This window comes from Streptomyces sp. NPDC001093, assembly GCF_040298985.1.
Classification (GTDB): Bacteria; Actinomycetota; Actinomycetes; order Streptomycetales; family Streptomycetaceae; genus Streptomyces.
Genome location: NZ_JBEPBF010000059.1, coordinates 1 through 56387, shown reverse-complemented (window position 1 = coordinate 56387; position 56387 = coordinate 1). Strand labels below are relative to the sequence as shown.

At 71.3% G+C, this 56387-nt stretch carries 53 protein-coding genes (1 of these 53 running past the window's edge); 14 read left to right on the top strand and 39 right to left on the bottom strand.

Going from position 1 to position 56387, the window contains the following annotated elements; all coding sequences use genetic code 11:
* The 16 genes from aroA to ABT288_RS26770 all read right to left on the bottom strand — a co-directional run.
* Positions 1-992 carry the 5' portion of a 3-phosphoshikimate 1-carboxyvinyltransferase gene (aroA, locus tag ABT288_RS26845; RefSeq protein ID WP_351612628.1) on the bottom strand. 319 nt of this gene lie to the left of the window's left edge, so 992 of the gene's 1311 nt are visible here — the first part of the coding sequence; the start codon lies at positions 990-992; its stop codon lies beyond the left edge, outside the window.
* Positions 989-2035, bottom strand: coding sequence for a methylenetetrahydrofolate reductase [NAD(P)H] (gene metF / locus ABT288_RS26840; RefSeq protein WP_351612626.1), 1047 nt, complete (start codon positions 2033-2035; stop codon positions 989-991). The genes aroA and metF overlap by 4 nt, the downstream gene beginning before the upstream one ends.
* The gene (locus ABT288_RS26835; RefSeq protein WP_351612623.1) at positions 2032-3018 is read right to left on the bottom strand and encodes a carbohydrate kinase family protein; all 987 of its coding nucleotides are present in this window, start codon (positions 3016-3018) and stop codon (positions 2032-2034) included. The genes metF and ABT288_RS26835 overlap by 4 nt, the downstream gene beginning before the upstream one ends.
* 1 nt (position 3019) lies before the next feature.
* A complete protein-coding gene (metK, locus tag ABT288_RS26830; RefSeq protein WP_351612620.1) occupies positions 3020-4213 on the bottom strand; it encodes a methionine adenosyltransferase in 1194 nt (397 codons plus the stop codon).
* A 211-nt stretch (positions 4214-4424) separates the two neighbouring features.
* Positions 4425-5048, bottom strand: a complete 624-nt coding sequence (gene wrbA / locus ABT288_RS26825) for an NAD(P)H:quinone oxidoreductase (protein ID WP_351612617.1) — start codon at positions 5046-5048, stop codon at positions 4425-4427.
* Between the two features lie 8 nt (positions 5049-5056).
* Entirely contained in the window at positions 5057-5581 is a 525-nt protein-coding gene (locus tag ABT288_RS26820) for a flavin reductase family protein (protein WP_351612614.1), read from the bottom strand.
* A 25-nt stretch (positions 5582-5606) separates the two neighbouring features.
* A complete protein-coding gene (phzG, locus tag ABT288_RS26815) occupies positions 5607-6254 on the bottom strand; it encodes a phenazine biosynthesis FMN-dependent oxidase PhzG (RefSeq protein WP_351612611.1) in 648 nt (215 codons plus the stop codon).
* Between the two features lie 9 nt (positions 6255-6263).
* Entirely contained in the window at positions 6264-7097 is an 834-nt protein-coding gene (locus tag ABT288_RS26810) for a PhzF family phenazine biosynthesis protein (RefSeq protein WP_351612609.1), read from the bottom strand.
* Entirely contained in the window at positions 7082-7465 is a 384-nt protein-coding gene (locus ABT288_RS26805) for a hypothetical protein (RefSeq protein ID WP_351612606.1), read from the bottom strand. The genes ABT288_RS26810 and ABT288_RS26805 overlap by 16 nt, the downstream gene beginning before the upstream one ends.
* Positions 7455-9347 (bottom strand): anthranilate synthase family protein, encoded by a 1893-nt coding sequence (locus ABT288_RS26800; RefSeq protein ID WP_351612605.1) that lies wholly within the window; start codon positions 9345-9347, stop codon positions 7455-7457. The genes ABT288_RS26805 and ABT288_RS26800 overlap by 11 nt, the downstream gene beginning before the upstream one ends.
* Positions 9344-9967, bottom strand: coding sequence for an isochorismatase family protein (locus ABT288_RS26795; RefSeq protein ID WP_351612603.1), 624 nt, complete (start codon positions 9965-9967; stop codon positions 9344-9346). The genes ABT288_RS26800 and ABT288_RS26795 overlap by 4 nt, the downstream gene beginning before the upstream one ends.
* 44 nt (positions 9968-10011) lie before the next feature.
* Positions 10012-11196, bottom strand: a complete 1185-nt coding sequence (locus tag ABT288_RS26790; protein WP_351612601.1) for a 3-deoxy-7-phosphoheptulonate synthase — start codon at positions 11194-11196, stop codon at positions 10012-10014.
* Between the two features lie 71 nt (positions 11197-11267).
* Positions 11268-11747: a PhzA/PhzB family protein gene (locus ABT288_RS26785; protein WP_351612600.1), complete on the bottom strand. Its 480-nt coding sequence runs from the start codon at positions 11745-11747 to the stop codon at positions 11268-11270.
* Between the two features lie 51 nt (positions 11748-11798).
* Positions 11799-13007 (bottom strand): acyl-CoA dehydrogenase family protein, encoded by a 1209-nt coding sequence (locus ABT288_RS26780; protein ID WP_351612598.1) that lies wholly within the window; start codon positions 13005-13007, stop codon positions 11799-11801.
* Positions 13008-13197: 190 nt separating this feature from the next.
* Positions 13198-14631, bottom strand: coding sequence for an FAD-dependent oxidoreductase (locus ABT288_RS26775; protein ID WP_351612596.1), 1434 nt, complete (start codon positions 14629-14631; stop codon positions 13198-13200).
* A 504-nt stretch (positions 14632-15135) separates the two neighbouring features.
* Entirely contained in the window at positions 15136-15996 is an 861-nt protein-coding gene (locus ABT288_RS26770; RefSeq protein WP_351612595.1) for an SAM-dependent methyltransferase, read from the bottom strand.
* A gap of 294 nt (positions 15997-16290) precedes the next feature.
* On the opposite strand from ABT288_RS26770, the gene ABT288_RS26765 reads away from it, so the two are divergent.
* The gene (locus tag ABT288_RS26765; RefSeq protein WP_351612592.1) at positions 16291-17310 is read left to right on the top strand and encodes an Lrp/AsnC family transcriptional regulator; all 1020 of its coding nucleotides are present in this window, start codon (positions 16291-16293) and stop codon (positions 17308-17310) included.
* Positions 17311-17385: 75 nt separating this feature from the next.
* On the opposite strand, the gene ABT288_RS26760 is transcribed toward ABT288_RS26765, so the two are convergent.
* Positions 17386-18840: an MFS transporter gene (locus ABT288_RS26760; protein WP_351612590.1), complete on the bottom strand. Its 1455-nt coding sequence runs from the start codon at positions 18838-18840 to the stop codon at positions 17386-17388.
* A gap of 391 nt (positions 18841-19231) precedes the next feature.
* On the opposite strand from ABT288_RS26760, the gene ABT288_RS26755 reads away from it, so the two are divergent.
* From ABT288_RS26755 to ABT288_RS26730, 6 genes are all read left to right on the top strand, one after another.
* A complete protein-coding gene (locus tag ABT288_RS26755; protein ID WP_351612587.1) occupies positions 19232-20254 on the top strand; it encodes an MDR family NADP-dependent oxidoreductase in 1023 nt (340 codons plus the stop codon).
* A gap of 96 nt (positions 20255-20350) precedes the next feature.
* The gene (locus ABT288_RS26750) at positions 20351-21451 is read left to right on the top strand and encodes a phenylacetate--CoA ligase family protein (RefSeq protein ID WP_351612585.1); all 1101 of its coding nucleotides are present in this window, start codon (positions 20351-20353) and stop codon (positions 21449-21451) included.
* Entirely contained in the window at positions 21451-22836 is a 1386-nt protein-coding gene (locus tag ABT288_RS26745; protein ID WP_351612583.1) for an aldehyde dehydrogenase family protein, read from the top strand. Before ABT288_RS26750 ends, ABT288_RS26745 begins: the two co-directional genes overlap by 1 nt.
* Positions 22837-23011: 175 nt before the next feature.
* Entirely contained in the window at positions 23012-24028 is a 1017-nt protein-coding gene (locus tag ABT288_RS26740; RefSeq protein WP_351612580.1) for an Lrp/AsnC family transcriptional regulator, read from the top strand.
* Positions 24029-24199: 171 nt separating this feature from the next.
* Positions 24200-24940: a hypothetical protein gene (locus tag ABT288_RS26735; RefSeq protein WP_351612578.1), complete on the top strand. Its 741-nt coding sequence runs from the start codon at positions 24200-24202 to the stop codon at positions 24938-24940.
* A 220-nt stretch (positions 24941-25160) separates the two neighbouring features.
* Positions 25161-25598 (top strand): hypothetical protein, encoded by a 438-nt coding sequence (locus ABT288_RS26730; RefSeq protein WP_351612575.1) that lies wholly within the window; start codon positions 25161-25163, stop codon positions 25596-25598.
* Positions 25599-25635: 37 nt separating this feature from the next.
* On the opposite strand, the gene ABT288_RS26725 is transcribed toward ABT288_RS26730, so the two are convergent.
* The 9 genes from ABT288_RS26725 to ABT288_RS26685 all read right to left on the bottom strand — a co-directional run bounded on the left by ABT288_RS26725 (position 25636) and on the right by ABT288_RS26685 (position 35755).
* Positions 25636-26829 carry an MFS transporter gene (locus ABT288_RS26725; RefSeq protein ID WP_351612573.1) on the bottom strand — a complete coding sequence of 398 codons (1194 nt, stop codon included), beginning with the start codon at positions 26827-26829 and terminating at the stop codon, positions 25636-25638.
* Positions 26829-27332 (bottom strand): GNAT family N-acetyltransferase, encoded by a 504-nt coding sequence (locus ABT288_RS26720; RefSeq protein ID WP_351612570.1) that lies wholly within the window; start codon positions 27330-27332, stop codon positions 26829-26831. The genes ABT288_RS26725 and ABT288_RS26720 overlap by 1 nt, the downstream gene beginning before the upstream one ends.
* A gap of 1 nt (position 27333) precedes the next feature.
* On the bottom strand, positions 27334-28620 hold the full coding sequence (locus ABT288_RS26715; RefSeq protein WP_502972825.1) for a type III PLP-dependent enzyme: 1287 nt from the start codon (positions 28618-28620) through the stop codon (positions 27334-27336).
* Entirely contained in the window at positions 28617-29906 is a 1290-nt protein-coding gene (locus tag ABT288_RS26710; protein ID WP_351612567.1) for a DUF6271 family protein, read from the bottom strand. Before ABT288_RS26710 ends, ABT288_RS26715 begins: the two co-directional genes overlap by 4 nt.
* Positions 29903-30937: a phytanoyl-CoA dioxygenase family protein gene (locus ABT288_RS26705; protein WP_351612565.1), complete on the bottom strand. Its 1035-nt coding sequence runs from the start codon at positions 30935-30937 to the stop codon at positions 29903-29905. The genes ABT288_RS26710 and ABT288_RS26705 overlap by 4 nt, the downstream gene beginning before the upstream one ends.
* 107 nt (positions 30938-31044) lie before the next feature.
* Complete coding sequence (locus ABT288_RS26700) at positions 31045-32556, bottom strand: glycoside hydrolase family 3 protein (protein WP_351612562.1); 1512 nt, start codon at positions 32554-32556, stop codon at positions 31045-31047.
* A gap of 8 nt (positions 32557-32564) precedes the next feature.
* Entirely contained in the window at positions 32565-33395 is an 831-nt protein-coding gene (locus tag ABT288_RS26695) for a carbohydrate ABC transporter permease (protein WP_351612559.1), read from the bottom strand.
* A complete protein-coding gene (locus tag ABT288_RS26690) occupies positions 33392-34390 on the bottom strand; it encodes a carbohydrate ABC transporter permease (RefSeq protein ID WP_351612556.1) in 999 nt (332 codons plus the stop codon). Before ABT288_RS26690 ends, ABT288_RS26695 begins: the two co-directional genes overlap by 4 nt.
* An 84-nt stretch (positions 34391-34474) precedes the next feature.
* Entirely contained in the window at positions 34475-35755 is a 1281-nt protein-coding gene (locus tag ABT288_RS26685) for an extracellular solute-binding protein (RefSeq protein WP_351612554.1), read from the bottom strand.
* Between the two features lie 323 nt (positions 35756-36078).
* On the opposite strand from ABT288_RS26685, the gene ABT288_RS26680 reads away from it, so the two are divergent.
* Positions 36079-36846 (top strand): GntR family transcriptional regulator, encoded by a 768-nt coding sequence (locus tag ABT288_RS26680; protein ID WP_351612551.1) that lies wholly within the window; start codon positions 36079-36081, stop codon positions 36844-36846.
* 70 nt (positions 36847-36916) lie between these two features.
* Here ABT288_RS26680 and ABT288_RS26675 read toward each other — a convergent pair whose 3' ends face one another.
* A complete protein-coding gene (locus ABT288_RS26675; RefSeq protein ID WP_351612548.1) occupies positions 36917-37351 on the bottom strand; it encodes a DUF6299 family protein in 435 nt (144 codons plus the stop codon).
* Positions 37352-37584: 233 nt separating this feature from the next.
* Here ABT288_RS26675 and ABT288_RS26670 point away from each other — a divergent pair, with 233 nt between their 5' ends.
* Entirely contained in the window at positions 37585-37785 is a 201-nt protein-coding gene (locus tag ABT288_RS26670; protein WP_351612546.1) for a DUF5999 family protein, read from the top strand.
* A gap of 37 nt (positions 37786-37822) precedes the next feature.
* Here ABT288_RS26670 and ABT288_RS26665 read toward each other — a convergent pair whose 3' ends face one another.
* Positions 37823-38221, bottom strand: a complete 399-nt coding sequence (locus ABT288_RS26665) for a RidA family protein (protein WP_351612544.1) — start codon at positions 38219-38221, stop codon at positions 37823-37825.
* Positions 38218-39351: an acyl-CoA dehydrogenase family protein gene (locus ABT288_RS26660; RefSeq protein WP_351612541.1), complete on the bottom strand. Its 1134-nt coding sequence runs from the start codon at positions 39349-39351 to the stop codon at positions 38218-38220. The genes ABT288_RS26665 and ABT288_RS26660 overlap by 4 nt, the downstream gene beginning before the upstream one ends.
* Positions 39352-39573: 222 nt before the next feature.
* Between ABT288_RS26660 and ABT288_RS26655 the strand changes: the two genes are divergently transcribed.
* Complete coding sequence (locus ABT288_RS26655; protein WP_351612538.1) at positions 39574-41166, top strand: AMP-binding protein; 1593 nt, start codon at positions 39574-39576, stop codon at positions 41164-41166.
* A 15-nt stretch (positions 41167-41181) separates the two neighbouring features.
* On the top strand, positions 41182-41994 hold the full coding sequence (locus ABT288_RS26650; RefSeq protein ID WP_351612536.1) for a PaaX family transcriptional regulator: 813 nt from the start codon (positions 41182-41184) through the stop codon (positions 41992-41994).
* 12 nt (positions 41995-42006) lie between these two features.
* Here ABT288_RS26650 and ABT288_RS26645 read toward each other — a convergent pair whose 3' ends face one another.
* The 3 genes from ABT288_RS26645 to ABT288_RS26635 are packed head-to-tail and all read right to left on the bottom strand — an operon-like array spanning position 42007 to position 45646.
* The gene (locus ABT288_RS26645) at positions 42007-42486 is read right to left on the bottom strand and encodes a hypothetical protein (protein WP_351612534.1); all 480 of its coding nucleotides are present in this window, start codon (positions 42484-42486) and stop codon (positions 42007-42009) included.
* A gap of 58 nt (positions 42487-42544) precedes the next feature.
* Entirely contained in the window at positions 42545-44812 is a 2268-nt protein-coding gene (locus tag ABT288_RS26640; protein WP_351612531.1) for a bifunctional salicylyl-CoA 5-hydroxylase/oxidoreductase, read from the bottom strand.
* Positions 44813-44818: 6 nt separating this feature from the next.
* Positions 44819-45646, bottom strand: a complete 828-nt coding sequence (locus ABT288_RS26635) for an enoyl-CoA hydratase family protein (protein ID WP_351612528.1) — start codon at positions 45644-45646, stop codon at positions 44819-44821.
* Positions 45647-45941: 295 nt separating this feature from the next.
* Here ABT288_RS26635 and ABT288_RS26630 point away from each other — a divergent pair, with 295 nt between their 5' ends.
* Positions 45942-46397: an ATP-binding protein gene (locus ABT288_RS26630; protein WP_351612525.1), complete on the top strand. Its 456-nt coding sequence runs from the start codon at positions 45942-45944 to the stop codon at positions 46395-46397.
* On the opposite strand, the gene ABT288_RS26625 is transcribed toward ABT288_RS26630, so the two are convergent.
* The 3 genes from ABT288_RS26625 to ABT288_RS26615 form a co-directional block, all read right to left on the bottom strand.
* Positions 46354-47802, bottom strand: a complete 1449-nt coding sequence (locus tag ABT288_RS26625; RefSeq protein ID WP_351612523.1) for an amino acid permease — start codon at positions 47800-47802, stop codon at positions 46354-46356. The two genes, ABT288_RS26630 and ABT288_RS26625, sit on opposite strands and share 44 nt — an antisense overlap.
* A gap of 120 nt (positions 47803-47922) precedes the next feature.
* Entirely contained in the window at positions 47923-48933 is a 1011-nt protein-coding gene (gene argF / locus ABT288_RS26620; protein WP_351612520.1) for an ornithine carbamoyltransferase, read from the bottom strand.
* Positions 48934-48996: 63 nt separating this feature from the next.
* Positions 48997-50220 carry an arginine deiminase gene (locus ABT288_RS26615; protein WP_351612517.1) on the bottom strand — a complete coding sequence of 408 codons (1224 nt, stop codon included), beginning with the start codon at positions 50218-50220 and terminating at the stop codon, positions 48997-48999.
* A gap of 147 nt (positions 50221-50367) precedes the next feature.
* Here ABT288_RS26615 and ABT288_RS26610 point away from each other — a divergent pair, with 147 nt between their 5' ends.
* Entirely contained in the window at positions 50368-51405 is a 1038-nt protein-coding gene (locus ABT288_RS26610; protein WP_351612514.1) for an SPFH domain-containing protein, read from the top strand.
* Between the two features lie 73 nt (positions 51406-51478).
* Positions 51479-52372 (top strand): diacylglycerol kinase catalytic domain-containing protein, encoded by an 894-nt coding sequence (locus ABT288_RS26605; protein ID WP_351612511.1) that lies wholly within the window; start codon positions 51479-51481, stop codon positions 52370-52372.
* Positions 52373-52399: 27 nt separating this feature from the next.
* Here the strand turns inward: ABT288_RS26605 and ABT288_RS26600 are convergent, their stop codons facing one another.
* From ABT288_RS26600 to ABT288_RS26585, 4 genes are all read right to left on the bottom strand, one after another.
* Complete coding sequence (locus tag ABT288_RS26600) at positions 52400-54157, bottom strand: HEXXH motif domain-containing protein (RefSeq protein WP_351612508.1); 1758 nt, start codon at positions 54155-54157, stop codon at positions 52400-52402.
* Positions 54158-54250: 93 nt separating this feature from the next.
* On the bottom strand, positions 54251-54478 hold the full coding sequence (locus ABT288_RS26595; RefSeq protein WP_351612507.1) for a hypothetical protein: 228 nt from the start codon (positions 54476-54478) through the stop codon (positions 54251-54253).
* Positions 54479-54583: 105 nt separating this feature from the next.
* On the bottom strand, positions 54584-55714 hold the full coding sequence (locus tag ABT288_RS26590) for an effector-associated domain 2-containing protein (RefSeq protein ID WP_351612504.1): 1131 nt from the start codon (positions 55712-55714) through the stop codon (positions 54584-54586).
* Positions 55711-56387, bottom strand: a 677-nt coding sequence (locus ABT288_RS26585; RefSeq protein ID WP_351612501.1) for an alpha/beta fold hydrolase, incomplete at its 5' end; no start/stop codon positions are given. The genes ABT288_RS26590 and ABT288_RS26585, both read right to left, overlap by 4 nt.

The window sequence follows — 56387 nt, the reverse complement described above, 5'->3', positions numbered from 1 at the left end:
GCGTGTCCGATGCCATGGATCGTGATGGGTGCGTCGGCCAGGGGAGCGATGGCGGCCAGCGTCATGAAGGTGTCCGAGATGTCGCTCATGTCGACTGAGAAACCTCCGCTCAGCCGTCCGGGGCCGGTCACGGTGGTCTCCGCCTGCTCCACTCGGACCTGGGCACCGGTCCTGGCCAGGATCTCCACGAACCGCAGATCGCCTTGCAGGCTGCCCGCGCCCAGGCCGGGCACCGTCACCGTCCGCCCCGTGACGACCGCGGCGGCGAAGACGTACGTGGCCGTGGACGCGTCCGGTTCGATCACGACATCGGTCGCGGCGTACGGAGCCGGCGCGACCCGGAGTGTCCCGTCCGCGTCTTCGGCGACGCGTGCACCGAAGCGACGCATCAGCGCGACGGTCATGTCGACGTAGGGACGGCTGACGAGCTTCTGGGCCCGGACCGACAGTCCATGGCGCATCAACGGCGCCGCCATCAACAGGCCGCTGAGGTACTGGCTGCTCATGGACGAGTCCACCGCGATCTCCCCGCCCGCCAGGCCCCGTGCACGGATCAGCAACGGGAGCCCCTGGCCCGGGCCCGCCTCGATGTCGGCCCCCAGTCGGTGCAACACCTCCAGCAACGGCCGCTGGGGGCGGGCGCGCAGCTGTGAGGAGCCGTCGAAGAGGTAGGAACCCAGGCCGGTGGCGGCGAAGGGCGGCAGAAACCGTGCTGCCGTGCCGGCGTCCGCGCACCACAGGCGCGCCCGCCCGTCGGGTCCCCGGCCTGTCCCGGTCACGTCCCAGAACTCGTCCAGGGGACTGCTCTCGACCTGCACGCCGAGTTGCCTCAGCGCGTTGCGGAACGCCACCGTGTCGTCGCTGACGAGCGGGGCCCGGACGCGGCTGACACCCCGGGCGGCGGCGGCAAGCAGGAGTGCTCTGTTGGTGAGGCTCTTCGAGCCCGGTATCCGGGCGATGAGCTCGGTCGAGGTTCCGGTGTCGGTGGTCATGTCTGCTCCGGGGTGCTGGCGGCCAGGGGGTTCCGTCCGCTGGATGTCGACGGCCCGGTCGGCGCCCCGACGTTCCCGCCCGTGGGACCCGGAACCTCCTCCGGGTACCGGTGGCCGGGTGCCGTGGGCAGGCGCAGCCCTCGGTGGATGTCCATGGCGGCGGACGAGGTGTTGAGGGTGATGTAGTGCAGGCCGGGGGCGCCCTCGTCGAGCAGTCGTTGGGCGAGTTCGGTGGCGTGATCCACGCCGATGCGGTGGGACTCGCGCGGGTCGCACTGCGCGGTGCGCAGGCGCAGTGCGAGATCGCCGGGAATCGAGGCGTTGCTGAGGCGGGCGAACCGGCTGATCTGGTCGTAGCGAGTGGCGGGCATGATCTCGGGGATGACGGGCGTGTCGCATCCTGCGGCCGCCAGCCGGTCGCGCAGCCGAAGATAGTCCTCGGCCCGGAAGAACATCTGGGTGATGGCGTAGTCCGCGCCGGCCCGGCACTTCGCCACGAAATGACGGATGTCGCTCTCCCAGTCGGGTGAGCGCGGATGCCGCTCGGGGAATGCTGCCACGCCGATGCTGAAGTTGCCGCAGCTGCGGATGAGTTCCACGAGTTCCGCAGCGTGCTGCAGTCCGCTCGGGTGGGGAGTCCACGGTCCTTGCGGGTCTCCGGGCGGATCTCCTCGCAGAGCGAGCACGTCACGGATGCCGGCGTCGGCGTAGCGGCCGATGATCGTGCGCAGCTGGGCCTTCGAGTGGCCGACCGCAGTGAGGTGGGCCATGGGGCGCAGCGTCGTGTCTTCCGCGATCCGTTCGGTGAGGGCGGCGGTTCGTTCCCTGGAGGAGCCGCCTGCTCCGTATGTCACGGATACGAAGGCCGGGTTCAGGGATTCGACACGGCGCAGCGCACTCCACAGGGCTCGCTCGCCTCTGGGGGACTTGGGCGGGAAGAACTCGAACGAGTACGACCGGTGGCCGGCCGCGATCAGTTCGGCAGGACTCCGTCGGATCGTTGCCGCAGGCGTGGGGGCCAGGGCCAGGGTGGCCGCGGTCATGAGCGATCGTCTCCTGACGGCAGGTCCGTGGCCGCATGGACGTCTGGGCCGTGTGCGGTCGCCAGCAGTTCGCGCAGGCGTGCCGGGGAAGCGGCGTAGGTCTGGGTGCCGACGAAGGAGAGGGCGAGTGCCGCCAGGGCCGATCCCGTCCGGGCACAGGCCACGGCGTTCTGGCCCGTGGTCATGGCGGCCAGGTATCCGGCCCGGAACGCGTCTCCGACACCGGTCGGATCGGCGACCGTCGCCGCCGGGACCGCGGGAACGTCGAGCGGGGGTTCATCGGCACGTTCGATGCGGCTGCCCTTCTCGCCGAGGGTGGTCACCCAGGTGCCGGCCCGCTTCAGGACGTCGGCTCGCGTCCAGCCCGTCTTGGCCAGCAGCAGTCCGTGTTCGTATTCGTTGGTGAACAAGAGGTCGGCGCCGTCGACCAGTTCGCGAATCTGTTCGCCGTCGAGCCGGGCGAGCTGCTGGGACGGATCGGCGATGAAGGGCAGGCCGTGGGTGCGGCAGGCGCGGGTGTGGCGGAGCATCGCGGCGGGCTCGTCCGCGCCGATGTGGACGAGGTCGACGCCGCCGTGGTCGCGGACGACGCCGGCCAGGTCGATGGCGGCCGCTTCGGTCATCGCACCCGGGTAGAAGGAGGCGATCTGGTTGCCGTCCGGGTCGGTCGTGCACAGGAAGCGGGCCGTATGGCGTGTGGTGGAGAAGTGGACCCCGGAGACATCCACGCCCCGCTCGGCCAGCCGCCGGCCGTAGGGGTGGAAGTCGGCACCGACGGCGCCCACCAGGAGCGGACGATGGCCCAGGGTGGCCAGCCCGTAGGCGATGTTGGCGGCCACGCCGCCGTCCCGGATCTCGAGGGTGTCGACCAGGAACGACAGCGAGACGCGGTCCAGCCGGTCGGCCAGGAGCTGGTCGGCGATGCGGCCGGGGAACGTCATCAGGTGATCGGTGGCGATGGAGCCGGTGACGGCGATCCTCATCTCAGCACCCCGCCGCGCGACGCAGGGCATCCACACGGTCGACGCGTTCCCAGGTGAAGTCGGGCAGCTCGCGCCCGAAGTGGCCGTAGGCCGCGGTCTGGGCGTAGATGGGCCTCAGCAGGTCGAGGTCGCGGATGATCGCGGCCGGGCGCAGGTCGAAGACCTGCTGGATGGCGAACTCGATGGCCGTCTGCGGCACGGTGGCGGTGCCGAAGGTCTCCACGAACAGCCCGACCGGATCGGCCTTGCCGATCGCGTAGGCGACCTGGACCTCACAGCGGCGGGCGAGCCCGGCGGCGACGACGTTCTTGGCGACCCAGCGCATCGCGTACGCGGCACTGCGGTCCACCTTGGACGGGTCCTTGCCGGAGAAGGCACCGCCGCCGTGGCGGGCCATGCCGCCGTAGGTGTCGATGATGATCTTGCGGCCGGTCAGGCCGGCGTCGCCCATCGGACCGCCGATCTCGAACCGGCCGGTGGGGTTGACCAGCAGCCGGTAGCCCTCGGTGTCCAACTCGATGCCGTCGGCCGCCAGTCGTGCGAGTTCGTGCTCGACGACGTGCGTGCGGATGTCGGGGGCCAGCAGGCCCTCGAGGTCGACGTCGGCGGCGTGCTGTGCGGAGACGACCACGGTGTCCAGACGGGCCGCCCGGCTGCCCAGGTACTCGACGGTGACCTGGGTCTTGCCGTCCGGACGCAGATACGGCGCGATGCCGTCCCTGCGGACCTGGGAGAGCCGGTACGAGAGCCGGTGCGCCAACTGGATGGGCAGGGGCATCAGTTCCGGCGTCTCGTCGCAGGCGTACCCGAACATCAGCCCCTGGTCGCCCGCCCCTTGCGTCTCCAGAGCGTCATCGTCCCCGTCGGCCGGGTCCACGCCCCGCGCGATGTCCGGGGACTGGGCGCCGATCGAGACGGACACGCCGCAGGAGCGGCCGTCGAAGCCCTTCTTCGAGGCGTCGTAGCCGATGTCGAGGACCGCCTCGCGGACCAGACCGGGGATGTCCGCGTACGCCGCGGTGGTCACCTCCCCGGCGACGTGGACCTGACCGGTGGTGATCAGGGTCTCCACGGCGACCCGCGACCGCGGGTCCTCCTTGAGGAGGGCGTCGAGGATCGTGTCGCTGATCCGGTCGGCGATCTTGTCGGGGTGGCCCTCGGTCACGGACTCCGACGTGAACAGGCGGCGGGACATGGCTCTCCCTGGGGTCGCAGCGGCTGCTGGCTCTTTGGTTGGTCGGTGTGCTCTGGTGGGGGGCCGGGCCGGAGAGCTCCTCGGGGGATGTAGGAGCTCTCCGGCCGGTAGGAACGCGGACAGGGCCGACGGGGACCGATGGCCGGCGTCTGTCGGCGGGCAGTGGCATCGACGGGGACTGCCCTCCGCGTCCCGCACGGGGACGGAAGCGTTATCGGCTTCCGCCGGACAAGGCGACGACGGCCCGCGCGAGTCTCACGACGCGTTCGGCCTGGACGCGGGCCGCGTTGCGGGTGATGTCACCGACCGGTACGGTGCCGCCGGCGTCGTGGTGCGCGGTGCCGTAGGGGTTGCCGTCGATGAACTTGTCCGGGTGGGTGAATCCTGGGGCGACGACGATTCCGCCGAAGTGGTGGAAGGAGTGCATCAGGGCCAGCAGCGTGGACTCGTTGCCTCCGTGCGGGCTGCCCGTGGAGGTGAAGCCGCTGTAGACCTTGTCGGCCAGTTCGCCTGTGCGCCAGGCACCGCCCAGGGTGTCGATGAACTGCTTGAGCTGGGAGGAGATGTTGCCGAACCGCGTCGGTGACCCCATGAGAACGGCGTCGGCCCACAGGACGTCCTCGACCTCGGCCACCAGGACCTCCGCCGATGCCGCGGCGTGGGCGGACCACGCGGGACTGGACTCGACGACGGCCTGCGGTGCCAGTTCCCGGACCTTGCGCAACCGGACCTCGGCGCCCGCCTTCTCGGCCGTCTCCGCCATCTCGCGGGCGATGTCGGCGACATGGCCCGTGGCGGAGTAGTAGATGACGGTGACCTTCACCGCGGTCGTCATGGCGGCGCTCACCAGTCCGCCAGGTGCAGGATCTTCACCGGCTCCTCGGCCCCTGCCGCAGTGGCGGGAGCCGGGCAGGCGAAGGTCCGGTCGTAGTACACGAGCGGTGTCCGGTCGTCCGCATAGGTGTCCACCACGCGGCCGATGAGGATGCTGTGATCCCCCGCGTCGACGATGGAGTGCATCGTGCAGGCGACGCGGGCGCAGGCGCCGTGCGAACCGGGCAGCCCGAGTTCGCAGCTCTCCATGTCGCCCGCGGCGAACCGGTCGACTCCGGACCGGGCGAAGCGGCGCGCGACCGCGTCCTGACCGTGCGCCAGGACGTTGATCAGGAAGCGGTCGGCGGACGTGAACGCCTGGTGCGTGCTGGCGTTCTTGTTCAGGCAGACCAGGACGAGGGGCGGGTCCAGGGAGACGGAAGTGAACGAATTGGCGGTGAATCCCCAGCGTTCGCCCGTGCCGTCGATCGTGGTCACCACGGTCACCGGTCCGGGAACCCTGGCCATCGCATGCCTCAGAGCTGTGCCTTCCATGGTGTCCTCTCCGGTTCGTTGCGGGTCAGGGCTGGAGCCGGCACGTACGCCACCCGTGGTTCTGGCGGTCGTAGCGCAGCCTGCGGTGCAGTCGTTCGGCGTCGGCGCACCAGAACTCCACGGCGACAGGGGTCAGCCGGTACCCGACGAAGCGGGCCGGGCGGGGCAGCGGAGTGCCGGGAGCCCCTAGTCGGGCCGCTTCGGCTCGCAGGTCTGCCACGGCCGCCGGGCCGTCGAGCGGTTCGCTCTGCCGGGAGGCAAAGGACATGGAGTGCAGGGGGATCGGCCGGCCGAACCAGAGGGCGTCGGATGCCGCGTCGTCGAGCTGTGACACCGGTCCGGAGAGGATGAGTTGCTGGCCGGTCTCGCGCCAGTAGAACAGGCCGGAGGCCCAGCCGGTGTCGGCCAGTTCGCGGCCCTTCTGGCTGGTGTTGTGGCTGGCGAAGACCAGCCCGCGGTCGCTGAGCTCGGTGACGGTCACGATGCGGCTGGAGGCTCGGCCCTGGCTGTCGGAGGTCGCCAGGGCCAGCGAGCGGGGCTCCCGCACGCCGCGCGCGGTGGCCTCGGCGATCCACTGGTGAACCAGCGGCATGGGGTCGGCCGGTGGGTTGTCGTACTCGGGGAAGTCGATGTCGACCTCGCCGGTGAGGCTTTCGAACTGGCTGGTGTTCATGTGTCCTCGCTAGACATAAAGGGTGCCGCGGGCGGCCACGGCGCCGTGGCCGCCGACCTGCACGCTTCGGACGTCGTCGCCCGCGCCGTCCGCGGTCGCCAGCATGAGCGAGGGACGGCCCATCTCGACGCCCTGGAGAATCTGGAGCCTGTCCCCGTACGCGCTCAGTCCGTGCCGCGCCAGGTGAATGGCGAGAGGGCCGGCGGCCGAGCCGGTCGCCGCGTCCTCGACCACCCCGTAGGCGGGCGAGAACATCCGTGTCCGCCAGTGGGTGCCGTCGCCGGCGAAGCAGTTGGCCGCCATGTCCGGGAATCGGCTCAGGGCACGGTGGTCCGGTGTGAGGGCCGACAGCGCGGCAACGCTGTCGACCCCCACGAAGACGTGCCGCGGGCCGTTGCGGTAGATCTCGACCGGTGCTGTGGACTCCGCGACGCCGAGCGCCTCCAGGAGTTCCGCGCGGTGTTCGTACGGCTCCCATGTGGGGATGGGCTGCTCCATCCGCACGGCCGGGATGCCCTCGTCGTCGTGGAGCTGGAACGGGACGACCCCCATGGCGGTCTCCAGAAGGAGCCGGTCCCGCTTCAGGGTGTGGCCCAGGGCCACTGCCGTACCGAGCAGGGGATGACCCGCGAACGGCAGCTCGTTGACGGGGGTGAAGATGCGGATCCGGGCGTCACCGCCCTGCTCCGGCGGCAGGACGAAGGTGACTTCGGACAGGTTCATCTCCCGGGCGATGCGTTGCATCAGCTCGGCGGTCAGGTCGGCGGCGTCGAAGAAGACGGCCACGGGATTGCCTTCGAGCGGACGGCGTGCAAAAGCGTCCACCACTATGTATGCGTGCACGGTGTCTCGTTCCCCCGTACGGATGTGGGCGGTGTCGCGGCCGACGCGAACACGGGGCCGAGGCCCTGCAGCTCGCGGAGGGCATACGCTCCTTCGACCGTGGCCTCGACGTCGAACGTGGTGCGATGAGTGGGCGGGCGGCCGATCAGTTCGGCGGCCCGGTTCGCCGGGAGGCCGGCCGGACGCTCCGACTCCCAGAGCATGACCGCGCCCCAGCGGTTGCGCTGCCGGTCCGCCATCCAGAACTTCAGCCGCAGACCCGGGACTTCGCGCCAGGCGTCGGCGGTGCCGTCCCGCAGGTGCGCCCGCAGGGAGTCGATGGTCTGCGGGGTTCCGTCGAGCTCCCACCAGGCGATGTCAACGCGCACGGCCGAGCACCTCCCGGATGGTCTGTCCGACGATGCGCGGCCCGTCGACGGTGAGGACCGACTCGGCGTGGAACTGCATCGAGGCGAAACCCGGCCCGCGCAGCGCGTGCACGTGACCGGTTCCCTGGTCACGACTCACTTCCACCAGGCCGATTCCCTCGATGTCCAGCTTGTCCTCGGTGCTGCGGGCGGCGAACGTGTTGTAGAAACCGACGCGTTCGCGGTGGCCGAACAGATCGATCTCCCGCTGCACGCCCTGGTTGGGAACATCCCGGCGGACGAGGTCGAGGCCAAGGGCCAGGCTGAGCACCTGATGGCTCAGGCACACGGCGACGAAGGGCCGCCGCCGCTCGAGAAGGCCGTGGACCGCCGAACGGAGATGACCGATCCTGGGGTCGTCGGCAGCACGCGGGTCACCGGGACCGGGCCCCATCACGACGAGGTCGTGGCCGTCGGACTCGTAGGCCTCGTCGAAGCGGCTGACCGTCACGTGCACGCCCTGCGCGCGGAGCTGGTGTCCGATCATCGCCGTGAAGGTGTCCTCCGCGTCGACGACCAGTGCCGTCAGCCCCTCCAGCCCGGGGACCGCCGGCCGGCGGCTCCCACTGTCCTGCAGCCAGAACTCGGCGATGGAGGTGTTGCGGCGGCTGAGGGCGGCACGGACCTCCGGATGCGCGCCGAAGCGGCGGGTGCCTCCGGCCTCCAGGGCGGCAAGGAGCCCCGAAGCCTTGGCACGTGTCTCCGCGACCTCGGAGACCGGGTCGGAGTGACGCACCAGCGTGGCACCCACACCGATGCGGACCCGGCCGTGTGCGTCGATGTCGGCGGTGCGGATGAGGATGGCCGAGTCGAGTGAGCGTTCACCGTTCACGTCCCGGCCGATCAGCGCGGCCACTCCGCTGTAGTAGCCGCGGCCTTCGGGTTCGTACTTGCGGATGACGCGTGCCGCGCTCTCCAGCGGGCTGCCGGTGACGGTGGGGGCGAACATCGTCTCGTGCAGGATGTCGCGCACGTCGCGGTCGGTTCGGCCCTCGATGAAGTACTCGGTGTGGGCCAGCCGCGCCATCTCCTTGAGGTACGGGCCCAGGACCCGGCCGCCGCCCTCGCAGATGCGGGCCATCATCTTGAGTTCCTCGTCGACGACCATGTACAGCTCGTCGGTCTCCTTGCGGTCCGCGAGGAACTCCGTGACGCCTTCCAGGGTGGGGCCGGCCGGGGGATAGCGGTAGGTGCCGCTGATCGGGTTCATCACGGCGGTGCCGTCGCTCACCGAAATGTGCCGCTCGGGTGTGGCCCCGACGAGGGTGCGGTGCCCGGTGTGGATGAGGAAGGTCCAGTACGCGCCCTGCTCCCCTTCCAGCAGACGGCGGAAGAACCCCAGCGCGCTGGACAGCGAGTAGTCGCTGATGTCGGCCACGAAGGAGCGCTTGATGACGAAGTTGGCCCCTTCGCCCGTGCCGATCTCGTCCTTGACGACCCGTCGCACGGTGTCGGCGTACCGTTCGTCGTCCACGTCGAAGCCGTGCGCCGTCATGTGTGTCGGGGCGTTCGGCAGCCGCAGGAGGATTTCGGGCACGGACACCCTGGCCTGCCGGGTGACCGACAGGGCGATGAGCGGCACGCCGTCGTCGGGTGCCGTGAACCCCCGCTCGGTGATCTGCCGGTACGGCACCACGACCAGGACGTCGTGGTCGGTCCGCGGCGATTCGGGCCCCGCCTCGGTGAGGGGGATGTCCGCCAGCGTCCTGGGCAGCGACACGTCGCCGACCAGGATGTCCACGGTGTCCGGCACCCCGCACTCCGGCCGGTGCAGCAGGGCGAACGCGGGCGGTTCCAGGTTCAGGACGCTGCCGAGCAGGTCGCCGCGATCCCGGCTGTTCATGCGAACACCTCCGTGGACGGGACGACCACCGCACAGCGCTGGGCCGCGTAGTCGAGTGCGAGCCGATGGTGGTTCTCGGAGAAGTCACCGAGGGCGTCGGCGGCCAGGAACGTCTGGATGTCGTTGGCGAAGGCGTCGAGCGCCGTCGCCAGGACGCCGACGTGCGCGTACACGCCGCAGAGAATGATCTGGTCACGGTCTGCGGCTCGCATGCGCGCCAGCAGGTCCGAGCGGAAGAAGGCGCTGTACCGCCACTTGGTGAACGTCCAGTCGCCCTCGGCGGGGGCCAGCTCCGGCGTCACTTCCCGGTCGGCCGGCTCGGTGCGCATGCCCGGGCCCCAGAAGTCCTTCAGCAGCCCTCGCTGCTCGTCCGTCATCCGTCCGGGCTGCGCGGTGTACGCCACCGGCACGCCGAGAGCGGCACAGCGCTTGCGCAGGGTGGCGGCGTTGTGGACGAGCTCGGAGCGCAGCGGCTCCGGCAGGGCGTTGAGGAAGTAGCGCTGCATGTCGTGGACGAGCAGGACGGCGCGCTCCGGGCGCGGGGTCCATTGCGCCAGGTTCTCGGGCAGGCTCTCCGGGACGGGCAGGGGGTACGACGCGATGGGGGGCAGGCCGGCCATCGAACAACTCCTTTCCAGCGATGTGGCCGAGACGGTGGAGGCGTTCACAGAGCGTCGGACCAGGCCGTGACCAGGGAGACGGCCTGCCGTGAGTTGAGCCGCGGGTCGCAGAAGGTGGTGTGCCGGCCGGCGGCGGAACCGAGTGCGGAGGCGTCGGCGACGCACTCCGTCACGTCGTCCGGGGTCGTTTCCAGGTGCAGTCCGCCGGCCACGCCGCCGGCGCTCGCCACCGCGCGCCGGAACCCGACGACCTCCCGGGCCAGGGTGGTCAGCAAGCGGGTCTTCCTGCCGTCCGCCGCGGTGACGGTGTTGCCGTGCATGGGGTCGCACAGCCAGATCGCCGGATGACCCGCGGAGCGGACCGCAGCGACCAGCGGTGGCAGCCGGTCGCTGACGACGTCAGCGCCCATACGCGCGATCAGGGTGAGGCGACCGGGCTCCCGGAGCGGGTCGAGACGCTCGCACAGGAACGTGATCTCCTCGACGGTCATGTTCGGACCGACCTTGCAGGCCACGGGGTTCACGACATCGGCGAGCAGCTCGACATGGGCGCCGTCCAGCTGACGGGTCCGTTCGCCGATCCACGGCCAGTGCGTGGAACCGAGCCAGCGCCTGCCGTCTCCGACCTCGCGGATCATCGGGACTTCGTAGTCCAGGAGTAGTGCCTCGTGACTCGTCCACACCAGGGGTTCGATGCTCGGCCATGCGCGCAGAGCCGGTGCGCGCCACCCCAGGTGATCCACGATGTCGCCTGCCGCCATGTACCCGGTGAGGATGCGCAGCGGGTCGGGCTGCCTGCTCTCCGGGTCGGGTTCCGGGCTGTTGACCATGTGTCCGCGGTACACCGGCAGAACGAGGTCGCCCACCTGCTCGAAGGAGTTCGAACGCGGCTTGGCGAACTGCCCCGCGATGCGTCCCACGCGCAGGACGGGCTTGCCGGTGACCATCTTCAGCGTGGTGGCCAGCAGGTCCAGTACGGCGGATTTTCGGCGGACGTGCTCCGCGGTGCACTCCTCCGGGTCCTCCGCGCAGTCCCCCGCCTGCACCACGTGCGCTTCGCCCGCGGCGACGGACGCGAGCAACGACTTGAGGGTGTGTACGTCGTCCACGCGGACCAACGGCGGTCGGGAGCTGAGAATTTCCCTGACGCGCTGAACCTGTGAAAGATCGCTCCATTCGGGCTGTTGCAGGGCTTTGGCCCGCTGGATTTCGGTTACTGCATGTCCCACGACTGTTCCCCCGTCAGGCGGAGAGGATGTACGGCCGGATCGCGATGGTCCGCGTTCATGCGGATCAGCTGTCAGGTGGGGATACCCTCACGCTCGATGCGCGGGACGTCGATTCCCAGGGAGCGGAACTGCTGGCACGGGTTCATGAACTCGCGCTGCTGCTTTATCTTCCCGTTCTCGAACAGGAACGAGTGGAGGAAGTGATTACGGTAATGACCTTCGGGATATCCGGGAAAGAGGATCCGGCCCTCGCCGTCGCATTCGACCCAGAAGCGGTCGGGGTCCTGGGTGTCGAAGATCTCGATGTTGGTCCAGGCCCAGTCGGGGAAGCACTTGAGCGACCAGACGGCGTGCTCCCCCAGCCGCTCGCGGCCGCGGATGACGATCGGTTCGCCGCTCTCCGTGGTCCACAGGCCACCGACGCCGTCCTCCGTGAAGAGCAGGTGCCGCCGGAGCCGGTCCTCGCCGCGGGTGTTCATGTACTGCTCGACGACGGCGCGGTTGTGGGCGCGCAACTCGGTCTCGTCGGTGGGTATTCGGGGCTCTGCCATGGGTGTCCTTCGGTGTGGGAGACGGACGTACGGGTTCGGTCGCGTCTCGGCTCAGACGATGAAGCTGATGTCACGGGGGTCCTGGCCGACCAGAGCGCGGCCGTAGACCTGTTCGGGAATGCCCATGCCGAACCCGGCGTGCCGGCTGCCGACGTTGATGTCGCGCCAGAGCCGCTGCAGCGGGTTGGCCTCGTTGAAGGCGGAGGAGCCGTGTGCGGTCAGCAGGGTGTCGACGGCCTCCCGGCACAGCCGGCCGACCTGGGCGGACTCCAGCCGGTTGCGGGCGCGCACGGTCAGATCCGTGTTGATCCCGGCATGGGCGTACTCGTCGACGGTGCCGGCGATACGGGCCGCGATCAGCTTGGCCGTGTCGATCTTCGAGGTGGCGTCGGCGAGGTCGAGCTGGAAGGTCGGCGACTGGGTCTGGTCGCGGTAGGTGGAGCCCGCCACGGGACGGGTGGGGCCCTTCTCCCGGACGAAGTCGAGGGCGGCTTCGGCGCCGCCGATCAGCGCGCCGATCAGGCCGATGGCGAACAGGCCGGTCAGGCTGTTGCGGTAGGGCAGGCCGGGGTCGACCACGCCGTCGGTCTCGCCGTTGAGGACGGGCACGTAGGGCACCAGCCGGTGGCTGGGCACGAAGAGCCGGTCGGCGACGACGGTGTTGCTGCCGGTGCCGCGCATCCCGGCGAAGTGCCAGGTGTCCTTGATGGTGACGTCGTCGGCCCGCATCAGGGCGAAGTTGATGTCGGGCCGGCCCTCGGCGGTGGGTACGGCGATCAGGGCGCTGATCCACTGGGCGTGCAGGCAGCCCGAGACGTAGGCCCACTGGCCGCTGACGACGACGCCTCCGTCGGCGTGCTCGACGTCCGGTGCGGGGAGCCCCAGGACCAGGGCGCACTGGGCGTCGGGGTTCTCGCCCCACACCTCGTCACCGGCGGCCGGGGGGAACAGGGACGCCACGAAGTTCCCGGCGTTGAGCACGCCCGCGATCCAGGCCGCGGAGCAGCAGCCGCGGCCGAGTGCGGTGGCGACCTCGAGCAAGGTGCGCATGTCCGTCTCGTAACCCCCGTGCCGTCGCGGGGTCATCAGCCGCAGCAGGCCCGACTCGGTCATGGCGGAGACGACGCCGGCGGCGAGACGGCGCTCGCTTTCGCAGGCGACGGCATGCTCGGACAGCAGCTCCCGCAAGCCCTCGGCCCGCTTCACGAGCTCGATGCGGTCAGGAGTCTGTACGACGGTGGAAACCACCGGATTCGACATTCCGAATCATTCCCTTCGGATTTCTCGACACTGGAACGCTAGATCTCCGAAAACTGCGGAGTCAAGGCCGGAATTCCCGTTTAACCGAGAATTCAATTTCCCGGAAAAGGCATGACTGATCTGCACGGCACCGCGGGGATCGCGTGTGTGATTCCGGCTGTTCGGAGTGACAGAAAGACGGTTGCGCCGGTTAACGGTTCTCCTGGCTTCCTCGGTGGCGCAGGTTGCCGAGGACCATCCGCCCGATGGTGACGGGATTGAGCAGGATCGTGGGCGGAGAGAGCAGTGAGCTGACCTTGACGAACTCCTGGGTGAGCGCCGAGTCGTGTTCCGCGGCGCTCAGCAGCCGGCCGAAGAAGGCGTTGGTGATGCGTACGGGGAGCGGGCGCGGGCCGGTGACCTCGGGGAGCGCCAGGTCGCTGCCGACGGCCATCTGCCAGGCGACCTCGATGCGCCGTGCGGCGGCCTTGAAGAAGCGGCGCGGCAACTGGTCCCCGTGCTGAGCGAGAGCTTCCTCGAGCGCGCCGGCCTGCAGCGCGGCGGCGGACATCCCCTGACCGTAGACGGGGTTGAAGCTGCAGATCGCGTCGCCGAACACGAGGAGTCCGTCGGGGAAGCGCTGCAGCCGCTCGTAGCGGCGGCGCACGCTCGCCGGATAGCGGTGCGCGACGGGGTCGTCGAGGGGTTCGGCGGCGCAGAGGGCCTCGAAGACGTCCGGGGGGACGATGGGCTTGGCGAAGTCCAGGAAACCGCTCGGGTCGACGGGCGGGTGATGTCCGCCGTAGCCGATCAGTGTCAGCATCCAGTGGTCGTCGCCGTGCTGGAGAAACGTGGCGCCGGTCGGTCTTCCCGGACAGGCGCCGACGATCACGACCTTTCTGCGGCCGAGAGAGCCCGGTGCCACCCTGAGGTTCCGGCTGACGTACTTGATGTCGACGGCGATCCGGTCTTCCTGCGGCTGCTCGTAGCCCAGGTCCGCGAGCCATCGCGTGGTGCGGCCGCCGCGTCCCGTCGCGTCGACGACCAGGTCCGCGGCGAGTTCCTGCTCCACCGCGTCGTCGCGGTGCGCGACGCGGACACCGGTGACGCGGCGTCCGTCCGGGGAGCTGATGAGTCCGGTCGCCTCGCAGCGGTCGATGATCTCGACGTTCGGCAGCGCCCGCAGCCAGGAGCGTACCCGGCCCTCCAGTTGCGGACGGCTCGGCTGATACGTGGGGATGGGGTCCGCGTAGCGGCCCTCCTGGCTGAGGAGATGGCCTCCCGGGGCGAAGTGCATCTCGGTGGGTTCCCGGACCACCGGCACGCCGTCGGCTTCGATCTCCGCCAGCAGGCCGGGGAACATCTCCTGGAGCCACTTCGTGCCGGCGGGCAGTATCGCGTGCGCGTGACGGCCCTGGGGCACTCCGCGCCGGTTCTCGACCGTCTCCGGCAGCGCGTCCCGGTCGATCACCGTCACCCGGTCGAAGGTGTCGGACAGCACCCGGGCGGCGAAGAGCCCGCCGATGCTGGCCCCCAGCACCACACAACGGCTCCACGGCGTCCTGGACGCGGACTCGCCGGAGCGGCCGCTGCTTCGTAAGCGGTGCTCCTCCGGAGAGTGGGGGCGTGCAGTGTCGTCAGGCATGCGTTTCCTCCGCTGTCCTCGTGGGGTGGTGGGTGGGCGTGGTCAGGCAGACACCGATGACGGCGAGGTGAACGTGGGTGATGCGCGCATCGGGATTTCCGCTGTCCCCTCGGCCGCGCACGTATTCGGCGGGCAGGGATGCCGCCGCGCAGGTCTCGCGGGTAGCTCCCGCGCGCCGGTTTGACAATCGGCGGGTGAATTCCCTGGACGGCTTCAGCGACACCGGCGCGTCCGTCTCATGAACCCGGGGACGCCGCTGAGTCATAAGCCGCGGCAGGTCCGTATCGGGTGTCGAAGGAATGATCCGTTCAAAGGCGTGCCACGCACGGTCTGGTTGCACGATGTCCCCCCGTACCGAGTCCGGCGAAACTGCAGTGCAATGCACCGCATCATTTCAGCCAGAAACCCCCTGTGATGACGGAGGTCAGCCCGCCATCAATGGAATTCGGGATTCCGGATTCCCTGCTGCCGAGTCCGGAATCCTGTTGATTCCAGGAATTCCTGTCAGGCCACGGCCGGTCCGGCGGAAGGAGTGAGCCTGGCGGTCGTCAGCCAGCACGCCGGGAGCGGTGCCACCGTGCGTCCGTGTCCGATTCGGGTGTCGTCGCCGGCGTACACCTCCGCCTCCCACCCGTGGCCGCCCATCCAGGAGACGAGGTCGTCGCGAGCGGAGAGCCAGGAGGCGCCCTGCTCCTCGACGCGCTCCCGCACGGGCCTGCCCGCCTCCTCGAGCATCGCCGCCTGGAGGTGCTCCAGCATGAGCCGGCTTCCCGGTGCGGACAGCTCGGTGACACCGGCCAGGATCGCGTCTCCCGCGGCGTCGGTCAGATACATCAAGAGCCCTTCGACCAGCCAGACCGTCGGCTGCGACGGATCGAAACCCGCAGCTCGCAGGGCCGATTGCCAGTCCTCCCGGAGGTCGGCGGCCACCCCGTGGCGCTCGCACCCGAGGGGCAGGCCGGACCGTTCGATCAGGGCGTCCTTGAACGCGGTCATCTCCGGCAGCTCCACCTCGAACCAGCGCGTCCCGGCCGGCAGCTCCAGCCGGACGGTACGCCCGTCCACGCCCGCGGCCAGCGTGACGACCTGGCGGATCCCGCTCCGGACCGCGGAGAGCACCTCGTCGTCGAAGAACCGCGTGCGCACCGCGAAGTACGCCGGGAAGCCACGCGCGCTGTTGTGGGTCTGCTTGATCACCTCGGCCACATCGGCCAGTACCGGATCCTCCGCCAGGGCCGACAGCATGGCAGCGGCGAGCGGGTCCCGGAACAGCGCGTCCGGACGTTCGCTTTCCAGCTGGCGCATCCACGCGACGAAGAGTGCGGTCTGCCCGACTCCGACCGAAGGCGTCTTCAACTCGACCATAAAATCCTCCCCAAGACGAGGTCTGTTCACTGAAAAGGAGCGGTCTACATTTCTGTAGACGTACGGCTTGAAAGGCTCATCGGAATGGCTGGAACATTCACTTGGCACATGGGGCTCGAAAGAGAGAGATGGGCAGACAGCTGGTCCGCTGCGCACGATGTCGACCAGATCAGAGTAACTCTGATGAGCGGCAACTGATGGAATTCTGCGGACCTCTGAGGCTGCGATGGTAGCGTGGCCTGCGCTATCTTCAACTTTATTCCACGGAGCAGCCTCCCACTGAAGGATGTGTGCATGCTCGACGACCTGGATCGTGCCCTGATACACGCGCTGCACATAGACGGCCGCGCGCCATTCAGTCATTTCGCGGCCGCGCTCGACGTATCGCCCCAGACGATCGCCCGCCGCTACCGGCGCCTACGGGACGAGGCGTCGCTGCGCGTCGTCGGGCTCGCGGACCCCCACCGAGCCGGTCAGACACAGTGGCTCGTCCGGCTCACCGCCGCGGCGAGTTCGGCGCAGGACCTCGCGCACGCCTTGGCCCGCCGACCTGACACGTCGTGGGTCAAACTCACCTCCGGCGGCACCGAAATCGTCGCGATCATCCACACCCCGACCGACGCCGCCGCCGGCAACTCCCTGCTGCTGCGTGACATCCCGCGCACCAACAACATCACGGCCGTGTCCGCTCACTGTCTGCTGCACATGTACCTCGGAGGTCCCACGAACTGGCGCCGAAGCGCGAACACCCTCAACGAGGAACAGCAGCGCATCCTGCGGTCGAACGAGGCCGCCGACACCGCGTACGTGCCCGTGCCACGTCAACTGACCGACGGGGACGCTGATTTGCTGGTTGCACTGCAGAAGGACGGGCGCGCCAGCCACGCGGAACTCGCCCAGGCGACCGGCTGGTCCCCGGTGACCGTCGCGCGGCGGCTGGCCGATCTGCAGGCCGGCGGAGCCCTCTTCTTCGACGTCGAGGTCGACACCGGGCTGTTCGGCGCCAACACCAGGGCACTTCTGTGGATGTCGGTGAGCCCCGCGCATCTGGATCACGTGGCGACGACCCTGGCGGGACACGACGAACTCGCCTTCGTCGCCGCGACCACGGGTCCCACCAACCTGGTGGCCCAGGCGCTGTGCCGCGACCCTGCCGACCTGCACCATTACCTCGCCCGCCGGCTCGGCTCCCTCGACGCGATCCACACCCTCGAGACCAGCCCGGTGCTGCAGAACGTCAAGGCGGCGAGCCCCATGATCACGGATCTGGTCCGTGCCCGGCGGACCGCTCCGGCTTCGCGTCTGCGACCGTGAAGCCGTGGTGGGCGCACACACACCGATGCGGCGACCGGAAGGCCGCCGCATGAACCGCTCAGGAGTGTGGCTCGATCAGTGCTGTGCCCCGGCCTTGTCCGAAGCATCCTTCTCGATCATCATCCTGCTGGTGACGAAGCTGATCACCACCAGCGCGACGGCAACCCAGAAGGCGACCTGGACCGCGTGCAGCGCGGCCGAAGGGCCGCCGGGCCGTGCGCTGTTGAGGTAGACACTGCCCAGGACGGCGACCCCGAGCGTGGCGCCCAGCTGCTGGACGGCGTTCAGCAGTCCGGCGGCCGACCCGATCTCCTGCGGCTGCAGCGGCTTCAGGGCGATGGTGAAGAAGGCAGGGCTGAAGAGCCCGACTCCCAGACCCACCACACCCAGCGCGATCAGCAGCGGCCTGGGGTAGGACGTGGGATCTGCCTCGTGGTACACGGCGATGGCGGCCAGCGCTCCGACCAGGAGTACGACGAGTCCCAGGGACATCATGCGGTGACCGTAGCGCCGGACCAGATGGGCACCAGCCACCCAGGAGGCCACGGCCAGACCCACCGACCAGGGAGCGAGGGTCAGGCCCGCGTTGAGCACATCGGTGCCGAGCCCCAGCTGGAGCTGCAGCACGATGACCATCATCAGACCGTTCGTCACCGCGAAGAAGGTTGTCGACGTCACCAGGGCGGCCGGGAAACCCCGGTGCGCGAACAGGCTCGGCTCCACCACCGGGCTCCGGCCGGCGGCGGCGACACCGCGCTGGTGCAGCGCGAACACGACCAGCACGATCAGACCGGCCACGATGGCCCCCCAGCTCCATACGGACATCGCGGCGATGTCCGCACCGATGAGGGGGTAGACGACGAGCCCGACGCCGATCGTCGCCAGGAGCGTGCCGGTGAGATCGAGAGTGGGCCGCTTGGGAGCGCGGTTCTCCAGCAGTTTGGGGGTCAGGGCCAGCACGACCAGGGACACGGGCACGTTGACCAGGAATGTCGCGCGCCACGACGAACCGAACAGGTCGGCATGCGTCAGCACACCGCCGAGCACCGGACCGCACACGGCCGCCAGGCCCATCACGGGGCCGATGCTGCCCAGGGCCTTGGACATCTCGTCACCGGAGAACATGGTCTTGATCAGACCGATGGTCTGGGGAATGATCACAGCCGCCGCTGCCCCCTGCACCACGCGGAAGCCGATCAGCAGACCCACCGAGGGCGCCAGTGCGCATGCGGTGGACGCCAGCATGAATCCTGTGACGCCGATGACGAACAGCCGTCGTCGGCCGGCGATGTCGCCCAACCGGCCACCGGTGATCAACAGCACCGCGAACGGGAGGGTGTAGGCCGTCGTGAACCACTGGATGTCGGACACCGAGCCGCCCAGATCGGCATGGATCGCCGGTGCGGCGACCTGCACGATGGTCGCGTCCAACAGGTTCATGGCCTCACCGAGCAGCAGGGCGGTGAGCGCCAGCCACCGCCATCGGTACGCCGTTGTGGGAGTCGGCGCAAGCACACGCTCAGCAGTCATCGGGGTTCCTCTCCACCATTGTCGACGCGCCGAACCGATCCCCCGGGAGCGGGGCATCGAGTTCGACCACGAGTCAGCGTGGAGGGACGGATCCGCGGCCTCCAGCCAGAGCCGGGAGATGGACGATTCCTTCCACCGAGGACGTCTGCGGTGACGATTTCCCACGCGGCGGCCCCGTGCACGCGCCCCGGCCGGCCGGCCCGCGGAGGGATGCCCGGGCCGGCCCCCGGATGTGAGCTTCCTTCAGCCAGGCGTCTCGGATGGAAGAAATGTTCCAGTGCGGCACCGTGACTGGAGTCGGCGGACGTGATCGCTCCACCCTGGGGCTCCCTGGTCACTCCGCGTGCACCAGGGCTTCACATCCGTACGTCCTTCCTGTTCAGGAGCGTGAATGGCAGCCCTGCCCGCTACCCAGAGAGAAGTCCGTCTCGCGGCCAAGCCCGAAGGGCTTCCGCGGCTGGAGCACTTCAGTGTCGTCGAGACACCCCTGGCCTCGCCGGGGGACGACGACGTACTGGTACGCAACGTCTTCTTCCACGTCTTCGCCACACTGCGCATACTCATCGCGGGTGCCACGCAGGACACGCCGTTCCCCGTGCTCAACGCCGGCGACACCCTCGTCGGCGCGGCGATCGGCGAGGTGGTCTCCGCCCCCGAGGGCAGCGCACTGCGGCCGGGCGATCTGGTGTCGCACTGGCTGGGCTGGCGTGAGTACGCCGTCGTCCCCGCGGGCGAGTGCGCGCGGCTGGACACCGAGGCCCTTCCCGACCCGATCACCCACCTCCAGCAGGGCTGGACAGCGTACGCGGCACTGACGCGCGGGGTCGAACTCCGCCCCGGGGACACCGTGTTCGTCTCCGCGGGCGGCAGCGGGATCGGCGCGATGGCCGGGCAGATCGCCAAGCGGCTGGGCGCCGGCCAGGTCATCGCCAGCACCGGCTCGCAGGAGAAGGCCGACCGTCTCGTGAACGAGCTCGGTTACGACGCGGCCGTCATCCGCGGTGCCGCACCGCTCGCCGAACAGCTGGCGAAGGCCGCACCGGACGGCATCGACGTCTTCTTCGACAACGTCGGAGGCGAACAGCTGCGGGCGGCTGTGGAAGCGGCCCGTCCGGGTGCCCGCTTCGTCCTGATCGGCGCCCTGTCCGGGCAGCTGTGCGAGGACGGCACCGGCACCACGGCACCCGTCGAGCTGGACTCCCTGCCGCTCATCCACAAGCGGATCGTGATGCGCGGCTTCAGCTCGGACGACTTCGACGACTGCGGGGAGTGGACCGAGAGGTTCGGCGCGTGGCTGCGCGCGGGGCAGATGGTCTTCCCCCACGTGCGGATCAAGGGCATCGAACACGCCCCTCAGGCCCTGCTGGAGGTGATCGAAGGGCGGCACATCGGTGCCGTCATCGTCGAGCTGTAGCTCCGTGCTCCGTCCACAACTCCGGTGCGCCGACGGAGGTACCGCATCTCCGCCGGGCAGTCCCCACCTCACCTCATACGCCCAGAAGGAGTTCCCGTGCCGCGAGCCACCACACAGGTCCTCGACCTTCCCCTCGATGTGCGTCCCGAGCCGGACGACCTGATCCAGGCCGCCATGGAGTGGCACTTCAACCCCGATACGGGCTCGCGGTTCTGGCTGGAGCGAGCCAAGACCCTGCCCTTCGACCCCCGCAGTGAGATCCGTACCCACGAAGATCTCAGGCTCTTCCCCAACGTGGCGGCCGAACTGCGCTCCGTCCGCGCCGAGGACCTGATCCCCCGCGGCTACGGCCGGCACCCCGACGTGATCGGGGTGTTCGAGAGCGGTGGGACCACGGGGGAGCCCAAGCGGGTCGTCCTGCTGCGGGACTGGCTGGAGCGCATGGTCCACTGGAGCAACGCCAACCTCGACGCCCACGGCTTCCCCGCCGGCGCCGACTGGCTCGGCCTGGTCCCGACGGGCCCGCACATCGTGGGTGAATACTTCCGCAGGTCCGCGACCAGCCACGGCCGCCGCGGCTTCACCGTCGATCTCGACCCCCGATGGGTGAAGAAACTGATCTCCGGCGGTCAGTGGGACCAAGCCGCCGCCTACACCGAACACCTCATCGACCAGGCCGCGTTCGTGCTGCGCACACAGGACATCGGCGTCCTGACCATCACGCCCCCGCTGCTGGAGCGCCTCGCCCTGCGCGACGACCTGGCCGAGCTGGTCAAGGAGAAGGTCCGGGCGATCCGCTGGGGCGGCACCCAGCTGGATCCCGACTCCCGCTACCTCTACAAGACCGAGGTCTTCCCCGGGACGGTCCTGTGCGGGAACTACGGCAGCACCATGATCCTGGGGTTCGCCGGTGAGCGCCCGGACCTCCCGGAGGACGCCGGCTGCGTCTTCGACTCCTGCAGCCCCTACGTGACGTTCTCGGTCGTCGATCCGGAGACGCTCATACCGGTCGCGTACGGCGATCGCGGCCGCGTCCTGGTCAACCACGTCAGCAAGTCGTTCTTCCTGCCCAACAACCTGGAGCGGGATGTCGCAACCCGGATCGAGCCCCTGGCCGGTCAGGTCGGTGACGCGGTGGCGGACATCGCTCCGGTGGCGACCTTCGAGAACGAGACCGTGATCGAAGGGGTCTACTGATGGCGCACTCCGACGCCGGTGCGGTGCAGCTCGACGCCCTCGGGCCGCAGGGCGCGTTCAGGTCCCGCAGCCGTACGGCCGTGCACGACGTCGCGGGCCGGCAGGTCGCCGAACTGAGCCTGGTCCCCTCCCTGTTCGTCGACCGCACGATGAAGTCGCTGCACCGGGCTTCCACTCCTCCCGTCGACGAGCGGATCGGGATGATCAGCCACGCTGCCGAGCTCTTCGCGACCGCCACGCTGCGTGACCAGTCGGTCCAGGAGTACGAGTACCAGGTCAGTCGCGTCGGCGGGATACCGGTCTCCGTGGTGCGGTCGACCACGCGGGCCATCGCGGCCCGGATGAGGCAGGCCCACCACAGCGTGGAGTGCGCCCGGCCGACCGGAGCGGTGAGGCGTTGGGACGACCCGCTGACCCGCACCGGCCGCGCGGTGTGGACCCGGCGCGGGAACGTCTTCGCCGTGCACGCCGCCGGCAACCACCCCGGGCCGCACAGCCTCTGGCCGGAGGCGCTCGCGCTGGGCTACCGCGTCGCCGTCCGGCCCTCCCGGCGCGAGCCGTTCACGCCGCACCGACTGGTCACCGCACTGCGCGACGCCGGCTTCGGCAACGACCAGGTGACACTGCTGCCGACCGACCACGCCACCGCGGACGTCCTGCTGCGGGGCGCGGACCTCGGGCTGGTCTACGGCGGCGACGACGTGGTGCGCAAGTACGCCGCCGCCCCCTCGATCCTCCCGCAGGGTCCTGGCCGCTCGAAGATTCTCCTGACCGAGGAGATGGACTGGCGGGATCATCTCGACACGATCGTCGACTCGGTGAGCGGCAAGGGCGGCACGGGCTGCGTCAACACCACCGCCGTCTTCGTGGAAGGCGACCCGGCCCCGCTCTGCGAAGCGCTCGCCGAGCGCCATTCCTCGGTGCCCAGCCTGCCTCCCGAGGATCCCCGGGCGGTCTTCCCCGTCCAACCGCTCGCGACGGCCAAGGCGTTCGAGGCGCACCTGCTCGACAAGGCCTCGGGAGCAAGGCCCTGGCTCGGCGGCGACGGCGTCATCGACGAACTGGGCGACGGCAGCGCCGTACTGCGCCCCGCCGTCTTCCAGCTCGACCGGCCCGATGCGCCGCAGTCTTCCGTCGAGCTTCCCTTTCCTTGCGTCTGGGTCGCTCCGTGGACGCGTGAAGCAGGCATCGCGCCGCTGAGGAACAGCCTCGTCCTGACAGCGCTCACCCACGATGCCCACCTCGTCGGACAGCTGCTGGAAGATCCGTCCATCAGCAATGTCTACGTAGGAGATCACCCGACGCACCGGATGGAGTCCGGCATGCCGCATGACGGCTATCTCGCCGAGTTCCTGATGCGCTGCAAGTCGGTGATCAGGGACTGACCGGTGACCGTGGCGGCGAACGCTCGCCGCCACGGTCGACGGCGAGGGACTCCTCCCCTTCGACCTCCGGGCCGCCGGACCCGGGTCCAGACCGAGCGGAGCACCGGCGTGTGCAGGCATCGCCTCCGGCGACTCGCCGCGGCCTGCCACGCGGTGCGTGAAGGATGGTGTGCGAATGCTCGACGACCTCGATCGCGCCTTGATCCATGCGCTGCACATCGACGGACGTGCCCCCTTCACACAGATAGCCCACGTACTGTCGGTCTCCCCGCAGACGGTCTCCCGTCGTTACGACAGGCTGCGCGAGCACGCCGCGCTCCGCGTCGTCGGGTTGCCCGACCCGCACCTGACGGGCCATGAGCAGTGGCTGCTGCGGCTGACCGCCGCCCCCGAGACCGCACTGGATCTCGCCCACGCCCTCGTCCGGCGCCAGGACACCTCGTGGGTCTATCTCACCGGTGGCGGCACCGAGATCGTCGCGGTGCTCGAAACACCACTCGGTACGGCGCACGGCCACTCCCTGCTCCTGCACGAGCTGCCCCCCAGCATCGGGCTCACCGCCGTGTCCGCCCACCATCTGCTGCACACCTATGTCGGCTGGCGTACCCCTTGGCGCATGAGCGCCAACGCCCTCAAACCACGACAGCAACGCCTGTTGGCCGACGCGAAACGCACCGACTGCAACGAACCCCCCTCCCTGGACCGGGACCGGGATCGGCAGGTGAGGCTCTCCCCCGCGGACCACGCCTTGATGGAAGCCCTGCGACAGGACGGCCGAACAGGGGTCGGCGACCTCGCCGCCACCACGGGCTGGTCGCCCGCGACGGTGTCGCGCCGGCTGGACAGCCTGCGCGACTGCGGAGCGATCTTCTTCGATGTGGAGCTCGATCCCGCGCTCCTGGGGGGCATCGCCAAGGTCCTGCTGTGGATGGCAGTCGCTCCCGCCCATCTCGATGAGGTGGCCACGACGTTGGCGCGCCATGAGGAACTCGCCTTCGTGGCCCACACCACCGGTCCCACCAACCTCGTGGCTCACGCCCTGTGCAGGGACACCGCAGCGCTGTACCACTACCTCACCCAGGGACTGGGCTCGGTGAAGGCGATCCGTAGCCTGGAGACGGCACCTGTGCTGCGCACCCTCAAGGCCGTCGGCACCCTCGCGTCCACGCCCGCGTCATCCCACCGCGGATAGGAGACCGAAGTCCTCGGCATGATGGAGAACCGCCGCTGTCCGGAGATCCTGTCCGTCCGCCGGCCTTCGGTGCCGCGGCGGTTGCGCTTCCATGGATACAGCGTGAGCCGAGGCGGTGTCGCGAAGGGCGGGGAAACGCTGAATGCCGGACGACTCGTTGTTCGCACTGGCGTGTGTGCCCGGGCGGCGCGTCTTCTCGGTGAGGGCGACCAGCAGCGCAAGCGCGCGCAGCGGGAGCGGCTGGAGCGCACCCTGACCACGCTGCTCGGGGCGCCCGGCGACGAGCGGCTGCGCGTCCGGGCGGAGGCGGCCTGGCAGACCCGCTTCGAGGATCTGCTGGAGGACGCCGAGCGGTCCGGTCGTCAGGTGCAACTCGCGGCTGAGTCACGTCAGTTGGTGTCGGTGTGCGCGGGCGCGTACGCGATGGCGAAGCCGGTCGGTGCGAGCGCGGGGAACCTCACCTCCCCCGGGCCGTCCGTCGCGCCGCCGCCCGGCGCCGCCCTCCCTGCGCCCGTCCCGCTGTCAGCGCCTGCCCCGCCGACCGCCGTTCCGCCCATCCCGCCCGGCAAGACACAACTGGCCGCGCACTTCGTGCGGTGCGTCCGGCATGAGGGGACCGTCGACCTGGTGGTGTGGGTGACCGTCGCCTCCCGCGGCGCGGTCGTCTGCGACTTCGCGGCGGCCGCCGGAGCCGACCCCGGGCAGCCGGAGCACGGCGCACAGGCCTTCCTGGCCTGGCTGCGGGCGACCGGCCGGCGCTGGCTGGTGGTGCTCGACGGGCTGACCGACCCGGCGGAACTGCACGGTCTGTGGCCGCCGGAGCGGCCGGGTGCTGGTCACCGCCCGGCCCGGGGTCCCACTCCCCCTCGCTGGGCGGCTACCGCCGTATCCGCGACCGGGCCCATGCGATGAGCGCGGCGGGCCGGGGGGCAGGCTCCGCATGTGCTGGCCCATCTGCTCGGCTATCTCGACGCGGCACGCCCGGATCCCGCCTCACCGGCGGTGCTCGCCAACCGCAACGGGCGGTATCTGCACCTGTTGGCACTCCTTCGGGGGGCGTTTCCTGTGCGAGGCGGTGCAGTGGGCGGCGTCTCCCGGCGGGCCGCGGGTGCTGGGCTGGAGTTCGCCCCGGGTGCCCGGCCGGCCCTTCACCGCCTACAGCATGCTGGTCTTCCGGATGGCGGCACCGCGCGACGCCTTCGACCGCCCTTTCCCCTCGCTGTTCCCCTCCGCCGGCCGGCCGGGCGCCCCGCTGCGCGGCCCGCTGGTGCTCACCCACTCCCGCTGGGACCGGGCGACGGGGTTCTGGCATCTGCGCGCGGAGGGCGCGGCCGGCATCGGCCACTCGGGGGCGGGCGTGGCCCCGGTCCCCCAGTTCCACGTCCGGCTGCTCGACGTGGGCGAGCGGTACCCGGCGGTCGCCCTGGACCACCGACTGGTCGACGTGGACGCCAGCCGCCTCTTCCGCGGCGGCGTCCGGACCCGGATGGCCCCGGCCGGAGCCCACTCCGACTTCGCCCGCCCCGAGTCCGCGCACCTCATGCTGAGCCCGGCCGCGATGTCCAGGTGACCTGACCTGCTGTGATGTGCCGCCGGTGGGCGGCTCCCTAGGCGTTCTCAGGTGCCGGAAGCGGAGTCCCGGCCGTGGGTGCCGGGGTGCGGTCGGGCCAGCGGATCCGGAACGCGGTCAGCGTCACGATCAGGGCCGACGCGGCGACGGTCGCCATGCCGAGGGTGAGGCTCGTGGTGCTCGCGACGAGGCCGATCAGTGCCGGGCCGGCCAGCAGCCCAGTGGTGCCCATCGCGGCGACCAGGGCCAGGGCGTCGGAGCCGTGACCGGCGGCCGCGACGTAGACGCACGGGGTGACGGCGGCCGCGCCGAGGCCGACGCAGGCGAAGCCGAGGAGGGTCGGGACCAGCCCGCCGGTGAGCAGGGCGAGGGCGAGGCCGGTGGCGGCGACCGCGCTGCCGGCCCGCACCACCCGGCCGTCGCCCCAGCGACCGCGCCAGCGGTCCGCGCGCAGGCGGGCCAGCAGCATCATCACGGAGACGACCGCGATGCCCAGCGGCGCCACGGACGCCGAGGCCTTGACGACGTCCTTCAGGTAGAGCGTCGACCAGTCGTTCATCGCGCCCTCGGTGATGGTGCCGAAGGCCATGGCGCAGCCCAGGAGCAGGGTCGTCCAGGAGGGCAGGGCAGGGCGGCGGCTCCGCTTCGGCCCGCCCGGCGTGCCCGGTTCCGTACGGGTGAGCAGCCCGGAGCGGGCGCCGGCGAGCAGGAGCAGCAACAGGGCTCCGGCCACGGTGAAATGGGCCGGCACCGACCCGGTCAGCGTGGTCACGCCCGAGGTCAGCAGGGCGGCGGCGAGCAGACCGGCGCTGAACGTGGCGTGCAGCTGGGACATGGCGGTGCGGTCGTAGGCCTTCTCCAGCGCGGCGCCCTGGGCGTTCATGGCGACGTTGAGGCAGCCGACCGCGACTCCGTCGGCGCAGACGGCCAGGAGCGCGAGCGGGTAGTTCGGTACGGCGGACAGGGCGGCCAGTACGGCCACCAGGCACACGGCGGAGGCCAGGGACAGCCGCCGGGAGCCGAGGCGGCGCATCAGGAGGGCGACCAGCGGGAAGGAGGCCGCCGCACCGGCCCCGCAGACCATCAGCAGCAGGCCCACCTCCCCGGCGCCCAGGTCCAGCCGGGTCTTGAGCGCGGGAAGCCGGGAGACCCAGGTGCCGTACTGGAAGCCGAGGAAGCAGAACAGCGCCGCGATGGACCACTTGGCGCGCTGGAAGGAGGGAGCGGGCATCAGCTCGCCCTCCGCACGGCGGCGACCTGCGCCGACATGTACACCGCGCCGCTGCCGTACCCGGCCGGGACGTGCGCCTCGCGGTGGGCGCGGTAGCCGTTGGCCCGCCAGAAGGGTTCCTTGCCGGCGACCGCGATCAGGGACATCGTCTCGAAACCGCGGGCGCGGGCGACGCCCGTCAGGTGGCGGGCCATACGGCTGCCGAGCCCCCTGCGGCGCAGGGGCGCGGTGATGACGAGGTCGTGCAGGTGCAGGTTGGTGGAGCAGTGGGCCGCCCGCTCGGCGCGGGTCAGGTCGGGGCAGCGGAACCTCGGGTACGGCAGGGCCAGGGCATAGCCCGCGATCCGGCCGTCGAGGTCCAGGACGAGGCAGGTGCCCGCCGAGGCCCGGGAGCGCAGCACGGCCTCCCCCTCCGTGAGCGCGGTGTCCGCGTACGCCTCCGCTTCCAGGGCCACGACCGCGGGCCAGTCGGCCTCGGTGACGCCGCGTATCAGGTGTGTCATGTCAGTGGTGTCCTTCCTGGCCCCGGATGCACACGCAGGGCAGCGGGCGGATGCCGTTGAAGCCCTGGGTCGTGTAGCTGGTGGCGTAGGCGCCGGCGGAGAGGATCCAGACCGGGTCGCCGGAGGTGACGGACGCCGGCACGCGCACCGGGTGCCGGCCCTCGCCGTAGGCGTCGTCGCTGTCGCAGGTGGGGCCGGCGACGATCGCGGAGACGTGCTCCTGTGTTCCGAGGTGGCCCGGGAACACCATCCGGTGCGTCAACTGGTCCATCTCATAGAGGCCGTTGAACTTTCCGCAGCTCAGGTAGAGCCAGTGGGCGTCGGTGCCGTCCGGCTGCCTGCGGCGGGTCAGCCGGGAGACGTGGGCCCGGACCGCACCGTGGTCGGCGACCAGGTGGCGGCCCGGTTCCATCACGAAGTCGAGCGGAGCGGAGGTGAGGTCGCGCAGCCGGTCCATGCCCTCGCGGAGCACGGCGAAGATCTTGTCCAGGGGCGGGTCGAGCGGGTTGCCGTGACGGTCCTGGTAGCCCAGCGCGGGCAGACCGCCGCCGAGGTTGACGTGGTCGGGTACGATCCCCCGCCCGGCCAGCGCCGCCAGCGTCCCGGCGAGGGTGTCCAGGGCCTGCTGCCAGGCCTCGCCGGTCATCTGCTGGGAGCCGACGTGCACGGACAGGCCGGCCGGGGTGAGTCCGGCCTCGCGGGCCGTTTCCAGCACGCGGACGGCGTCGTCGGGGGCGCAGCCGAACTTGCGGTTCAGGCCCCACAGCGCGCCCTCCCCGCTGGTGGCGAGGCGGCAGAACACCCGGGCGCGGGGCGCGTGCGCGGCGATGGCGGTGACGTCCTCGATGCTGTCGGTGGCGAAGGTGCGGACACCCAGGCGGTGGGCTTCGGCGATGTCGTGGTCGGACTTGATGGTGTTGCCGTAGTGGATGCGGTGTGGCTGGGCGCCGGCTCGGAGGGCTTGGGTGATTTCGGCGGGGCTTGCTGCGTCGAATCCGGCACCGCGGGCCGTGAGGGTGTGCAGGACCTCGTCGACGGGGCAGGCCTTGAGCGCGAAGCGAATGTGGGTGCCGGGCAACTCGTTGAGCAGGGCGTCGTATTGGTGCTCTATGCCGGTCAGGTCGTAGATGATGCGGTCGGATTCGGCTGCGGCGAGTGCGGTGCCGAGTGCGCCTGCGGAAGTGCCCGGATGTGCCGTCGTGCGAGTGCCGGTCCGCCGTGGTTGATCGCGCCCACGCGGCGGTAGCCGCATATCAGACAGGGCCCCGCGCCCCTTTGGGGCGCTCATGTGCGGGCTGCTTTGATCAGTGCCGGCCAGGCCTCGACCAGGTGTGCGAAGTCCTCCATGTCCGACTCCGCCTCGTCCAACAACCGTTCACGCTCTTCCGCGAGTTGGTCGGCGAACGTCGCGTACCGGCCGCCCAGCTTGCGATAGGCCGTGTCCACCCGGTCCAGTCGCCAGACGTTCTCCGCGCGGTCCAGGTCGGTGCTCTCCCGCAGGAACTCCACGATCCGGTCGGCCCGTACCCGATGCCGCTCGTCCAGCAACCCCACACCTTCGGCGGCCATGCGGTCGTAGACGTGGTGGAAGTGGAGCATGGAGAGGAGGAACTTCACGAACCGCCGCTGGTAGGCCGGGAAGCCGGTGTCGGTGCGGCGTTCGGGGGTGTGGAAGTTCTCGATGTGGCGGTTGTGCAGGATGCCGGGCAGAGCGGCGTCGTGGACCACATGGAGGAGGAAGTAGTCGCTGCCGATGGTGTCGGTGGCGGGTGGGAGCGGGATGCGTTCGTAGATCGCGCGGTCGAAGGCGATGTTGCACATGTCGACGCGCATGGGGTCGACCACGGTGAGGGTTGCCCGGTCACCGGTGAAGGGTGCCGTGCCCGCGCCGGTGAAGGACTCCTCCACCAGGTGGCGTTTGCGGTCCTCGGGCCAGTCGCCGGGCGCCCAGAGGCTGACGACGTCGTGGTACACGCCCTCGTCCAGGCGTCGTATCTCCCCGATGTCGACGGAGAGTTCGCCGATGAAGGAGGCGCCCGCCAGTGACACCGGGCGGGCCGGCAGCGCCGGGTCGAGGTCGGTGTGCGGGACGGAGGCCGTGGCCTCGGCGGCGGGACGGCCCAGCCAGGGCAGCTCGTGGTGCACGGGGAACACCGGCTCGCCGCCGTGGAGTTGGTAGGCGCTGTCGGAGTCCCTGCGGTGCAGCGAGTCGCAGCCGAGGGCGGCGGCCAGCAGGAAGGCGCGGTTGGTGCAGGCGCCGTAGGACACGGCGGGCGGGAGCATGAGGTGCAGGAGGCGGTCGACGTCGGGCAGGCCGGCCCGCTCGATGGTCCGGCGCAGGAAGGCCCGCTGCTCGAACTCGCCGAAGTGGTGGACGGTGACGCCGGGTACCGGGTGGAGGCCGGCCACGACCCGGGTGTGCTCGGCGCGGGTGCGGGCGTCGGAGGAGTCGAGGATGAGGAGTTGGACGTCGGCGCCGTGGTGCTGGGCGGCGTAGGCGGCCTCGGCGTGGAGGGCGGTGAGGGTGGCGGAGCAGGCGCGGTTGGTGGGCAGGCAGAGGCAGATCCGGTTCACTGTGCCTCTTCCGCGGCAGCGGCCCAGGAGTCCAGTCCGAGCAGCTTTCTGCCGAGCGGGGTGAGCGTCGCGGGTCCGTAGCGGTCGGCCTCCGGCCGGCGGGCGTCGCCGAGGAGGGTGGCGTTCCAGTCGGGGGTCGCGAGGGTGCGCCAGGAGTGGACGCGGGAGTCGCGCAGGGCGGTGTGCTCCTCCAGGGCGGGCATCATCGACAGGTACTGGACGGCTCGGACAGCGTTGTCAGAGAGGTTCGGTGCGACGCCGTGTGCCAGCAGCCCGTTGAAGATCAGCAGGTCGCCGGCCTGGAGGTCGGGGCGGATCACCGGGAACTCGGCGCGGTCGGTGCCGGGCCGGACCGGGTCGCGGCCGGGCGGCTGGGCCAGGCGCCACTCCTCGAGGCGGCGGAAGAGCTCGGGGGCGCACTGGAAGCCGCCGAGTTCGGGCCGGGTGTCGGTGAGGGCGATGATGCCCTGGACGCGCTGGGGGTGCACGGCGAGGGTGGTGTCGACGTCCCAGTGCAGCTCGATGTCGAAGCCCTCGTCGGTGGGCTCGATCAGGGAACGGGAACGGGTGCGGGTGTTGGGCGGGTTGAGGTTGAGCCGGTCCAGGGTGACCCACAGCTCCTCGCAGTCCCAGACGTCCACGAACGCGTCGTAGACCCGCCGGGTCTGGCGGCTGTCCCAGAGGAGCTGGTGGTGGTAGGCCTCGACGAAGCCGTAGATGAACAGGTGCTGGTCGAGTTCGGAGCGGAACGAGGGTTCCGCGTACCAGGTTTCGGGGTCGTCGGGGTCGAGTCCGGTGAACTCCCAGGCGAAGTCGAGGAGTTGCTTGGCCTCGCCGGGGGTGACGGCCTCGCGTACGACGACGTAGCCGTAGGTCTGCCAGAAGGCGAAGTCCTCCGCGGAGAGCACCCTGAGGGGTTGGGACTTCTCGAGGTGGCGCAGGGGGGCCGGGGCGAGGTAGGTCTCGCCGTCGGCGCTGAAGTAGGGGCGGATGGAGGCCGCCCGGTGGAGGAAGGGGTGGGGCGTCTGCATGCGATTCCTCTGGACAACACGTGCGGACAACAGCGGTGGGGATCCGGGAGAAGAGCACGGTCGACCCGGCCGCCCGCGTCGGCGGGCGGCCGGTGGAGCGAGTGGGTTCAGCCCGCCACGACGGCCTCGGCCGCCGCCACGCCGCAGACCCGGGCGGCGCCGTAGGTGGCGATGTGCAGGGCGCCGCGCGGCGGGGCCTGGGGCAGGCCCATTTCCACGACGACGGTGTCCGGGCGGGCGGCGAGCAGGGTGTCGAGCGCGGAGCGCATCCAGTCGTGCCGGTGTTCGTCGCGGACCACGGCGACGATCCGCCGGCCGTCGGCGGTGGCGAGAGCCGCGCCGCCCGCGTCGTCGCCGGTGAAGGAGGCGGAGGCGGTGCCGGGCAGCAGCCGCTCCAGCTCGGCGGCCACGCCCCACGGGGTCTGGTCGCCGACGGCGATGTTGCGGGCCGGCTCGAACTGGGCGACGTACCCCGGGGCGGGGGCCGGTGCGGCGGCGCCCGCACGGGTCACCGTCAGCGCGCGGCGGGCCGCGACCAGGCCGATCTCCGGGTTCGGCTCGGTGTTCGCCGCGCCGCTGCGGGCCCTGGCCGTCCACCGGGCCAGGTCCCGGACCCGGGCGGCGGCGTCGGCCAGCCGTTCCTCGGGCAGTTCGCCGGAGCGTACGGCGGCCACGAGCGCGTCCCTGAGCCTGAGCACGGTGCCCTCGTCGCACAGCCCGCCGCCGACGCAGATGGCGTCGGCGCCGGCCGCGATCGCCAGGACCACGCCGTGTTCCAGTCCGTAGGTGCCGGAGATCGCGCGCATCTCCATGCCGTCGGTGACGATCAGGCCCTGGTAGCCGAGTTCTTCGCGCAGCAGCTCGGTGAGGATGCGGCGGGAGAGGGTGCCGGGTCGGTCCGGGTCGAGCGCGGGCACGAGGATGTGGGCGCTCATGATGGCGCGGGTACCGGCGGCGATGGCCGCGCGGAAGGGGGGCAGCTCGCGGGCGTGGAGGGTGTCGGCGTCGACGTCGATGCGGGGTACGGCGTGGTGGGAGTCGACGTTGGTGTCGCCGTGGCCCGGGAAGTGCTTGGTGCAGGCGGCGACGCCGGTGGACTGCAGGCCCTCGACCCAGGCGGCGGTGTGCCGGGCCACCAGGTCGGTGCTCGCGCCGAAGGAGCGGACGCCGATGACGGGGTTGTCGGGGTTGGCGTTGACGTCGGCGGACGGCGCCCAGTCGAAGTTGACGCCGCAGGCGGCCAGGCGCCGGCCCAGCTCGCGGGAGACGGACCGGGTGAGACCGGGGTCGTCGACGGCGCCGAGGGCGTGGTTGCCGGGGAAGGAGGAGCCGGTGCGCACGTCGAGGCGGGTGACGTCGCCGCTCTCCTCGTCGATGGCGACCAGCAGGTCGTCGCGTTCGGCTCGCAACTCCTTGGTGAGCGCGGTGACTTGCTCCTCGGTGACGACGTTGCGGCCGAACAGAGCCACGGAAGCGAGCCCTTCACCGAGGCGGCGGCGCACCCAGTCGGGCGCGGTGGTGCCGTCGAACCCCGGCTGCAGCACCGCGAGGGCGTCCCGGGTGAGGGTGTCGCCCGCGGCGGAGCCGCTGTCAGACCCAGTGGTGGCGAGTGTGGTCATCGGCGGGGTCATCCCTTCACGGCGCCGTCGGTCAGGCCGCTGACAGCCTTGCGTTGCAGGAAGATGAAGAGGATCAGGATGGGCAGCGCGAACAGGGTCGAGGCGGCCATCGTGGCGCCCCAGTCGTCACCGAAGGCGGTCTGGAACTGCGACAGCCACAGCGGCAGCGTCTGCTTCTCGATGTCCTTGTTGAGGATCAGGACGAGCGGGTACTCGTTCCAGGCGGTGATGAACCCGAACAGCGAGGTCGCCATCAGACCGGGGGCCAGCAGGGGGAAGATGACCCGGACGAAGGCCTGCGTGCGGGTGCAGCCGTCGACCATGGCCGCCTCCTCCAGGTCCTTCGGTACGGCGGCCACATAACCGCGCAGGGTCAGGACGGTCAGCGGGAGCACCATCATCGTGTAGAAGACGGTGAGCGGGACCAGGCTGTCCAGCATGTCGTTGTCGCGGACGATCATGTAGATGGCGATGATCAGGACCTCCCAGGGGGCCATCTGCGCCAGCATGAACGTCACGATGAGCCCGCGCCGGCCCCTGAACCGCATCCGGGCGAGCGCGAAGGCCGCGAACAGGGCGATGACGAGCGAGAAGACCACCGACAGGACCGTGACGGTGACGGAGTTGACGACCAGGGTCCAGAAGTGGTCGGCGTGGATCGCCTTCTTGAAGTGGCCGAGGGTGACGTTCGTCGGGAACCACACCGGGTTGTCGGAGATGATGTCGCCGGTCGGTTTGAGGGCCGTCGCGAACATCCAGTAGACGGGGAACGCGAAGCCGACGAAGAGGACGACGGCGGTCGCGCCGGGCCAGATACGGCCGATGAGCGAGCGCTTCACAGCTCGTCCTCCTCTTGCTTGAGCACCATGCGCAGGTAGTACGAGGTGATGACGAGCAGTACCAGGATGGTCAGGAAGGAGATCGCCGCGCCGACGCCGAAGTGCTGGTTGCCGACGCCCTCGACGAAGGCGTAGATCGGCAGGGTCTCGGTGAGGCGGTCGGGGCCGCCCTGGTTGATGGCGAAGATCTGGGTGAACGCCTTGAAGACCCAGATGACCTCGAGGAAGGTCGTGGCGTACAGGAAGGGCCGCAGGAAGGGCAGGGTCACCGAGGTGAAGCTCTGCCAGGCGCCGGCGCCGTCCAGGGACGCGGCCTCGTACAGCTCCTTGGGGATCGTGGTGGTGGCGGCGTACAGGTTGATCGCCACGAAGGGGATCGACTGCCACACGATGAGCAGGACGACCACGGAGAAGGTGGAGAACTGGCTGCCCAGCCAGTTGTGGCCGGCCATGGAGTGCCAGCCGAGCTTGTCCAGTGTCCAGTTGACGACGCCGAAGCGCTGGGCGAACAGCCACTGGTAGACGGTGGTGGCGGCGATGGGGGGCATCGCCCAGGCCAGGACGAGGCCCACCATGAGCAGCAGCCGCATCCGCTTGCCGAGCCGGGCCAGCAGCAGTCCGATCAGGGTGCCGAGCACCATGATGAGGACGACGTTGGCGGCGGTGAAGAAGACGGTGCGCTCGACGACGTGCCAGAACTCCGGCTCGGACAGCACCTGCCGGTAGTTGTCGACGCCGTTCCACTCGGTGAGGTGCTGGATGAGCTGCCGCGGGTTGAGGTTCTGGAACGACAGCATGCCGTTCTTGACCAGGGGCCAGCCGAGCAGGACCACGGTGGCCAGCAGCGCGGGCAGCAGGAGGAGGTAGGGGGCGGCGGCACCGCGGCGGGACGGGGACCCGGAGTCACGGTCCGCGCCCCGCGGCGGCCCCGGTATCCGGGCCTTGCGGACAGCGGGCCCACCGGCCGTGTCCGTGCCTTGGGTCTGCACTGACATGTGTTGCCATCTCTTCCGTGGCCGAACCGGCCGTGGGAACGACCGATCCGGGGGCGCCGCCGCGCGGCGCCCCCGGCGTGGTCATCAGTTCTTCTGGGCCAGGCGCTTGTCGATCTCGGCCTCGACGTCCTTGGCGGCCGCAGCCGGAGCCTTACCGTTCAGCACCGCGGTCATGTAGGACTTGATCGGGTTCGGGGTGTTCTCCACCGCGGCCCACTCCGGGATCAGCGGGGTGGTGCCGCCGACCGCGGCGGCGGGCGCGGCGGCCTCGGCGGCACCGTTGCCCTTGAGGTTGCTCTGCAGGGCCGTCTTGTTCGGGATGACGCCGTTGAGCTTGGACAGTTCGCCCTCGTACTGGTCGGACAGGGCGATCTTCAGGAACTCCTTGGCCAGCGACTGCTTCTTGCTGTTCTGGGCGACGGCGAGGTTGGAGCCGCCGAGGAAGACGCCCTCGGGCTTGTCGGCGGTGGCGCCCGGGATGGTGAAGTAGCCGAGGTCCTTCTCGATGGACTTGTTGGCCTGGATGGCGGTGGCGGCCTCCCAGCCCATGCCGATGAACGCGCCGGTCTTGCCCTTGGCGAAGACCGTGGCCTGCTGCGGGGTGGCCTCGTCCTTGTCCTTGGGCGCCTTGGAGTAGGAGGCGTACTGCTTGTAGAGGTCCATGGCCGCGGCGACCTTCGGGTCGGCGAGGTTGGAGACGTACGTGCTGCCCTGCTTCTTCACCAGGTCGCCGCCCTGGCCGATGATCAGGCCGTCGAGGAAGTACCAGTTCTGGCCCGGCAGGTAGAGCGGCTCGGCGTCGGTCTTCTTGCCGATGGTCTGCAGGTCCTTGAAGAACTCGTCGCGGGTCTTCGGGGTGGACGTGATGCCGGCCTTCGCCCAGATGGCCTTGTTGTAGATGACGACGCGGTTGGCGAAGTACCAGGGGGCGGCGTACTGCTTGCCCTGGTACACGGAGGACTGGGAGACCGAGGGCGTCCAGTCGGCACCGATCGACTGCTTGACGTCGCTCAGGTCGGCGAGGCCGCCGGTGGCCGCGTAGGCGGGGGTCTGGGTGTTGCCGACCTCCAGGACGTCCGGCGGGTTGTCCTCGGAGAGGGCGGTGGTGATCTTCTGCTGGATCCCGTCCCACTTCTGGATCTCGAACTTCAGCTTCGCGCCGGTCTTCTTCTCGAACGCGGCCTGGACGTCCTTGCTCCACTGCGGCGGCGCGGAGCCGTCCATGGTCCAGACGGTGAGCGTCTGGCCCTTCCAGCTGCTCGGTCCCGCGTCCTTGCCGCTGTCCTTGCCGCCGTTTCCGCCACACGCCGCAACGGAGACCATCATGCCCGCGATCACGATCGCGGCAGCGAGCTTGCGCTTCACGCCACCCTCCTCAGGGATGCCACTAACCCCCCACGCCCTCGGCGGTGACCTGCGTACGACGCTGTTGCACGTAGGGCTCGGGACCTGGCCACTAATGGTGTAGACCAGTACGGTGGAGCTTGGCCTAGACCTTTCGGGGTGTCAAGGGTGGTCCCGGAAGCCGATTCCGGCCGTTACGAGAACGTCACCGGAGCGCGTCCGTCCGCATCCGTCCGATTCATCCGGGCATCGGTTGGACCGGACCTGGGCGGGCGGGTTGGACTAGACCATAGGGCAGTTGGTCGCTATAACGGGAGACCGTCGACACAGCCGGGAAGGCAGGCATGACCACCGACGTCAGCAGCGCCCAGCCGCACAGGGGGGCGTCCGGCCGCACCGCGCGCGTGCCGAAGTACTACCGGATCAAACAGCAACTGCTCGCCATGGCCGAGGAGTTGCAGCCCGGCTCGGCGATGCCGGCCGAACGGCTGCTCGCCGTGCGGTTCGACACCTCGCGGACCACCATCCGGCAGGCGCTCACGGAACTCGTGGGAGAGGGCCGGCTGGACCGGATCCAGGGCAAGGGCACCTTCGTCTCCCAGCCCAAGCTGTACCGCACGCTCCAACTGACCTCGCACACCGAGGACATGCGCGCCCAGGGCCTGACCCCCGCCTCGCAGGTGCTGGACATCGGGGAGATCCCGGCCGACCAGCGCCTGTCGGAGCTGCTCGGCATCGGCATCGGCGAGCGCGTCCTGCGCATCGAGCGGCTGCGGCTTGCCAGCGGTGATCCCATGGCGATCGAGACGACCCACCTGTCCGCGCGGCGCTTCCCCGGCCTGCGCCGCTCGCTGGCGACCCATCCCTCGCTGTACACGGCGCTCGCCGAGGTGTACGGCGTCCATCTCGCCGAGGCCGACGAGACCATCGAGACCTCGCTGTCCACACCGCGCGAGGCACACCTGCTCGCCACCGACGTGGGGCTGCCGATGCTGCTGCTGTCCCGGCACTCGCGGGACGCGGAGGGCCGGCCGGTGGAGTGGGTGCGCTCGGTGTACCGGGGTTCCCGGTACAAGTTCGTGGCCGCCCTGCGGCGCCCGGCGCGGGGGTGACGTCGCACAGGGCCCGGGTCGGGTGGTCCACGACCGGGGCTCGCCTTGACCCCTCGCGTACGGACGACCGTCACTTCTGGGTGAGCTTGACGTCCTGTTCCTTCAGGGCGTGGAAGGCCGGCAGCAACAGCAGCAGGTCGCCGGAGCGCAGTTCCGTGACCGTCGCCTGCACATGGGCCTTGCCGGCCTTCAGGGACTTCGGCGAGATCTTGCCGGAGTTCTCCCAGTGGTGCTCCGCGCCGTCGCACTGGGCGGGGGTGCCGCCGATGCCGTACACGCTGGTGCGGTCGCCCTGGCTGATCGAGGAGCTGACGAAGGCGATGCCGGCGGTCCCGGAGCAGCGGTAGGTGCCGGTGAGGGTGATGGTGCCGTCCTTGGCGATGTGGCCGGTCGGATCGACGGTCACGGTCTCGGTCTCGGACGGGTCGGCGGCGGCCGAGGGGACGGCGGCGCACAGCAGGGCGGCTGCGCCGAGGGCCGCGGCGAGAGCGGGGCGTACGGGCACGGGTACCTCCGGATCCACGGAACAGTGGGTTCCACTGGTACCGGTCGGCCGGGCCGTGGGCCGTGACCGTCACCCCATCGGTGGCGCGTCATGGAAGCGTCCGGGAGTTGTCCGGGTGTTGTCACGCTTCACGGCGCGCGGTTCCGGGGCGTTCACGGCGGGAGCATGGTCTGTGTATGACGGGCCCGCGGCCGCATCCGCCGGCCCCTCACATCCCGATGTGGAGGTGCGCCATGTGCTCCAACCGGTCCTCGTGCCCCGCGTCCGGCCCCGCCCTGCGACACCCGGTGGCCGCCCAGCCCGAGCAGGGCTGGACCTTGCTGTGCGACGGCTCGATCGTGTTCGACGACAGCGGCGAACTGCACGCGGACGGCAGCGTCGTCCCGCCGTGCCGGGTCCCGGCGGAACGGCTCGCCGTCGCGGCGGCGGCCTGAACGCCACGGAACTCCGGCCGGCGGCACCGCCCGGCGGCTACGGCAGCACCGCGAACCCGTCCAGCTCGACCATCGCCCGCTCGTCCCACAGCCGTACGACCTGTACGACGGCCATCGCCGGGTAGTCCCGGCCCGCCGACTCCCGCCAGATGCGGCCGAGCCGGCCGGCGTGGGCGCGGTAGGCGGCGATGTCCGTGGCGTAGACGGTGACCCGGGCGAGGTCGGCGGGGGTGCCGCCGGCCGCGCGCAGCGCCGCGAGGAGGTTGCCGAGAGCCCGCTCGAACTGCTCGGGGAGCGTGTCGCCGGTGATCTTGCCGTCGGCGTCGAGGGCGGTCTGGCCCGCGAGGAACACCACGCGCGAGCCGGACGCGACGACGGCGTGCGAGAACCCCGTGGGCGGGGACAGCTCGGGCGGGTTGACACGCTCGGTCGTCACCGGGACGCCTCCTCGGTCTTGGCGTACAACTCCTTGGCGATGATGCCCCGTTGGACCTCGCTCGCGCCCTCGTAGATGCGCGGGGCGCGCACCTCGCGGTAGAGGTGTTCCAGGAGGTGGCCGCGGCGCAGGGCGCGGGCGCCGTGCAGCTGGACGGCGGTGTCGACGACGTACTGCGCGGTCTCGGTGGCGAGCAGCTTGGCCATCGCGGCGCGCCCCGGCACGTCCGCCGCGCCTTCGTCGTACGCCGTCGCCGCCGCGTACACCATGAGCCGGGCCGCCTCCGTGCGCAGGCCCATCTCGGCGACCTGGTGGGAGACGGTCTGCAGGTCCATCAGCCTGCCGCCGAAGGCCTCGCGGCGGCGGGTGTGGCCGAGGGTGGCGTCGAGCGCGGCCTGGGCCATGCCGACCGCGAAGGCGCCGACGCTGGGGCGGAAGAGGTTGAGGGTGCCCATGGCGACGGCGAAGCCGCGGTCGGCCTCGCCGAGCACGTCGGCGGCGGTGACCGGCACGGCGTCGAAGTCCAGGGCGCCGATGGGGTGCGGCGAGAGCATGTCCAGGGCGGTGCCGGTGAGTCCGGGCCGGTCGGCGGGGACGAGGAAGGCGGTCACGCCCCGGGCTCCGGCGCCGGGTGTGGTGCGGGCGAAGACGGTGTAGAAGTCGGCCTCGGGGGCGTTGGAGATCCAGCTCTTGGCGCCGATGAGCCGCCAGCCGTCCGGGCCGTCGGGCTCGGCCGCGAGGGACAGCGCGGCCGCGACCGAACCGGCCCCCGGCTCGCTCAGCGCGAACGCGGCGACCGCGCTGCCGTCGGCGACGCGGGGCAGCCAGTGCTCGCGGTGGGCGGGGCTGCCGTGGGCGTGCACCGGATGGGCGCCCAGGCCCTGCAGGGCGAGGGCGGTCTCGGCCTCGGTGCAGGTCTGGGCGAGGGACTCCCGCATCAGGCACAGGTCGAGGGCGCCGGAGGTGAACAGCCGGGCCAGGAGGCCCAGTCGGCCGAGTTCGGCGAGGAGCGGCCGGTTGACGCGGCCCGGCTCGCCCTTGTCGGCCAGCGGGCGCAGCCGTTCGGCGGCCATGGTGCGCAGCTCGGCACACCAGGCGGTCGCGTGCGGTTCGAGCGAGAATGCGGGCACTGCCGGTCCTCCCTCCGGTCCGGGCCGACCTGACCCTTCCCGTTCGCCGTCCGGGGCATCTTGGGCATCCCCCTGGGCCTGCCCCCGGCTCCCCACCGACGTTATCGCGAAAGGTTGACTGCCGTCACCAAGACGATACGCTCGAGGCGCGAGCCACCAGGACGCCGGTGCCCACCACGACGCCCGTCTTCGACGCTTGTCACGGCAAGGGGGCGAACCGCCATGCATCGCTCGGCCCATGTCGACACCTTCGCGCGCGACCATCTGCCGCCGCCGGACGAGTGGCCCGAGCTGCTCCTCGACCTGCCGGAGCTGCGCTACCCCGAGCGGCTGAACTGCGCCGCGGAACTCCTGGACCACGCCGAGGCGGACCGCCCGGTCTTCCGCACCCCGGCCGGTCCCCCCTGGACGTACGGCGAGCTGCGCACGCACGTCGACCGGATCGCGCACGTGCTCACCGGTGACCTCGGCGTGGTGCCCGGCAACCGGGTACTGCTGCGTGGCCCCACCACGCCCTGGCTCGCCGCCTGCTGGCTGGCCGTGCTCAAGGCGGGCGCGATAGCCGTCACCGTGCTGGCCCAGCAGCGCCCGCACGAGCTGGCCACCATGTGCGAGATCGCCCTGGTGCGGCACGCGCTGTGTGACATCCGGTCGGTGGCGGACCTGGCGAAGGCCGACATCCCCGGATTGCGGATCACGACGTACGGCGGTGACGGCCCCGACGACCTCCTCCACCGCCCCACGCCCGACACGCCGTACCGGGCCGTCGACACCGCGGCCGACGACGTGGCCCTGATCGCGTTCACCTCGGGCACCACGGGTCGCCCGAAAGGGTGCATGCACTTCCACCGGGACGTGCTGGCGATCGCGGACACCTTCTCGAAGCACGTGCTGCGCCCGCGCGCGGACGACGTCTTCACCGGCAGCCCCCCGCTCGGCTTCACCTTCGGCCTGGGCGGCCTGGTGGTCTTCCCGATGCGGGCCGGCGCCAGCTCTTTGCTCCTGGAGGAGGCGGGCCCGCGCCGGCTGCTCCCCGCGGTCGCCGAGCACCGCGTCTCGGTCCTGTTCACCGCCCCGACCGCCTACCGCGCCATGCTGGAGCAGCTCGACGGGTACGACGTCTCGTCGCTGCGGCGCTGTGTCTCGGCCGGCGAGAACCTGCCCGCGGCCACCTGGCGGGCCTGGCACGAGCGCACCGGACTGCGCCTCATCAACGGCATCGGCGCGACCGAGCTGCTGCACATCTTCGTCTCCGCGGCCGACGAGCGGATCAGACCGGGCACCACGGGGGTGCCGGTCCCGGGCTGGCAGGCGCGGGTGCAGGACGCGCACGGCACGCCGGTGCCGGACGGCGAGCCCGGCCTGCTCGCCGTGCGCGGCCCGGTCGGCTGCCGCTATCTGGCCGACCCACGCCAGCGCGTGTACGTGCGCGGCGGCTGGAACATCACCGGCGACACCTATGTCCGCGAGCCCGACGGCTACTTCCGCTATGTGGCCCGCGCCGACGACATGATCATCTCCGCCGGGTACAACATCGCCGGACCCGAGGTGGAGGACGCGCTGCTGCGCCACCCGGACGTGGTGGAGACGGCGGTGGTGGGCCGCCCGGACGAGGCCCGCGGACAGGTGGTGGTCGCCTACACCGTGCTGCGCGAGGGCGCCCGGCGCGACCCGGAGGCCCTGAGCGTGTTCCTCAAGTCGGAACTGGCACCCTACAAATGCCCGCGCGAGTTCGTCTTCCTCGACGCGCTCCCGCGCACCGCCACCGGCAAGCTCCAGCGCTTCCGGCTGCGCAGCGAAGGTGACCGGCAGTGATGCCGACGACCTAAAATGATCAACGTGTCCGAGCAGCACGCCCCCAGGTCCCTCATCGTCACGCTCTACGGCGCGTACGGCCGCTACATGCCCGGCCCGGTGCCCGTCGCCGAGCTGATCCGGCTCCTGGCCGCGGTCGGCGTGGACGCGCCCTCCGTCCGTTCCTCGGTGTCCCGGCTCAAACGGCGCGGCCTGCTGCTGCCGGCCCGCACGGAGCAGGGCGCGGCCGGCTACGAACTCTCGCCCGAGGCACGGCAGTTGCTGGAGGACGGCGACCGGCGCATCTACGCGACCACGCCCATGGAGGACACGGGCTGGGTGCTCGCGGTGTTCTCCGTGCCCGAGTCGGAGCGGCAGAAGCGGCATGTGCTGCGCTCCCGGCTGGCCGGCCTGGGCTTCGGCACGGCGGCCCCCGGGGTGTGGATCGCCCCGGCCCGTCTCCACGAGGAGACGCGGCACACCCTGTGCCGGCTCCACCTGGACCCGTACGTCGACCTCTTCTGCGGCGAGCACCTGGGCTTCGCCCCGACGGCCGAGGCGGTCGGCCGCTGGTGGGACCTGGCCGCGATCGCCAAGGAGCACGAGCGGTTCCTGGACGCGCAAGCCCCGGTCCTGCGGGCCTGGGAGCGGCGCAGGGGCACCCCGCCCGAGGAGGCCTACCGCGACTACCTCCTCGCACTCGACTCCTGGCGCCACCTGCCGTACACCGACCCCGGTCTGCCCGGCCGGCTGCTGCCCGAGGGCTGGCCGGGCGTGCGCTCGGCGGAGGTGTTCCAGGGGCTGCACAGGCTGCTGCGGGACGCGGGGGCGCAGTTCGCGGGGGTGTGAGACGGGGCGGTGTCACAGGGAGGTCAGGCAGTACAGGTGTGCTCCCTCCGTCCGGGCGCGCTGGGCCAGGCCGACGAACGTGCGGATGCTGTCCTCGGCGTGCAGGTAGTCGGAGAAGTGCGCCTCAGCGATGTCGCACGCCTGGAGCGCGAGCATCGGCACCGCGTCCTCGACCACGTCGGCGAGCGCGTCCCGCCAGGCGTCGGGCAGTTCCCCGAGGAACGACCCGTCGTCCCAGGCGGTCGCGGACACCACCGGTGTCTCATGGGGGTACGGCACCTCGTCCGGGAGGGGCGAGACCAGTTCGGGCCCCTCCCCGCGGGCGGGCGGTATACCCGCGGCGAAGGTGATCAGCCGGGGCAGCGCCAGATGAGGGTCCATGTTCCCCACATCGAGCCCGTCCAAGCCCAGCCACTCACCGTCCGGCCCGATGACCCGCCCCATCGCCGTGCCCCGGTCGCCGGCGAGGAAGTACTCGTGCGACACGCCCATGATGTCTCCGTTCGTCTCACTGCCCCCAGGAGTCGAGTACAGCAGACGGCACCGACAGTCATCCGCCGAGGGTCAACCGTGGCTTCGGCGCGTCCGTGCGGCCGGTCTGCGGGCGGCGGCTGCCCGCGCGGTAGGGCGCGGGCCAGACGACGCCGGGGCCTTCGTAGCCCTGCTCGGCCGCCGCGTGCAGGGTCCAGTGCGGGTCGTACAGGTGCGGACGGCCCAGCGCGCACAGGTCCGTACGCCCCGCGAGGATCAGGGAGTTGACGTCGTCCCAGGACGAGATCGCGCCGACGGCGATGACCGGCACACCCGCCTCGTGCCGGATCCGGTCGGCGAACGGCGTCTGGTACGACCGCCCGAACTCCGGCCGCTCCTCGGCCACCACCTGCCCGGTGGAGACGTCGATCGCGTCGGCCCCGTGCGCGGCGAAGGCGCGGGCGGTCTCCACCGCGTCCTCGGCGGTCGTTCCGCCCTCGGCCCAGTCGGTGGCCGAGATGCGCACCGTCATGGGCCGCTCCGCCGGCCACACCGCGCGTACGGCGTCGAAGACCTCCAGCGGGAACCTCAGCCGGCGCTCCGGCGAGCCGCCGTAGGCGTCGGTGCGCCGGTTGGTGAGCGGGGAGAGGAAGCCGGAGAGCAGATAGCCGTGCGCACAGTGCAGTTCGAGCAGGTCGAACCCGGCCCGCGCGGCGCGCCAGGCGGCGGCGGTGAACTGCTCGCGGATGTCGGTGAGTTGGGCCCGGGAGAGCTGCCGCGGGGTCTGGCTGCCCGGCTTGTACGGCAGCGGGGAGGCGGCGACCAGGGGCCAGTTGCCGCGGGGCAGGGGTTCGTCCATGCCCTCCCACATCAGCCTCGTGGAGCCCTTGCGGCCGGAGTGCCCGAGCTGCACGCCGATCGCGGTGCCGGGTGACCGGCTGTGCACGAAGTCGGTGACCCGCCGCCACGCCTCGGCCTGCCGGCCGGTGTAGAGACCGGCGCAGCCGGGGGTGATGCGGCCCTCCTCGCTCACGCACACCATCTCGGTCATGACGAGCCCGGCCCCGCCGAGGGCACGGGCGCCCAGGTGGACGAGGTGGAAGTCGCCGGGGACGCCGTCGGTGGCGGAGTACATGTCCATCGGCGACACCACGACCCGGTTGCGCAGGGTCAGGCCGCGCAGCCGGAACGGGGTGAACATCGGGGGTGTGCCGGGCGGGCAGCCGAACTCGCGCTCGACCGCCTCGGTGAAGCGGGCGTCGCGCAGCCGGAGGTTGTCGTGGGTGACGCGGCGGCTGCGGGTGAGCAGGTTGAAGGCGAACTGCCGGGGCGGCTGGCCGAGGTGGAGCCCCAGGTTCTCGAACCATTCGAGGCTGGCGCGGGCGGCGCGCTGGGTGGAGGCGACGACGGGTTTGCGCTCCTCCTCGTAGGCCGCCAGTGCTGTTTCGAGTGTGGGCTGTTCGCGCAGGCAGGCCGCGAGTGCGAGGGCGTCCTCCACGGCCAGCTTGGTGCCGGAGCCGATGGAGAAGTGGGCGGTGTGCGCGGCGTCGCCGAGGAGGACGACGTTGCCGTGGGACCAGCGGTCGTTGACCACCGTGCGGAAGGTGGTCCACGTGGAGTTGTTGGAGTGCAGCGGGCGGCCGCGCAGCGCTTCGGAGAAGATCTTGGCGCAGCGCTCGATGGATTCGTCCGGCCCGAGTTCGTCGAATCCCGCGGCCCGCCAGACCTCCTCGCGCATCTCGACGATCACGGTGGAGGCGTCGGGCGCGTAGGGGTAGCCGTGCAGTTGCATGACGCCGTGCTCGGTCTCGGCGATCTCGAAACGGAAGGCGTCGAAGGCGAAGTCGGCGGCGAGCCAGATGTACCGGCAGCGGTGCTCGGTGATGCGGGGGCGGAAGACCTGGGCGTAGGTCTCGCGGGTGGTGCTGTGCACACCGTCGGCGGCGATGACGAGGTCGTGGGTCCGGCAGAGCTCGTCCGGGGGCGGGGCCTCGGTGCCGAAGGCGATGGTCACACCGAGGGAGAGGCAGCGCTCGTGCAGGATCTTCAGCAGGGTCCGCCTGCGCACCGCCGCGAAGCCGTGCCCCCCGGAGGTCTGGCAGGTGCCTCGGTGGGCGATGTCGATGTCGTCCCACCGCACGAAGCGCCGCTGCAGCGCCTCGTACACCACGGGGTCGGCGTGTTCGATGCCGCCCAGGGTCTCGTCGGAGAGGACCACCCCGAAGCCGAAGGTGACGTCCGGGGCGTTGCGCTCCCAGACGGTGACCTCACGGGTGGGATCGAGCCGCTTGAGGAGAGCTGCCGCGTACAGGCCACCCGGGCCGCCGCCGATGATCGCCACCCGCATGAAGGCTCACCTTCCCCGCCACTTCGGCGCGCGCTTCTCCGTGAAGGCCGCGTGGAACTCCGCGTAGTCCTCGCCGTGCATCAGCAGGGCCTGGGTCGAGGCGTCCAGCTCGACCGAGGCCGCCAGGGGCATGTCCAGCTCGGCCGTGAGCAGGGCCTTCGTCTGGGCGTACGCCAGGGCCGGGCCGTCGGCCAGGCGGCGGGCCAGCGCCTGAGCCGCCTCGTCGGCCCGGCCGTCCTCCGTCAGCTCGCTGATCAGGCCGATGCGCTCGGCCTCGGGGGCGCGGACCGGTTCGCCCAGCATGAGCAGGCGGGTGGCGTGGCCGAGGCCGACGACGCGGGGCAGCAGGTAGGCCGCGCCCATGTCACCGCCGGACAGGCCGACGCGGGTGAAGAGGAAGGCGAAGCGGGCGGTGGGGTCCGCCACGCGGAAGTCGGCCGCCAGCGCCAGGACCGCTCCTGCGCCCGCCGCCACGCCGTGCACCGCGGCGATCACGGGGAACGGGCACTCCCGGATCGCCCGTACGACCTGCCCGGTCATCCGGTTGAAGTCGAGCAGCCGGGCGGTGTCCATGCCGAGGGTGGCGCCGATGATCTCGTCGACGTCGCCGCCGGAGCAGAAGCCCCGTCCCTCGCCGGTCAGCACCAGGGCGCGCACGGCGCGCTCCCGGGACAGCTCGGCCAGCAGGTCACGCAGGTCGGCGTAGGCACCGAAGGTGAGCGCGTTGAGCTTCTCGGGACGGGCGAGGGTGACGGTGGCGACCCCGTCGGCGAGCTGGACCCGCAGATGCTCCCAGTCGGAGGTGCGGGCGGCGGAGCCGGTGAAGGGACTCATGACGTGCGGCCTCCTAGGGCGGCGGTGCCGTACGTTGCGCAGTCCTCCGAAGTTATCACCTGTTTGTGACTGTCGTCACGAGTGCGCGACAGACGGCGGCCGATCGGCCGAGTCCGGTCACGTCCGTCACGGGTCGTCGACAGCGCCGTAACAGTGGGCCCGGGCGGGCGAGGCGGGCCGCCGGCCGGGGTAGGCCGCTCGTTACCGGGGCCGGAGGTTCCGGGCGAAGCCCGCCGACGGTGTCGTCGGCCGGGCCCGTACCATTCCTACAGTCGAAAGCAGGACAGCCTGCTCCATGAACGGACTCGCCTTGCACGAACGCCCCACCGAACCGGCCTTCTGGCGCATCGCGCTGCCGCACACCGCCGCGGCGGTGCCCGTGGCCCGTGCTCTGGTGCGCACGGCCCTCGCCGAGGTGGAGCACCCGGCCGACAGCGACACCGCGGAGCTGCTCACGGCGGAGCTGGTGGCCAACGCGGTGGAGCACACCGCCGGGCGCGGCCCGATAGAGCTGGTGGTGGAGCTGTTGCCGAGCGGCTGCCAGGTCGAGGTGCACGACCCCGACCCGGCGCCGCCGGGCCGGCTGACCGCGCCGGTGATCGAGGAGCCCGACGTCTGGCAGGAGGGCGGGCGCGGGCTGCTGCTGATCCGCACCCTCAGCTCGTCCTGCGGTCACCGCCCCACCCCGTCGGGCAAGGCGGTGTGGTTCAGACTGCCTGCGGTTCCCGCTCAGCGGCGGCGCTCGGCGTGACCTCGGGGGCCGCCTGAGCCAGCGTGGAGTGCCGGCGGCCGTAGCCGGCGTAGATCGCCAGGCCCACCGCGAGGAACACGGCGAACTGGATCCAGGTCCGCCAGCCGGTCTCGTACATGAGGTACAGGCAGAAGGCGACGCCGAGCAGCGGGCCCACCGGGTAGAGCGGCACCCGGAAGCTGCGGCTGAGGCCCGGCTCGCGGCGCCGCAGGGCGATCACCACTATGTTGACGACGGCCATGATCGCCAGGGTGCCGATGGTGCACAGGTTCATCACGGCGTCGAGGGAGGCGAAGGCCGCCGGGAGCGCGAAGACGACGGCGACGATCAGCGTGCCGGCCACCGGGGTGGAGGTCTTCGGGTTGACCTTCTCGAAGACGCGCGGGATCAGGCCGTCGCGGGACATCGACATCAGGATGCGCGTCTGGCCGTACATCACCGCGAGGACGACCGAGGCGATGGCGACGACCGCGCCGAAGGCGATCACTCCGCCGCCGACGGCCGAGCCGGTGACCTCGTTGACGACGTACGACAGCGCGGCGGGACGGCCGGCGACCTGCCTGCCGCCGATGGCGCCGATCGCGGCGACCGCGACCGCGCAGTAGAGGAGGGTGACCAGGCCCATGCAGACCATGATCGCGACCGGGATGTCCCGGCGCGGGTTCTTCGCCTCCTCGCCCGCGGTCGTGATCGCGTCGAAGCCGATGTAGGAGAAGAACGCGGCCGTGGTGCCCGCGCCGATGCCGCCGAGACCGGCCGGCGAGAACGGGGTGAGGTTGCCGTGCTTGAAGGCGCTGTAGCCGATGGCACAGAAGGCCAGCAGGATGACGAGCTTGACCGCGGCCATGGCGGCCGTCGCCCGGGCGCTCTCGCGCACCCCGCGCACCAGCAGCACGGAGGCCAGGGCGATGACGATCACGGCCGGGAGGTTGATGATCCCGCCGTCGCCCGGGCCCGCGGACAGGGCGGCCGGGAGCTGGACGCCGGTGAGGCTGTGCAGCAGCTCGTTGACGTACTGGCTCCAGCCGACGGCGACGGCCGAGATGGAGATGCCGTACTCCAGCAGCAGGCACCAGCCGACCAGGAAGGCGGTGGACTCGCCGAGGCCGGCGTAGGCGAAGGAGTACGAGGAGCCGGAGACCGGGATCGCGCCGCCCAGCTCCGCGAAGGAGAAGGCGGTGAACACGCAGGTGATCGCGGCGAGGACGAAGGAGACGACGACGGCCGGGCCGGCCTGGGCGACGGAGTCGGAGAGGCCGACGAAGATGCCGGTGCCGACGATGGCGCCGACGCCGAAGCAGATGAGCTGGAAGAGGCCCATCGTGCGCTTGAGGCCGTGGCCCTCGCGGTCGGCGCCGGATTCGGCGACGAGCAGGTGCGGGGACTTGATGCGGGGAGCGGGCATTGCGGGTGGTGCTCGTTTCTGGTGGTGCGGGCGACCGGGTCACAGTCGCGGCGACGGCCCGGAAGGGGTGGTTCAGGGCCGTCGGTCAGGATAAGGGCTGGTCGGGAAGGTGGACCAGGGTCAGCGGGCGAGTGTGGCGACCAGCACCGCCTTGATGGTGTGCAGCCGGTTCTCGGCCTCGTCGAAGACGAGCGAGTGCGCGGACTCGAACACCTCGTCCGTGACCTCCAGCGAGTCCAGGCCGTAGGTCTCGTGGATCTCGCCGCCCACCGTGGTGCCGAGGTCGTGGAAGGCCGGCAGACAGTGCAGGAACTTCACGTCCGGGTTGCCCGTGGCGCGCAGGACGTCCATGGTCACGGCGTACGGCGTGAGCGCGGCGATCCGCTCCGCCCAGACCTCCTTCGGCTCGCCCATGGAGACCCAGACGTCGGTGGCGACGAAGTCCGCCCCCGAGACGCCCTCCCGGACGTCCTCGGTGAGGGTGATCCGGGCGCCGCTCGCCTCGGCGAGCTTGCGGGCGTGGGTGACGACGTCCTCGGCGGGCCAGTAGGGCCTCGGGGCGACGATCCGCACGTCCATGCCGAGCAGGGCGCCGGTGACCAGGTAGGAGTTGCCCATGTTGAAGCGGGCGTCGCCGAGATAGGCGAAGGCGGTCTCCGTCAGCGGCCTGTCGCTGTGCTCGGTCATGGTGAGCACGTCGGCGAGCATCTGGGTGGGGTGCCAGTCGTCGGTGAGGCCGTTGTAGACGGGCACGCCGGCGTACGCGGCCAGCTCCTCGACCTTGGCCTGGCTGTCCCCCCGGTACTCGATGCCGTCGTACATCCGGCCCAGCACCCGCGCGGTGTCCTTCACGGACTCCTTGTGGCCGATCTGCGAGCCGGACGGATCCAGGTACGTCGTGTGGGCGCCCTGGTCGGCGGCGGCGACCTCGAACGCGCAGCGGGTGCGCGTCGAGGTCTTCTCGAAGATCAGCGCGATGTTCCGGCCGCGCAGGTACTGCGTCTCGGCCCCCGCCTTCTTGGCCGCCTTCAACTCGGCCGCCAGCTCGACCAGACCGCGGAACTCGTCCTCGGTGAAGTCCAGCTCCTTGAGGAAGTGGCGGCCGGCGAGGGCGGTCGGGACTGTCGCCATGGGGGGCGCTCCAGATGTACTACGACTACAGGACTCTGGAAGTCTATACGACCTTTCACATTTTTATACGGCGTCTCGCTCCACGGGACAGCTCATGCACCTCGGGCCGCCCCGGCCCCGGCCCAGCTCGCTGCCCGGGATCTCGATCACCTCGATGCCCTGCTTGCGCAGATGCGTGTTGGTGGTGGAGTTGCGCTCGTAGGCGACGACGACCCCGGGCTCGACGGCGAGGACGTTGCAGCCGTCGTCCCACTGCTCGCGCTCGGCGGCGTGCACGTCCTGGGTGGCGGTCAGCACCCGGATCTCGCCGAGGCCGAGGGCGGCGGCGATGGCGCGGTGCATGTGCTCCGGCGGATGGTCGGTGACCTTCAGCTCCTTCTCGGTGACCCCCGGCTCGATGGTGTACGAGCGCAGCATGCCGAGGCCCGCGTACTGCGTGAAGGTGTCGCCGTCGACCATGGTCATCACGGTGTCGAGGTGCATGAAGGCGCGCCGCTTGGGCATGTCGAGCGCGACGATGGTGCGCGCGGAGCCGGCCGCGAACAGCTTGTACGCCAGCATCTCCACGGCCTGCGGGGTGGTGCGCTCGCTCATGCCGACCAGCACGGCGCCGTTGCCGATCACCAGGACGTCGCCGCCCTCGATGGTGGAGGGATGGTCGGCCTGCCCCTGGGACCAGACGTGGAAGATCTCGTCGCGGAACAGCGGGTGGTGGCGGTAGATCGCCTCGAAGTGGACGGTCTCGCGCTGCCGCGCGGGCAGCCGCATGGCGTTGATGGCGACCCCGTCGTAGACCCAGGCGGATGTGTCGCGGGTGAAGAGGTGGTTGGGCAGGGGGCCGAGGAGGAAGTCGTCGAGGTCCATCACATGGAAGCGGACGGAGGTCGGCTCGGGGTGCGCCTGCAGGAACTCCCGCTTGGTCATGCCGCCCACGAGCGCCTCGGCCAGCTGGGGTGCGGGCAGGGACTCGAAGGCGGCGCGCAGGTGGTCGGTGGCGAGAGGGCCGTACTCCTTCTCGTGGAAGACCCGGTCGAGGACGAGGGTGCGGGCCTCGGGGATCTCCAGGGTCTCGGTGAGCAGGTCGCCGAAGAGGTGGACGGCGACCCCGCGGTCCCGCAGGACGTCGGCGAACCCGTCGTGCTCGGCGCGCGCCCGGCGCACCCACAGCACGTCGTCGAAGAGCAGGGCGTCCTTGTTGCTGGGGGTGAGCCGTTTGAGCTCCAGATCGGGCCGGTGCAGGATCACGCGGCGCAGCCGCCCGGCCTCGGAGTCGACGTGGTATGCCATGCCTCCATCCTGGCCGTCTCCGCCCGCCTTCACGCCCTTGTCGACCGTTTCCGGCCCTTCCTGTTTTCGTCCTATTGACGAGAAGCGGTCCCTCCGCTTATCGTCGTCATGACGAAAAACGGGGGACGAAAACAACGAGGGGGAGCCATGGCCGACATCACCCGGCGCCTGGGCCTGCGCCATCTGCGCGGCACACCGACCGCGCACATCCGGCACCACCGCTCGGGCACGCTGGTGCACGACGGTCCCGGGCTCAGCTTCTGGTTCCGGCCGCTGACCGCCGCGCTGTCCGAGGTGCCGGTCGACGACCGCGAACTGGCGATGACCTTCCACGCCCGGACCTCCGACTTCCAGGACGTGTCCGTCCAGGCCACGGTCACCTATCGCATCGCCGACCCGGCCGTGGCCGCCGCGCGCCTGGACTTCTCCATCGACCCGGACACCGGCGTGTGGCGCGGTTCGCCCCTGGAGCAGCTGGGGACGCTGCTGACGGAGACGGCCCAGCAGCACGCCCTGGACGTGCTGGCCCGTACGTCGCTGTCGTCGGCACTGGTCGACGGCGTGGCGGCGGTACGGGAACGGGTCGCGGCGGGGCTGGGCGAGGAACCGCGCCTCCCGGCGACCGGCATCGAGGTGGTCGCCGTGCGTGTGGTGGCGCTGCGCCCGGAGCCGGAGGTGGAGCGGGCCCTGCGCACCCCCGCGCGGGAACAGATCCAGCAGGAGGCCGACCGGGCCACCTACGAGCGGCGGGCCGTGGCCGTCGAGCGGGAGCGGGCCATCGCCGAGAACGAACTGGCCAGCCAGATCGAACTCGCCCGTCGCGAAGAGCAGTTGGTGGAGCAGCGCGGCACCAACGCCCGCCGCGAGGCCGAGGAGCACGCGGCGGCGGACGCGGTACGGGCGGAGGCGGAGGCGGCCCGGACCGTGAGGCTGGCGGAGGCGGAGGCGCAGCGGTCGGTACGGCTCGCCCGCGCGGAGGCCGAGGGGGCCCGCGAGGTCGGTGAGGCGCGGGCGCAGGCCCAGGCGGCCTGGCTGCGGGTGCACGCCGACGTGGACGTGGCGACGCTGCACGCCCTCACCGGGACGCGGCTGGCGGAGAACCTGCCGAACATCGACAGCGTGACCATCTCCCCGGACGTGCTGACGGGCCTGCTGGCGCGGCTGGGCTCCCAGGAGCGGGCGTGAGGGCGCACAGGCCGCCGGAGGCAGACCGGGGCACGGCGTCGTGCGCGCCCGGCTGTCCCGCGGAGTGCCCCGCATGAGCCTCGCCCCGCGGGCCGTGCTGGTCCATCGCACCACGGAGTACGAGGAGTTGGTGGCCCGGCACGGCACGCACGGCCAGGCCGCGTTCTTCCTCGCCTCCCGCGGCCGGGACATCGAGGAGGTCGCCGAACGCCACCGGCGCGCCCGCCGCGCCCTGGCCGAGGTGACCGCGGCGGTGCCGCTGACCTGGCGGCAGGCACAGGTGGAACGGGGCGACCTGGACCGGTTCCTGTTCGCGCCCGAGGACGTGGTGGTGGTCATCGGGCAGGACGGGCTGGTGGCGAATGTCGCCAAGTACCTCGTCGGCCAGCCGGTCGTCGGCATCGACACCGACCCGGGCCGCAATCCGGGTGTGCTGGTACGGCACCGCCCGGCCGACGCGACGAAGCTGCTGGCCGCCACCGACCACACCGCGGTGGACGAACTCACCATGGTCGAGGCCGTAGCCGACGATTCCCAGCGGCTGCTGGCACTCAACGAGATCTACCTGGGCACCCCGGGTCATCAGACCGCCCGGTACCGCCTGGGCCTCGAGGACGACGGGGGTGTCGTCGAGGCCCAGGCCTCCTCCGGGGTGCTGGTGGGGACCGGCACCGGCGCGACCGGCTGGCTCCGCTCCGTGTGGCAGGAGCGGGGCAGCCGGATCCCGCTGCCCTCCCCCACCGAGGACCGGCTGGTGTGGTTCGTCCGCGAGGCCTGGCCGTCACCGGCCACCGGTACGAGCCTGGTGGCGGGCGAGCTCGGGGCCTCGGCGTCGCTGACGGTCACCGTGGAGTCCGACCGCCTCATCGCCTTCGGCGACGGCATCGAGACCGACGCGCTCCAGCTCACCTGGGGGCAGTCGGTGGACGTGCGGGTGTGCGCGGACCGGCTGCGGCTGGTCGGCTGACGCACCGCCGCCGCGGCCTCACGGCAGTCACCACCCCGGTGGTCGCAGCAGTTCCGGCCGGGCCAGCATGCGGCGGCCCGACCGGCCCGGTTCGAGGGTCGCGCGGGCGACGATCCATCCGGCCAGGGCGTGCGGCTCGGCCGGGTCGTCGGCGAGGGCGTCCTCGTAGCGGGCCAGCGCGACGGCCGGGCGGCCCGCGGCGAGGTGCTCGTCGGCCGTACGAGGGGTGGTGGGGCGGGTGGCGAAGGCCTGGGTGCGGACGTCCGGCCACAGGGTCCGGTCGGGGCGGAACCGAGGAGCGTCCCCGAGGGGCTCCCCGGACGGGTCGATGTTGCGCAGCCGCCACTCCGTGCGGTGCAGGACGGCGGCCGTACGGGCACGGGTCAGGGCCGGCTCGGGTACCGGCTCGCGCAGCCAGCCGTCCAGCGTGCGGGCGAGCCCCGCCACCAGGGCCGTGCCCTGGGCGGTCAGCCGGCCGCAGGTCAGCAGGGTGCGTACGACGAGGCGGCACTGGAGGCGGCGCAGGGCGAAGTGGTAGGCGGCCTCCTCGGGCGGCTCCGGCCCGGCCAGCCGGTCCCGCCAGAAGCCGGCGACGCCGGTGAACGCGTAGGCGCCGTGCAGGAGTCCGGTGAGATGGCGCGGGTCGGCACGCCAGGGGGCGTAGTAGCGCTCCTCCCGGTCGTCTTCGAGCAGCGGGAAGAGGTGGAGGAGAGCGGCGAGTTTGCTGTGCTGGAACTCGTGGACGAGGGTCTCGGCGAGGGCCAGCGCGGAGGCGGGGCGGGCGATCACCATGGCTCCGTAGGAGTCGCCGCTCGAGCCGGACAGGGGAACCGCGGGCGGTGCCGGTGGCAGGACGCCGGTGCGGCCGAAGGGGACGACGGCCCGAATCGCGGCGGGGTCCACACGGCCCGGCCCGGTTCCGCCGGGTGTCCCGAGAATGCCGACGGCGTCGTCGAACAGCCGCTGCCACTCGTCCGCCTCGTCGGCGTCGAGCCGGGCGGGCGGGACCGGGTCGTCGAGGTCGCGGTACGGGTCGAGGTCGTCGAGGGGAATCGCGGTGACCCCGGCCCGGCCGATGTGGGTGAGGGTGCGCAGCGGGTGCCAGGTGGCGGGGCTCCGGGTGTCCTCCGCCCTGCCGCGTCTGCCGGGCTCTTCGGCCCTGTCGTCCCCGGGCACCGGCACCCGGGCGGTCCTGCGGCTGGGCAGCGGTGCCGTGGCCGGACGGCAGGTCAGGGCCGTCGGCACGGAGTGCCGTCCGGGGCCGGTGAGGGTGAGGGTGCCCCGGCTGGTGGCGGCCACGCCGACCGTCCGGCCCGGGGCCGCCTGCGGCAGCCGGGCCTGACCGAGGCCGGGGAGGGACAGGGCGCCGTCGGTGAGCGGGATCCGGAGCTCGGCCTCCGTCCCCGCGCGCAGGGACGCCGTCACCGCCAGGGCGCACAGGTGACCGGCCTCCACCCACAGCGCAGGGCCCGGCGCCGTGCCGTGCACCCGGCGCAGCATGTGGGCGAGCCAGCCGCCGGTCGCCGGGGCGAGCAGCAGCCGCTCGACCGGGCCGGGCGCCTGCTCGGCGGCATCCTTGAGGACGCGCCAGGCCTCGGCGGCCGGGGTCAGTGGCGTGGGCAGCCGGTCGAGGTGGTCCAGCAGCGTCCGCAGGAGCAGTAGCCGGCGCGTCCGCTCGCCGCGGTCGAGAAAGGCGAGGGCCTCCGCCGAGCCCCCGCCCGCGGCCAGTTCCGCGAAGAGGCGCTCGGGCATGCGGAAGGGGTCGGTGCGCGGCTCACTGGGCATGGACGGGGACCTCCGGTAGCGCGGAAGGGGCGCACGTGGGCCCCCGCGGGCAGACGGGGACCGGGCGAGGGTTCGGCCGCTCGGGCGGTACGGCTATTCCGCCCGGGCGGTACCTTCGCCTCCGCCTCTCATGCTGTTGCGGGCACGCAGGACTTCCGTCAGAAGGCGGCCGGCCGGGTGCAGGGGGGCGAGGTCGTCCACCGCGGCCAGGGGCAGCCCCGTGAGGTCGGCCAGATCCGCCTCCCAGAAGTCGGTCCCCGCGACGGCGACCGGCTCACGGACGGCGGCTTCGGCGTGCAGCCGAGCAGGCGGCTGGTCCAAGGTGCTCCCCCCTTCACGAAAAAACGGTGGCACGCAGTTCCCCGTGTCCCTTTCCATCATGGCCATTACTACCCCCGTCGAAAACCATACGATCACGCCACCTGATCACCTTCGGTCACGCGGGCGCCTGAACCATTCCCCGAACTCCCCCAGTGCCGCCTCCAGTTCGGCCCCGCGCCCGGGATCGTCGTCGACAGACACCACCGCGTCGTACAGCGACCACAGGGCCTCGGCAGGGCGCTTGGCAAGGTGGTTGAGCAGATGGGTGGCGTCCGTACGGGCCTTGGTGTGACGAGGGAGCGTCGCGGTGTGGGACGGGTCCAACGCGGCGACCACCGCCTGCCGTTCGGCGGGGTCGGCCATCAGCGGATAGGCCATCAGGGCGTCGACGGCCCGCAGCAACGGCGAGGCCGGACGTGCCGCCGAGGGCGGTGCGGAGGGGGGCAGTGTCTCGGTGCGCTCGGGGCTCTGCAGACGGATCTCGGGATACTGCAGAGTACGGCCCGCTTCCCTGAGGGCCCCGATGCGTGCCCGGACGGCGGGAAACAGTTCTTCCGGATCGGGTGGCGCGGGCAGTACGGCGGCCCGATCGGCCAGCAGGCCGAGCAGGACGTCGGAGAAGAGGCCCGTGCCACGCACGGGGTCGTTGGCGGCGGCCCGGCCGCGGCCCGCCGCGCGCAGCAGGGTCTGGTGGTGGACGAGGTTGCGCCCGCCCACGGGCAGCGCGTCGGGCGGCAGTTGCTCGCGGAAGGCGAGGTCCTCCTCGAAGGTCTCGCAGGCGTCCACGACCCACATCTGCCGGGCCAGGCCCGGCACGGCGTCCCCGGCGTACCTCTCGAGCGCCGAATCGAGGTCGATGCCCAGCTTGTCGGCGGTGGTCGCGTCCGCGCAGAACAGCCGGAGCCGCCCGGACCTGTCGAGGACGCCGTGCCCGCCCCACCACACCCACAGGATGTCGCCCTGGGCCAACGCCAGTTCGCGGACCAGCACGCGGCGCAGGGTGGCGTGGTCGGCCGCCGCGTACGGCAGTTCCGGGACGTGGGGCGGCAACGGGGCCAGATGCAGCCGCAGTTGGTGCTCGGGCACTCCGGCGGTGCGCAGCAGGTGGTGGAAGCGTACGGCGTCCCGGGCCGGTCCCGGCAGGTCCCAGGCGGGACCGGCGTCGTAGGCCTCGACGCCGACGATCAGGGCGTGCACACGGGCCGGATCGACGCGGGAGGGCGAAGGGGCGGTCACGGCAGGCGGTCCGCGATGTGCCGGTACACCTCGGGGTTGGTCCAGTAGGCGCTGTGCGCGGCCGGGAACGGCTGGCGGCTGTCGACGGCGATGTCGGTCACGCGGCCCGGAAACAGACCCGCGCCGAGATAGCCGAGCAGGTCGCGGGGATCGTACAGATTCAGCCAGTCGGGGACGTGGGGCGGCAGGGGCGCGGGGTGTTCGAGGGAGGGAAGGGAGCCCGACTCGTACAGGAACGGCCCCTGGGAGCCGGCCGTCACCAGGAGCCGGACCTGGGGCAGGGGGGCGGAGATCAGCGTGTCCAGGGCGATGATGCCGCCCAGGCTGTGTCCGACGAGCGCGACGGGCGGCTCCAGGCCCGCGACGAGGGTGCGCAGGCCGGCCCGGACGCCCGCGCCACGGCTGAGGTAGCGCAGGACGTCCCCGGCGGCGGGGTGGGTGGCCTCGGTGAGGGCGCGCCGGCGGCGTACCACCGCACGGGAGGCGGCCGAACCGGCGACCCGCAGCAGCAGGGAGCGCATTCCGTGTTCCGTGCCCCGGGGTGGCGCGCCCAGGGCCTCGGCGAGCCGGTCGACGACGGCGTCGCGTGTGCCGCCGACCGGGACGAGCGGGACGTCGGCGTCGAGGGCGTCGGCGATGATCCGGGCGACCAGGCTGCGGGCGGCGAGCGTCG

Coding starts and splice junctions, on each gene's coding strand:
- metF (WP_351612626.1), bottom strand. CDS start 2,035: ATGACCGCGGCCACCCTGGCCCTGGCCCCCACGCCTGCGGCAACGATC.
- ABT288_RS26835 (WP_351612623.1), bottom strand. CDS start 3,018: ATGAGGATCGCCGTCACCGGCTCCATCGCCACCGATCACCTGATGACG.
- metK (WP_351612620.1), bottom strand. CDS start 4,213: ATGTCCCGCCGCCTGTTCACGTCGGAGTCCGTGACCGAGGGCCACCCC.
- wrbA (WP_351612617.1), bottom strand. CDS start 5,048: ATGACGACCGCGGTGAAGGTCACCGTCATCTACTACTCCGCCACGGGC.
- ABT288_RS26820 (WP_351612614.1), bottom strand. CDS start 5,581: ATGGAAGGCACAGCTCTGAGGCATGCGATGGCCAGGGTTCCCGGACCG.
- phzG (WP_351612611.1), bottom strand. CDS start 6,254: ATGAACACCAGCCAGTTCGAAAGCCTCACCGGCGAGGTCGACATCGAC.
- ABT288_RS26800 (WP_351612605.1), bottom strand. CDS start 9,347: ATGAACAGCCGGGATCGCGGCGACCTGCTCGGCAGCGTCCTGAACCTG.
- ABT288_RS26795 (WP_351612603.1), bottom strand. CDS start 9,967: ATGGCCGGCCTGCCCCCCATCGCGTCGTACCCCCTGCCCGTCCCGGAG.
- ABT288_RS26785 (WP_351612600.1), bottom strand. CDS start 11,747: ATGGCAGAGCCCCGAATACCCACCGACGAGACCGAGTTGCGCGCCCAC.
- ABT288_RS26780 (WP_351612598.1), bottom strand. CDS start 13,007: ATGTCGAATCCGGTGGTTTCCACCGTCGTACAGACTCCTGACCGCATC.
- ABT288_RS26775 (WP_351612596.1), bottom strand. CDS start 14,631: ATGCCTGACGACACTGCACGCCCCCACTCTCCGGAGGAGCACCGCTTA.
- ABT288_RS26770 (WP_351612595.1), bottom strand. CDS start 15,996: ATGGTCGAGTTGAAGACGCCTTCGGTCGGAGTCGGGCAGACCGCACTC.
- ABT288_RS26765 (WP_351612592.1), top strand. CDS start 16,291: ATGCTCGACGACCTGGATCGTGCCCTGATACACGCGCTGCACATAGAC.
- ABT288_RS26760 (WP_351612590.1), bottom strand. CDS start 18,840: ATGACTGCTGAGCGTGTGCTTGCGCCGACTCCCACAACGGCGTACCGA.
- ABT288_RS26755 (WP_351612587.1), top strand. CDS start 19,232: ATGGCAGCCCTGCCCGCTACCCAGAGAGAAGTCCGTCTCGCGGCCAAG.
- ABT288_RS26745 (WP_351612583.1), top strand. CDS start 21,451: ATGGCGCACTCCGACGCCGGTGCGGTGCAGCTCGACGCCCTCGGGCCG.
- ABT288_RS26740 (WP_351612580.1), top strand. CDS start 23,012: ATGCTCGACGACCTCGATCGCGCCTTGATCCATGCGCTGCACATCGAC.
- ABT288_RS26725 (WP_351612573.1), bottom strand. CDS start 26,829: ATGCCCGCTCCCTCCTTCCAGCGCGCCAAGTGGTCCATCGCGGCGCTG.
- ABT288_RS26720 (WP_351612570.1), bottom strand. CDS start 27,332: ATGACACACCTGATACGCGGCGTCACCGAGGCCGACTGGCCCGCGGTC.
- ABT288_RS26715 (WP_502972825.1), bottom strand. CDS start 28,620: ATGAGCGCCCCAAAGGGGCGCGGGGCCCTGTCTGATATGCGGCTACCG.
- ABT288_RS26705 (WP_351612565.1), bottom strand. CDS start 30,937: ATGCAGACGCCCCACCCCTTCCTCCACCGGGCGGCCTCCATCCGCCCC.
- ABT288_RS26700 (WP_351612562.1), bottom strand. CDS start 32,556: ATGACCACACTCGCCACCACTGGGTCTGACAGCGGCTCCGCCGCGGGC.
- ABT288_RS26690 (WP_351612556.1), bottom strand. CDS start 34,390: ATGTCAGTGCAGACCCAAGGCACGGACACGGCCGGTGGGCCCGCTGTC.
- ABT288_RS26680 (WP_351612551.1), top strand. CDS start 36,079: ATGACCACCGACGTCAGCAGCGCCCAGCCGCACAGGGGGGCGTCCGGC.
- ABT288_RS26670 (WP_351612546.1), top strand. CDS start 37,585: ATGTGCTCCAACCGGTCCTCGTGCCCCGCGTCCGGCCCCGCCCTGCGA.
- ABT288_RS26655 (WP_351612538.1), top strand. CDS start 39,574: ATGCATCGCTCGGCCCATGTCGACACCTTCGCGCGCGACCATCTGCCG.
- ABT288_RS26650 (WP_351612536.1), top strand. CDS start 41,182: ATGATCAACGTGTCCGAGCAGCACGCCCCCAGGTCCCTCATCGTCACG.
- ABT288_RS26645 (WP_351612534.1), bottom strand. CDS start 42,486: ATGGGCGTGTCGCACGAGTACTTCCTCGCCGGCGACCGGGGCACGGCG.
- ABT288_RS26640 (WP_351612531.1), bottom strand. CDS start 44,812: ATGCGGGTGGCGATCATCGGCGGCGGCCCGGGTGGCCTGTACGCGGCA.
- ABT288_RS26635 (WP_351612528.1), bottom strand. CDS start 45,646: ATGAGTCCCTTCACCGGCTCCGCCGCCCGCACCTCCGACTGGGAGCAT.
- ABT288_RS26630 (WP_351612525.1), top strand. CDS start 45,942: ATGAACGGACTCGCCTTGCACGAACGCCCCACCGAACCGGCCTTCTGG.
- ABT288_RS26625 (WP_351612523.1), bottom strand. CDS start 47,802: ATGCCCGCTCCCCGCATCAAGTCCCCGCACCTGCTCGTCGCCGAATCC.
- argF (WP_351612520.1), bottom strand. CDS start 48,933: ATGGCGACAGTCCCGACCGCCCTCGCCGGCCGCCACTTCCTCAAGGAG.
- ABT288_RS26615 (WP_351612517.1), bottom strand. CDS start 50,220: ATGGCATACCACGTCGACTCCGAGGCCGGGCGGCTGCGCCGCGTGATC.
- ABT288_RS26610 (WP_351612514.1), top strand. CDS start 50,368: ATGGCCGACATCACCCGGCGCCTGGGCCTGCGCCATCTGCGCGGCACA.
- ABT288_RS26605 (WP_351612511.1), top strand. CDS start 51,479: ATGAGCCTCGCCCCGCGGGCCGTGCTGGTCCATCGCACCACGGAGTAC.
- ABT288_RS26600 (WP_351612508.1), bottom strand. CDS start 54,157: ATGCCCAGTGAGCCGCGCACCGACCCCTTCCGCATGCCCGAGCGCCTC.